42 protein-coding genes, 2 rRNA genes and 1 pseudogene (1 of these 45 running past the window's edge) are annotated in these 57,671 nt (G+C 59.4%); 10 read left to right on the top strand and 35 right to left on the bottom strand.

Going from position 1 to position 57,671, the window contains the following annotated elements:
- The 22 genes from KHP07_RS25850 to KHP07_RS25745 all read right to left on the bottom strand — a co-directional run.
- A protein-coding gene (locus KHP07_RS25850) for a transposase (protein ID WP_250883731.1) crosses the window boundary here: on the bottom strand, positions 1-439 show its 5' portion. The gene continues 131 nt to the left of window position 1, outside the view; only the first 439 of its 570 coding nucleotides appear in the window; its start codon is at positions 437-439; its stop codon lies off the left edge, out of view.
- A 330-nt stretch (positions 440-769) separates the two neighbouring features.
- Complete coding sequence (locus tag KHP07_RS25845; protein ID WP_214498281.1) at positions 770-1,165, bottom strand: SMI1/KNR4 family protein; 396 nt, start codon at positions 1,163-1,165, stop codon at positions 770-772.
- A gap of 314 nt (positions 1,166-1,479) precedes the next feature.
- Complete coding sequence (locus KHP07_RS25840) at positions 1,480-2,169, bottom strand: transposase (protein WP_214498280.1); 690 nt, start codon at positions 2,167-2,169, stop codon at positions 1,480-1,482.
- A gap of 325 nt (positions 2,170-2,494) precedes the next feature.
- Positions 2,495-2,749 (bottom strand): DUF7660 family protein, encoded by a 255-nt coding sequence (locus tag KHP07_RS25835; protein ID WP_032612633.1) that lies wholly within the window; start codon positions 2,747-2,749, stop codon positions 2,495-2,497.
- A 271-nt stretch (positions 2,750-3,020) separates the two neighbouring features.
- Positions 3,021-3,365 carry a hypothetical protein gene (locus tag KHP07_RS25830; protein WP_214498279.1) on the bottom strand — a complete coding sequence of 115 codons (345 nt, stop codon included), beginning with the start codon at positions 3,363-3,365 and terminating at the stop codon, positions 3,021-3,023.
- Between the two features lie 321 nt (positions 3,366-3,686).
- Positions 3,687-4,133 carry a hypothetical protein gene (locus KHP07_RS25825; protein ID WP_214498278.1) on the bottom strand — a complete coding sequence of 149 codons (447 nt, stop codon included), beginning with the start codon at positions 4,131-4,133 and terminating at the stop codon, positions 3,687-3,689.
- A gap of 248 nt (positions 4,134-4,381) precedes the next feature.
- Positions 4,382-4,828, bottom strand: coding sequence for a hypothetical protein (locus KHP07_RS25820; RefSeq protein ID WP_078046307.1), 447 nt, complete (start codon positions 4,826-4,828; stop codon positions 4,382-4,384).
- On the bottom strand, positions 4,825-12,732 hold the full coding sequence (locus KHP07_RS25815) for a two-partner secretion domain-containing protein (protein WP_100491780.1): 7,908 nt from the start codon (positions 12,730-12,732) through the stop codon (positions 4,825-4,827). Before KHP07_RS25815 ends, KHP07_RS25820 begins: the two co-directional genes overlap by 4 nt.
- 31 nt (positions 12,733-12,763) lie before the next feature.
- Positions 12,764-14,485, bottom strand: coding sequence for a ShlB/FhaC/HecB family hemolysin secretion/activation protein (locus KHP07_RS25810; RefSeq protein ID WP_078046305.1), 1,722 nt, complete (start codon positions 14,483-14,485; stop codon positions 12,764-12,766).
- Positions 14,486-14,851: 366 nt separating this feature from the next.
- On the bottom strand, positions 14,852-15,334 hold the full coding sequence (pgaD, locus tag KHP07_RS25805; protein WP_078046304.1) for a poly-beta-1,6-N-acetyl-D-glucosamine biosynthesis protein PgaD: 483 nt from the start codon (positions 15,332-15,334) through the stop codon (positions 14,852-14,854).
- Positions 15,335-15,336: 2 nt separating this feature from the next.
- The gene (gene pgaC, locus KHP07_RS25800) at positions 15,337-16,677 is read right to left on the bottom strand and encodes a poly-beta-1,6-N-acetyl-D-glucosamine synthase (RefSeq protein ID WP_099491524.1); all 1,341 of its coding nucleotides are present in this window, start codon (positions 16,675-16,677) and stop codon (positions 15,337-15,339) included.
- 2 nt (positions 16,678-16,679) lie between these two features.
- A complete protein-coding gene (gene pgaB / locus KHP07_RS25795) occupies positions 16,680-18,677 on the bottom strand; it encodes a poly-beta-1,6-N-acetyl-D-glucosamine N-deacetylase PgaB (protein WP_214498277.1) in 1,998 nt (665 codons plus the stop codon).
- 12 nt (positions 18,678-18,689) lie between these two features.
- Positions 18,690-21,170, bottom strand: coding sequence for a poly-beta-1,6 N-acetyl-D-glucosamine export porin PgaA (gene pgaA, locus KHP07_RS25790; RefSeq protein ID WP_100491783.1), 2,481 nt, complete (start codon positions 21,168-21,170; stop codon positions 18,690-18,692).
- 299 nt (positions 21,171-21,469) lie between these two features.
- Positions 21,470-22,966, bottom strand: a complete 1,497-nt coding sequence (locus KHP07_RS25785) for a YdgA family protein (RefSeq protein WP_214498276.1) — start codon at positions 22,964-22,966, stop codon at positions 21,470-21,472.
- A 147-nt stretch (positions 22,967-23,113) separates the two neighbouring features.
- Complete coding sequence (locus tag KHP07_RS25780) at positions 23,114-23,746, bottom strand: NADH:ubiquinone oxidoreductase subunit N (RefSeq protein ID WP_078046299.1); 633 nt, start codon at positions 23,744-23,746, stop codon at positions 23,114-23,116.
- 81 nt (positions 23,747-23,827) lie between these two features.
- A complete protein-coding gene (locus KHP07_RS25775; protein ID WP_078046298.1) occupies positions 23,828-25,270 on the bottom strand; it encodes an efflux transporter outer membrane subunit in 1,443 nt (480 codons plus the stop codon).
- The gene (locus tag KHP07_RS25770; RefSeq protein WP_099491531.1) at positions 25,267-26,157 is read right to left on the bottom strand and encodes an efflux RND transporter periplasmic adaptor subunit; all 891 of its coding nucleotides are present in this window, start codon (positions 26,155-26,157) and stop codon (positions 25,267-25,269) included. The genes KHP07_RS25775 and KHP07_RS25770 overlap by 4 nt, the downstream gene beginning before the upstream one ends.
- On the bottom strand, positions 26,154-26,363 hold the full coding sequence (locus tag KHP07_RS25765; RefSeq protein WP_012721577.1) for a DUF1656 domain-containing protein: 210 nt from the start codon (positions 26,361-26,363) through the stop codon (positions 26,154-26,156). Before KHP07_RS25765 ends, KHP07_RS25770 begins: the two co-directional genes overlap by 4 nt.
- Positions 26,360-28,438, bottom strand: a complete 2,079-nt coding sequence (locus KHP07_RS25760) for an FUSC family protein (RefSeq protein WP_078046296.1) — start codon at positions 28,436-28,438, stop codon at positions 26,360-26,362. The genes KHP07_RS25765 and KHP07_RS25760 overlap by 4 nt, the downstream gene beginning before the upstream one ends.
- Positions 28,435-28,845 (bottom strand): MarR family winged helix-turn-helix transcriptional regulator, encoded by a 411-nt coding sequence (locus tag KHP07_RS25755; RefSeq protein WP_028615224.1) that lies wholly within the window; start codon positions 28,843-28,845, stop codon positions 28,435-28,437. The genes KHP07_RS25760 and KHP07_RS25755 overlap by 4 nt, the downstream gene beginning before the upstream one ends.
- Before the next feature lie 347 nt (positions 28,846-29,192).
- Entirely contained in the window at positions 29,193-29,438 is a 246-nt protein-coding gene (locus KHP07_RS25750) for a DUF2789 domain-containing protein (protein ID WP_028615223.1), read from the bottom strand.
- Positions 29,439-29,473: 35 nt separating this feature from the next.
- Positions 29,474-31,078 carry a glycosyltransferase family 39 protein gene (locus KHP07_RS25745; protein ID WP_214498275.1) on the bottom strand — a complete coding sequence of 535 codons (1,605 nt, stop codon included), beginning with the start codon at positions 31,076-31,078 and terminating at the stop codon, positions 29,474-29,476.
- A 168-nt stretch (positions 31,079-31,246) separates the two neighbouring features.
- On the opposite strand from KHP07_RS25745, the gene KHP07_RS25740 reads away from it, so the two are divergent.
- Both KHP07_RS25740 and KHP07_RS25735 read left to right on the top strand, forming a co-directional pair.
- The gene (locus tag KHP07_RS25740; RefSeq protein ID WP_214498274.1) at positions 31,247-33,415 is read left to right on the top strand and encodes a PA5441 family protein; all 2,169 of its coding nucleotides are present in this window, start codon (positions 31,247-31,249) and stop codon (positions 33,413-33,415) included.
- Positions 33,412-34,116 carry a DUF3142 domain-containing protein gene (locus KHP07_RS25735; RefSeq protein ID WP_100491788.1) on the top strand — a complete coding sequence of 235 codons (705 nt, stop codon included), beginning with the start codon at positions 33,412-33,414 and terminating at the stop codon, positions 34,114-34,116. The genes KHP07_RS25740 and KHP07_RS25735 overlap by 4 nt, the downstream gene beginning before the upstream one ends.
- 4 nt (positions 34,117-34,120) lie before the next feature.
- Here KHP07_RS25735 and KHP07_RS29625 read toward each other — a convergent pair.
- From KHP07_RS29625 to KHP07_RS25690, 10 genes and pseudogenes are all read right to left on the bottom strand, one after another.
- A pseudogene (locus tag KHP07_RS29625) lies at positions 34,121-34,270 on the bottom strand (RNA polymerase subunit sigma); the annotation flags it as partial.
- A 66-nt stretch (positions 34,271-34,336) separates the two neighbouring features.
- Positions 34,337-35,782 (bottom strand): efflux transporter outer membrane subunit, encoded by a 1,446-nt coding sequence (locus KHP07_RS25730; RefSeq protein WP_214498273.1) that lies wholly within the window; start codon positions 35,780-35,782, stop codon positions 34,337-34,339.
- The gene (locus KHP07_RS25725) at positions 35,779-36,837 is read right to left on the bottom strand and encodes an HlyD family secretion protein (protein WP_214498272.1); all 1,059 of its coding nucleotides are present in this window, start codon (positions 36,835-36,837) and stop codon (positions 35,779-35,781) included. The genes KHP07_RS25730 and KHP07_RS25725 overlap by 4 nt, the downstream gene beginning before the upstream one ends.
- A 15-nt stretch (positions 36,838-36,852) precedes the next feature.
- The gene (locus KHP07_RS25720; protein WP_078046290.1) at positions 36,853-38,388 is read right to left on the bottom strand and encodes an MFS transporter; all 1,536 of its coding nucleotides are present in this window, start codon (positions 38,386-38,388) and stop codon (positions 36,853-36,855) included.
- A gap of 131 nt (positions 38,389-38,519) precedes the next feature.
- Positions 38,520-39,440 (bottom strand): LysR family transcriptional regulator, encoded by a 921-nt coding sequence (locus tag KHP07_RS25715; RefSeq protein ID WP_065899503.1) that lies wholly within the window; start codon positions 39,438-39,440, stop codon positions 38,520-38,522.
- Positions 39,441-39,492: 52 nt separating this feature from the next.
- Positions 39,493-40,119 (bottom strand): energy transducer TonB family protein, encoded by a 627-nt coding sequence (locus tag KHP07_RS25710; protein ID WP_214498271.1) that lies wholly within the window; start codon positions 40,117-40,119, stop codon positions 39,493-39,495.
- 123 nt (positions 40,120-40,242) lie between these two features.
- Entirely contained in the window at positions 40,243-41,091 is an 849-nt protein-coding gene (locus KHP07_RS25705) for an ABC transporter permease (RefSeq protein WP_012721565.1), read from the bottom strand.
- Positions 41,092-41,102: 11 nt separating this feature from the next.
- Complete coding sequence (locus KHP07_RS25700) at positions 41,103-41,954, bottom strand: ABC transporter ATP-binding protein (RefSeq protein ID WP_099491545.1); 852 nt, start codon at positions 41,952-41,954, stop codon at positions 41,103-41,105.
- 1 nt (position 41,955) lies between these two features.
- Complete coding sequence (locus KHP07_RS25695) at positions 41,956-42,981, bottom strand: ABC transporter substrate-binding protein (protein WP_099491546.1); 1,026 nt, start codon at positions 42,979-42,981, stop codon at positions 41,956-41,958.
- A 13-nt stretch (positions 42,982-42,994) separates the two neighbouring features.
- Positions 42,995-43,888, bottom strand: a complete 894-nt coding sequence (locus KHP07_RS25690) for a TauD/TfdA dioxygenase family protein (protein WP_099491548.1) — start codon at positions 43,886-43,888, stop codon at positions 42,995-42,997.
- A gap of 365 nt (positions 43,889-44,253) precedes the next feature.
- On the opposite strand from KHP07_RS25690, the gene KHP07_RS25685 reads away from it, so the two are divergent.
- From KHP07_RS25685 to KHP07_RS25665, 5 genes are all read left to right on the top strand, one after another.
- Entirely contained in the window at positions 44,254-44,967 is a 714-nt protein-coding gene (locus KHP07_RS25685; RefSeq protein ID WP_078046284.1) for a GntR family transcriptional regulator, read from the top strand.
- A 338-nt stretch (positions 44,968-45,305) separates the two neighbouring features.
- Positions 45,306-46,064, top strand: a complete 759-nt coding sequence (locus KHP07_RS25680; RefSeq protein WP_214498270.1) for a DUF3050 domain-containing protein — start codon at positions 45,306-45,308, stop codon at positions 46,062-46,064.
- Complete coding sequence (locus KHP07_RS25675) at positions 46,061-47,008, top strand: diiron oxygenase (protein WP_214498269.1); 948 nt, start codon at positions 46,061-46,063, stop codon at positions 47,006-47,008. Before KHP07_RS25680 ends, KHP07_RS25675 begins: the two co-directional genes overlap by 4 nt.
- Entirely contained in the window at positions 47,005-50,382 is a 3,378-nt protein-coding gene (locus KHP07_RS25670; RefSeq protein ID WP_214498268.1) for an amino acid adenylation domain-containing protein, read from the top strand. The genes KHP07_RS25675 and KHP07_RS25670 overlap by 4 nt, the downstream gene beginning before the upstream one ends.
- 18 nt (positions 50,383-50,400) lie before the next feature.
- Positions 50,401-50,859, top strand: coding sequence for an SRPBCC family protein (locus tag KHP07_RS25665; protein WP_100491795.1), 459 nt, complete (start codon positions 50,401-50,403; stop codon positions 50,857-50,859).
- 44 nt (positions 50,860-50,903) lie between these two features.
- On the opposite strand, the gene KHP07_RS25660 is transcribed toward KHP07_RS25665, so the two are convergent.
- On the bottom strand, positions 50,904-52,784 hold the full coding sequence (locus KHP07_RS25660) for a methyl-accepting chemotaxis protein (protein ID WP_214498267.1): 1,881 nt from the start codon (positions 52,782-52,784) through the stop codon (positions 50,904-50,906).
- A gap of 279 nt (positions 52,785-53,063) precedes the next feature.
- Between KHP07_RS25660 and KHP07_RS25655 the strand changes: the two genes are divergently transcribed.
- The 3 genes from KHP07_RS25655 (at position 53,064) to KHP07_RS25645 (ending at position 57,137) form a co-directional block, all read left to right on the top strand.
- The gene (locus KHP07_RS25655) at positions 53,064-53,579 is read left to right on the top strand and encodes a sigma-70 family RNA polymerase sigma factor (protein ID WP_078046278.1); all 516 of its coding nucleotides are present in this window, start codon (positions 53,064-53,066) and stop codon (positions 53,577-53,579) included.
- Positions 53,576-54,559 carry a FecR domain-containing protein gene (locus KHP07_RS25650; protein WP_284731168.1) on the top strand — a complete coding sequence of 328 codons (984 nt, stop codon included), beginning with the start codon at positions 53,576-53,578 and terminating at the stop codon, positions 54,557-54,559. Before KHP07_RS25655 ends, KHP07_RS25650 begins: the two co-directional genes overlap by 4 nt.
- A 91-nt stretch (positions 54,560-54,650) precedes the next feature.
- Positions 54,651-57,137 carry a TonB-dependent siderophore receptor gene (locus KHP07_RS25645; RefSeq protein WP_214498266.1) on the top strand — a complete coding sequence of 829 codons (2,487 nt, stop codon included), beginning with the start codon at positions 54,651-54,653 and terminating at the stop codon, positions 57,135-57,137.
- A 191-nt stretch (positions 57,138-57,328) separates the two neighbouring features.
- Here KHP07_RS25645 and rrf (KHP07_RS25640) read toward each other — a convergent pair.
- Positions 57,329-57,444: ribosomal RNA gene (gene rrf / locus KHP07_RS25640) — 5S ribosomal RNA — on the bottom strand.
- Positions 57,445-57,553: 109 nt separating this feature from the next.
- Positions 57,554-57,669 (bottom strand): 5S ribosomal RNA (rrf, locus tag KHP07_RS25635).
- Positions 57,670-57,671: the final 2 nt, after the last annotated feature.

The raw sequence follows: 57,671 nt of genomic DNA, 5'->3' as shown, positions 1-57,671 counted from the left end.
GTGCATTTGCCCTGTAGCTGGTCCAGCGATAGTCGCCCGGATGAGCAACCATGCCCGCTCTAACCGGATTCATTTCGATATATCGATAGCAAGCTAAAACATAGTTGTCTTTTTGAACCAGACAGGAGCGGAAACGTCCTTCCCACAACGTGCCCGTTCGTTGATAGGTTCGATTGATGTATTGAACGTAGCGCTGCCCCAGCCCTTTCATAAGTAGACCAGCCCCTGCGAAGCAGGTGGGAGTCAACAACAAGTGAACGTGATTTGTCATCAAGCACATTGCGTGAATTTCACAGCCATACAATTCAGCAAGCAGGTCTAATTTATCAACGTAAAAAATATAGTCTTCGTCTGAATAAAAACACTCAGATCGGTTGTTTCCCCGCTGAATCATGTGCAACGGGATATCCGGCAGTATAACTCTAGGACGGCGAGCCATATAAACCCCCAAATGAATAAGAGCTTACAGCTTAGCCGCCCATCACCAGGCCAACAAAATCGAACAATTACAAAAAATGAATCATATTTTAAAAGAGCAATTCTGCTGAACTCTAAAAAGCGCAAAACCGTGGTCTGACCACTATATTTTCCCAATTCCTTATAACAATCATGAGGCGTTATAAGTGCTGAAGGTTCCAGCTGTGCATTTGCTCGGGGGAAATAGGGGAAATAGGGGTCAGACCAGCAATATACATAAGTGCACTAATCGTGGTCCGCCCCCTATTTTCCTCCCCTATTTTCCTTTCTATTTCCCTGACCCCTATTCCCCTCAACTCAGTAAACCATATAAAAAACAAGAAAATTCATCAGACAACTTTCTAATATTCATATTCGATGAGTCCACTTCGACTACAGACCAGTTGTCGTTTGTATCGAAGCCGAAGCATCGGCCCTGCATATCATCTCCGAAAAATCGAATATCCCGAAAAGCGTTAGCAGTACCTGCATCAAAAATCTCTTCAGCCTCTAAAAAGCCGCTGTAAAGCATGATACCTGCATAGTCAATTTCTCCAGCACCAAAGTCTTTTAAGAATGCCAGATAATCTTCGGGAACATTTTGAAAACTGTCTCTTATCGCACGTAAAACTGCATCATCCACAGCGTCTAACCCATCCAATAAATGCTCATCTTTCTTCTCTCGCATCAAAACTTCAAAGTTCTCCATCAGAGCCTCTCTATTTTTTATCTGAGAAAATTTCTCGCGCTACGCTCCCCGCGCGATGGATTCCACCTTGGCGCTGATCCGGGAATCTAGCAGGGTGCATGTTCCACCATTCATTAGGCCCCCCAAAGCTATTTTCAATAATATGATGTGCATCGAAAGGTTGCCCCGCCTTTCGTGACACTGTAAGCCCATTCTTAGCAAGAACGTCCTCAGTATAGCGCGGCCACATTTGGCCTGTATTAGCCTCCCATTGACTGATTAAGTCATTCTTCACTTTATGGAAATAGGGGTCAGACCACTATTCTTCTATTCTTTTAGCTCACACTCCTTGGGCGTCCTGACACCCCCTGCGAAACTCGTTTACCTAATGCCTGCTCAATCTCGGCCGCAAACTTCTGATCGCCCAAAACGTAATTACCGTTTGTAGAAAATCGAATTTGCTCTATCAACTCAGGTGAAAGCCGATCCTTGAATAAAGACCGGTAGGATTTGGCTCGCTGCATGGTGCTGCTACCTAACTCTCTATAGACCGCATGTGGGCTTAAAAAGCTTGATGCCTCACCCTGTGCATTTGCCCTGTAACTGGTCCAGCGATAGTCGCCCGGATGAGCAACCATGCCCGCTCTAACCGGATTCATTTCGATATATCGATAGCAAGCTAAAACATAGTTGTCTTTTTGAACCAGACAGGAGCGGAAACGTCCCTCCCACAACGTGCCCGTTCGTTGATAGGTTCGATTGATGTATTGAACGTAGCGCTGACCCAGCCCTTTCATAAGTAGACCAGCCCCTGCGAAGCAGGTGGGAGTCAACAACAAGTGAACGTGATTTGTCATCAAGCACATTGCGTGAATTTTACAGCCATACAATTCAGCAAGCAGGTCTAATTTATCAATGTAAAAAATATAGTCTTCGTCTGAATAAAAACACGCAGACCGGTTGTTTCCCCGCTGAATAATGTGCAACGGGATATCCGGCAGTATAACTCTAGGACGGCGAGCCATATAAACCCCCAAATGAATAAGGGCTTACAGCTTAGCCGCCCATCACCAGGCCAACACAATCGAATAATTACAAAAAATAAATCATACTTTAAAAGAGCAATTCTGCTGAACTCTAAAAAGCGCAAAACCGTGGTCTGACCCCTATTTTCATCCAAAAGCATCCCTTTTTCGCTCAATGCCCTTCCAACTTGCCCCTCTAATACCTCTCCCATCACATTTGATTTAAGCGCCCAGAGAAATAGGGGTCAGACCACCAATATACATTGGTGCACTAATCGTGGTCTGACCCCTATTTCCCTCCAACGAACCAATTAAAACGCTAATACTATTCGTAAATCTTAGATGCAAACAATATTTTTGCAAATGTCTGCCAACTAGGGACGAGGGCTTCCTCATCTCCAGAGTTCATTGCATAGAAATTCATTGCTCGAACCCAAGCTTCCATTGCATCCAAAAACCTTTCCAGCGTAGGGTTTTCCCACTCGCCTGAATTCAGCTCCAAATCTTCCTTAAGCCCACAAATAAAATCTGCAAACTCCTCTCTTGTTTTAATACTCTCAATCATCTTATCTAAATCCATAAGTCACCTATTTACAAACCCCACGAACACAAATTATAGAGCCGTTGTTTGGTGTAGTCATCTTCCTTCCAATTTCCTTGGCTATTTCGGCCTCGGTGGCGGGAACGATTTTGATGGGCACACCGGCTGCAGATGCAGCTAGAACTCGACGATTATCTAAACTATAGACTAGCCCATCCTTTTCAAATACTCGAACAGCTGGCAAGTCAGCTGGCGAGAAATAGGGGTCAGACCACCAATATACATTGGTGCACTAATCGTGGTCTGACCCCTATTTTCTTAAGAGATGTTCCGGAGAATATCCAAAACAGAAAAAGTCCCGCATTTCCTCAACAGAAAACTCAATCAAACTTGCAGCTTCTAGATACCGAGAAAAGGTATTGACATCCAGCACAGGGATGCCACCTCTAAAATTAGCTACTACATCATCATAAAGATCCGCGTCCATTTCACCAGCATCTATATAGGCTTTGTACTCCACCCCAACATCGATGCAATAGTTTTCTTTATCATCAACAACATAATAATATTTGCCACTTACAACAAACATGGCCACATCTTTTCGCCCTTCAAAAATATCATGAAGTACATCATTTAAGTCATTTTCCAAATTCATCAAAAAACTCCTTGCTCGTTATCACTCTAGCTTTTGAAGAACTCTGCTCTATCAATCTATCCCAAACTTTTTTAAAAACGGGGACGTAGAAAAACGGGGACGGATTTATTTAGGTTTGGCGCTGGTCGGTACTAAATAAATCTGTCCCCTTTTCTCGAAACTCAAACAAAAAGGGTGTCTGGCCCCGATCACCCACTCGAGATGCTCGTCCATACTGATGTGGATGTTGCTGTAAAATTCGCATCATTAGCCGCTGGTTTACCGTTACCGACTAACTTTGTTTCACCAGACGGCGAGCCGCTCGCAGGTCCTTTTGAACCATCAACTTACCCAGGAAATGTGATTTCCATCTAAGTAATATAGTCCCTCAAGCCTTCCTGAAATTTCAGGCAGCTCGAGAAGGGAATCTGAAATATATGAGAAAGGAAGTCCGTTCCTTAGCTCTTGAGCTCTTGCAGAGTAGTCTGCCCAAGAAGGTTCAACCATCCCATTCCATAATGTAACAAACGAGCCATCTTCAAGAAGAATGACAGGCTTTAAGTACTCAACTTCCCCACCGCCATCCCAGTACAGATAGCCCAAGTAACTAGTACCATCTCCCCCAACAAAACTAGCGCGAACGATTATTTGAGCGTCAGTACAAGTTTCCTTATCAATGAGAGGGCGAACTGTTAACTCATCTTCCGCAGACTCATCCATAGGAAAGTACCAAACACCACAACAAGCAAGATCATCAATAGCTAGTTCATATATCTGTTTATCAGTCATGCTTGCATACCTATTTAATCAGGTGCTTTATTGACTCAAACAATTCGGGCCGTCCTATACCGCCATAGGCTTTCTGCAACGCTGAGCTTATTTGACCAGAAGTATACGTAGCCGGCTTAACGCCTACCAGGGGAGACAAACATGAAATAGGGGTCAGGCCACCAATATACACTGGTGCACTAATCGTGGTCTGACCCCTATTTTTCCAAGAATGCGCCGGATATTAGGCAAAGCAAAAGACCTACTGATTAAGACTTTGGCAAACCCGAAAGTACTGCTTTAAAAATTTGAGTTCCATCATCAACGGCTGATGATGCTTCATATATTGCTTCGGCTGCTGCCATAAGCGAGTTCTCTCCACCAGCTAAGGACAGCGCCGATACAGCGCGAGCTTGGCTAAACAGCTGAAGGCCTTCTACATTTAAGTTTTGCCCTTCGTCCAGACTGTCTTGCAAGTCAAAATACTTCTCATCCAACTGTGCAGCTAAAGCATCTAGCTCAGAAATCTGATCAGTCGTAAGTTTATTACCAGATCTTAGTTGCCTAAGAGACTCGACAACAATAGGCACTTCCACTGGACAGGCCTGAAAAGCAAGTTCGCAAGCCACTTTTACAGCACTTCTTCGTTGCTCCTCACTGACTAACTTAAGCTTTTCTACAAGGCCTTTCTCAACCGTCTCTAAACGCATAATCATTGTTTAGCCTTTGGCAGTGGTTTTAATGGCGTTGACACATTGGCCCCTGTCGGTTCAATTACGTTCTGACATGATGCACAGACAGGGCGTGTGGCACCGATATCAACAACTTTCAATCCGTTGGCATTGGCATAGCTGACAATATCCGCTTCTGCGTGGCCTGTACCAACAACTACTTTCTCACCTTCTTGCAAACTCACTCCAGGACGAAGATAGCCACGAGGTTCACTTGTACTGACTAGAACAGAGCGAACACCATTCGTATCCTCTACTACCGCAACCCCCATAGTTATTCGGCCTTGAGAATTCGCAGGTATTTGTGACTGAATTTCACTTACACGATTTTGGACAAGGTTCGATGGGTTTTCGTAGGCAAGATCTCGCTCTAGAGATGTACCTGCACCTTTTGCATCAAGAGCGCTACCTTTTGCAGTCTCGACATTCCGCGCTGCTGCCGCAGCATCTGCAGTAGCAGCTACCTCCTTCGCTGCAAGCCTGCCAAATCCTCCCACACCTAACGCCGTACCGCCAGCCGTCGCGGCACCAAAGGGCAACTCAACTGCTGTTAATGTCAGTTCGGTACAAACTACTGGGTTCATCCCACAGGCATTTAACAGTGCTGGACCAAGCAGCATGGCTCCTGCCACCGTTCCGGCTACAACTGCACCACCCGCCACCGTATAAGCAAGGTTTTCACGACGCTCATCATACATTTGCACCGAGCACGCTTGCGCGCTCAGTCCTGCACAGTTTCGCTCCTTGTAGCGCTCATTTTCAGCCTTGATGCGCTCTTCAGCCTTTTGTTCAAGTGTCTTACCCTCAGCTAACGCACTTGCAATATCACCCAGCGAGTTGTTCTCAACCGCATTGTTGCCAGCCTTTGCACCGGCAATTGCACCGCTCAGGTCACCTCCTGCAAGCCCGCCTGCCAACCCCGACGCCAATGTCGAAAGCGCCGATACGGTCTGTCTCTGCTCCTCGCTCAAATTCTCAGTTTTAATATCCGGATACAACCGCGCCGCAATTAACTCCCCCGTACCAGCTCCCGCGGCACCGGCACCCGCCGAGTTCCCTTGGGCCTGTGCAACCACAGCACCCAATACCACGTGGGCCATGATTCGGGCGGTATCGTTGCCCTGCGTTGATTGCTTGATGAGGTTTGCCAGATAGGGTGCCGACGCACCCGCAAGGGCAGAGCCGATGTCACCCCCTGCCAGTCCTTGCAAAGCTGCCGTCACCGCTTGAGCGGCACGTTGATAATCGCCCCCCGTTCCGTACGGCTGCATCACCGTACGGGTCACCTGTGCGGCGATCTGTTCATCCGTTGGCCGGGTATTGCCCTCCCTGATCAGCTTGTCTCGCGCAGCTGCTATCGCTTCCGGATCTTTTTGAGCGTTGGCCGCGTTGATGGCGCCTTGAGTGCGAACGATGTCCGACGCCTGAGTGCCAATATCAGCAATCAACTGCACTTGCCGCAGGCGCTTCTGCTCTTTCTCCTTATCGAAGATAGGGCTGATGCTGCCGTTGGCGTGTTCGACATCGTGGCTCAGCGTTGCAACGTCCTGCTGCTGTTTGGCAGGGTCGCGGATGTCGAGGGTGCCGTTGGAAATGGCCGATGACGTGGTACCGCTGTCGCTGTCGCCATGGTTGAATGCGACCAGCGTGCCACTCGGCATATTGCTGATGAAACCTTCAACGCCATTGTTGCCACTGCTGACGCTGGCGCTCTGCAACTGGCTTGTATAGTCGGCTTTGTTCTTCAAAACGCTCCAGCCAAGGGTGCCGGTGCTCAGGCGGTTTTTGTCCGGAGTTGCAGTGCTGGCGATCACGCTGCCATCGAGTTGCGTGTGGTTGCCCACATCAATCTGGTAGCCGCCCTTACCGCCGAACAGGCCAGTTTGCTCCTGCACACTTTTATAGTTGGAGTCGATCTTGCTTTTGCTGACGCTGAGCGAGCCGCTACCCGTCATGGTGCCAATCGTGAAACTCGCGCCGCCGCTGACATCTGTTTGCTTGGACTTGTAGTCGTCGGTGTCTTGCAGACTTTGCAGCGTCAGGTCGCGACCGACTGTGGCTTTAATCTGATCTGCACTGACCTGTGCGCCTTTAAGGACGGTGTCGCGCCCACTGATCAGGCTGACTTGCTTGCCAGCATCCAATGTCGTTTCTGTCCAAGTTGTACCGGTGCCTTTCTCGTTGCCGCTGCCCTTATTCGCATTGGCGAAGATGCTCAGGCCAGCACCACTGGAACCGAACCCAAGGCTGACGCCTATGGCACCACCGCCACTGCTGTTCTTGCCATCAAGCTTTTGTGTGTTGGCGGCTGCTTCCAGGCGGATATCACGCTCTGCTGCCAACAGCATTTCATTACCGGCCTGGAGCTTGCTGCCCTGGACACGGATGTCCCCGTCTGCGCCAGGCGTGCCGTTACCGGCGGCTACAATGCTGAGGTTATTGCCGCTGGTGAGGCTGCTGCCTTGGTTTGCTGTCTGCTCCTGGGTCTGTTTGGAGCTGGATTTTTGCGAGCCGAGCGAGATGGCGATGCCTACAAACTGCCCAGCGTTAGCGCTGGTCATGCCGCCATTCTGCTGTGCCGCCTGCCACGCCTGCACACCCGTCAAACCCGCCTTCACACCTTGCAGCGCCGAGAGGCGGCCGTCGTCCTCATTCTTGGCTTGTTTGGCGGTCTTGTAAGCGGAGTCCACCGCGCTACCCACAGTGCCGGATAACGCCAGGGTCAAACCACTGGTTTTGCTTTTGGCCGTCTGTTCGCTGCGATTGTTATTTTCGGACGCCAGGATGCTGACATTTTGCCCAATAAGGCTGATGTCCTTACCGGCAACCACGTCAGAGCCGCGAATGGTCAGGTCTTTACTAGCCTGGACGTCCACACTGCCCAGCACACTCCCGATGTTGCTGGCCCGGGTGGTCTCGGTGCTGCTGGTGAAGGTGTTTTGGTTGCTGCTTGAGCCCAAGGTAACGCCGATCCCACCAGAGCTCATCAAACCCGATTTTTTAGTCGAGGAGGAATGGCTTTGTCCGAAGGTTTCCGTCGCCCCGTCAATCACCACATTGCGCCCGGCAATCAGGCTGGTGGCATTGGTGGAAACCACGTCACTGGCGGTTGTGCCGATGTCCCGCCCGGCGCGCGCAACGACGGTGTCAGCACTGATGGAAGAACCCTGCTGGCTGATCTGGTTACTACTATCGATGCGCGTCTTCTGGCTGCTGGACAGCAACCCGCTGCTGGTTTTGGTTTTGCGGTAATAGCTGTAGTCGCTGTCTTGCACGGCGTTCAGCGCAAGGTCGTTGCCAGCGTACAGGTAAGCTTCCTTACCGGCGCTCGCGCGGCTGGCGCTGACGAGGAGGTCGTTGCCTGCACTCAAGGAAAGGTTGTCACCGGCCACCAACGATGTGCCCACTTGTTGGACATGATCTTCCCGGCTCGTAACCTTCTTCGAATTAGATGCCGAGTGTTGCTCGTTCGCGACCGAACCGAGACTCAAATTACCCGTAGCCGCCATCGCTAAATTGCGTTTGGCATTAACCTGGCTGGCCACGGCGCTGATGTCGCGCCCGCCAATCACATGCAGGTCGCGGCCTGCCTCGACCACCGAGCCTTGCTGGGCGATGGTGGTGAAGCTGGAACGATTGCCGATGGCGCCGCTGTCGAGGCTTTTTGAAGCGGTGATGTTGACGTCGCCCGCCGTCTTGACTGTGGTGTCGGCACCGCTCTTGAGCACGCCGCCGACGTTGTTGACGTTGCCACCGGCTTGCATGGCCAGATCGTTGGCCGATTCGATGCGCGCGGCGCTGTTGACGAAGTCGCTGCGTTCGGTACGGTAGCTACTGGCGCTTTCGTGGGTGGTGACGCTGCGTTCGTTGAGCAGGTCGGCGCCGGCGGCGAGGTTGACGTTGCCCGCGCTGATCACACCGCCTGCGCGGTTGCTCAGGTTGTTGCCGGCCAGCAGGTCGAGACGGCCAGCGGCCTCCATCAAGCCGCTGTTGGTGAGGTTGCCGCCGACGTTCGCCAGCAGGTTGCCGGTGGCACGCAAGGTGCCGGCGTTGTTGAGGTTGCTGCCGGTGATCAGGTTGACGTCCGTGCCGGAAATCAACGCGCCGTTGGGTGCCAGGCGGTTGTTCGCCTGGGCCAGGTACAACACCGGCACCAGCACTTGTTGCCCGGCGACGGTGGCGTTTTCCAGCCAGACGATGTCGTGGGTCAGGGCCGCGACCTGTTCGGCGGTGAGGCTTACGCCCACCGACAGGTTAAGCGCGGTTTTGCTGCCGATGGCGTTGTCCATCAGGTGCTTGAACAGGTCGGCGTCGCTGGTCTGGCCGTCGATGAAACGCTGGCCGGTACGGGCGAGTACGGCTTGCTGGATCAGGCGCTGTTCGTAGAAACCATCGCCCAGGCGCTTTTGCGCGGTGTCGGGGTCATAGCCGAGCTTGGTCAGCATGTAGTCCGAGCCCAGGAACTTGCGCATAGCCGTGAACAGCGGGTTGGTTTCGATCAGGTATTTATGCGGGCTGGCCGCGAACTGGCTGGTGGGCAGGCCTTTGGCGCCATCGCTGTCGTTGAGGTGGAACAGGCCGTTCTGGCCGGTGGGCAGGTCGAAGCCGGGCAGGCGCAGTGGGTTGACCTGTTGCTGGGCCACGTCCGGTGGCAGTTGCGCGTTGAGGCTGACCAGGGTCGAGTAGCCTGGCGCATTGGTGTTGGCGCCGCTGCCGACGTAGGTGTAGCCACCTCGCACGACACTGTTGTCGATGCCGGCCTGGGCCTTCACGTCTACGCTGCCGCCGGCCTGGATGACGGCGGCGTAGCTCTGGTCGGGCGCCATCAACTGGGTGGTCTTGCGCAGCTTGTCCTTCTCGCCCTCCATCTTGCCAATGAACGACGCCAGGCCGGCTTCGACGCCGGTCATGTCCTGGCCCGCCGAATAGCGCTGGGTGAACGCAGCGGCTTCACGGTACCAGCCTCCAGGCTTGCGCTCGCGGGCGGAGGTAAAGACGCGGTCATACTGGGTATCGTGGGTCACGACGCCGACGTTGGTGAGTTGGTTGACGATGGCCGTGAGGTTGCCACCGGCGGCGATGCTACTGCTGCTGTTGAGCAGCTCGCCGCCAGTGAGCAGCATGTTGCCGCCCGAGGTGATGCTGGACGCTGCCGTGGCATCACTGACGATGAAGTGATCACGCTGGGTGATCTGGAACGGCCGGTTCTGCTTGCCGCCTTCGCAGTCGCCACCGGTCACCCCGTCGATACAGGCGATGGGCGTGATGGAGGCACTGTAGATGCCGGACTCGGTGGTGAGCACAGTACGGATGTTCTGGATCGTGCTGGCGGCCAGGACCAGGTTGCGCTCGCTCTCGATGGTGCCCGAGCTGTTGATGATGCTGGTGGCCAAGCCGCCCTGGCCGTCGCGGTCGACGCGCAGGTTACCCATGGCGTAGATCGTGGCGCCGAGGTTTTTCAGGCGCTCGACCTTGAGGTTCAGGTCGCCGCCACTGAAGATCAGGCCGTGGTCGTTGAGCAGGTTGCCCACCGAAAGATCCAGGCTGCCCTGGCTGGCGACGCTGCCGCCCACGATCCAGTCCTTGCCGCTGCCGACCAGGGCGCGGGTGCCGAGCAGTTTGCCGGTGGCGGTCTGTTGCAGGTTATCCACGTTGACGGTCAGGCGCCCGGCCTGGATCGCGGTGCTGTTGGTCCAATTGACTTTGTCGAAGGTCAGGTCGCCGTTGGTGACCAGGCTGCCACCCACGTCATCGAGGCTGATGCCACTGAGGTCGAGCACCCCGGTGCCCACATGCAACACCTTGCCACCGGTGTTCTGGAAGCGATTGGCGGCGAGGCTCAATTGGTCGTTGGCGGTCTCCAGGCTGCCGCTGTTGTTGAGCAGGCCACCGATGGCGTAGCGGGTCTTGCCGCTGGCGCCCAAGGCACGCATTTGCCCGCTGTTGTTCAGGCTGGCGGTCTCGACATCAAGGGCCGTGGCGCTTTCGATCAGGCCTCGGTTATTCAATGCGCCTTCCAGGCTGATGTCGATCCGGTTGCCGGCGATCTCGCCGCCGTTATCCACATTCATACCGGTCAGGTGCACGCGATCGCGAGCAAACAACGCGCCGCTGCCGTTGTTGAAGTCAGTGGCGTCGATCTGCGCATCACCGCCCTTGGCGGCGATGCGGCCACCGTTGTTGTCGAGGGTGCCGGCGGTGATGGTCACGCCAGCGTTTTCACTGTGGATCAGGCCGTTGCCGCTGTTTTGCAACAGGCCGCTGGTGGTCAGGGTCAGGCCAGCGTTGGCGGCCAGGGTGCCGGTGTTACGGTTGTCGATGCTGTTGGCAAATACCGTCAGCAAGCCCTGGCTGGCGAGCTTGCCGCCCTGGTTGTCAACGTGAGCGGCGCGCTGGATCAGCAGCGGCCCGGCGCTGGCCAGCTTGCCGTTGCGGTTGATCAGGTCGCCGATCAAATCCAGGGTGATCGCCCCGCCGGCGGTCAGGCTACCGGTGCTGTTATCCAGGGTATTGCCGTTGAGGGTGAACGCACCGGTGCTGTCGATGATGCCGCCCTGGCTGTTGTCCAGCAGGCCGCTGACGTTGAGGGTTTGTGCACCGTCGCTGAGCAGGCGACCTTTGTTGCGGTTGTCGACGCTGGCGGCGGTGACGTTCAGTGCCTGCTTGGCGCTCAAGGTAGCGCCCTGGTTATCCAGGCTTTGCGCGGTGGCGGTAAGGCTGCGATTGGCGATCACCGTGCCGGTGTTGGTGAGGTGCTGGCTGTCGAGGGTGACGTCGCCACCGGCATTGCGGGTGTTGTCGGCGTTGACCCCGGCTTCGACGATGCCGCTGTTGGTCAACTGGCCATTGCTGGCCAGGGTGATGCTGTCGCGCGCGGCGAGGGTCTTGCTGTTTTTCAGGGTGCCCTTGGTCTGTGCCTTGAGGGTGGTGCCCGCGTACACCGCGCCCTTGGTCTCCAGACTCGCGGCCTTGATGTCCACCGCACCGCTGGCGGCGGCCTGGGCCATGCTCAGGTGGCCGTTGGCGTCGAGCTGAATATCACCACCACTGGCGGCCAGTGTGCCGTCGAGCTTCACCCCCACACCGGCTTCGGTGCCCACCAGTTTGATCGCACCGGCATACATGCCGCCCAGGGCCGACGAGTCGATGGCCAGTTCCGGCTTGGTGCTGCCGTCGTCGGCGCGCGCGGTGGTTTTCAGGCTTTGGGCGTCGACGTCATTGCGCCCGGCGATCACCGTGAGTTGTTTCGCGTTGATCTGCGCATTGATCTTGGCCGAACGCGTGATGATCTCGAAGTGGTCGACGTTGCTCGCGTTCAGGCCTTTGCCATCGATGGTCACGGCGCCGCCGTCGACTTGGTAGCTTTTCAGTTGCCCGGCCTGATCGATCACCGGTTTACCGGTGGTCAGGGTGACGTTGGGGGTGTTGATGAACCCGCAGCCGTTGCAGCTGATGCCGTAGGGGTTGGCGACGATGACCTTGGCCGACTGGCCCGCCACTTCGGTGTAGCCGCGCAATTGGCTGGGGCTACCACCTTTGACTTCGTTGAGGATGACATTCGCCGCGCCGCCCTTGAGGTTCGGGTTGCCGACAATGATCCCGCCCAGTTGCGTGCTTTGCACAATGCTGTTGGCGTTGTTGAGGATCACGCCGTTGGGGCCGACGTTGTAGTCCTTGAACTGGTTATGGGACAGGCCGCTGCCATTGGGCGTGGCGATATTCACCACCGGCACGCCGTTGCCCGCCTGGCCGACCGTGGTGCCCGGGCCACTGACCACGATACCGTCGGCCTGGGCCAGCAGTGGCTGCCAGAACAGCGCGTTGGCCAGGATCAAGGCCAGGCCGCGTTGGCTCAGGGTTTTCAGGGCAGTAACGGGGCGAACGTCCATATTCAAAATCTCAAAGGCTGCGGGCGTTGAATTACAGGTAGAAATCCAGGCGGAAATAGATCGGCGCTTCGCGCTCGGTCATCACGCCAGGTCGCTCCAGGGAGTGGGCAAAGGTCACGCTGGTGCTGACGTTTTTGCCGCGAGCGAACAGCTCCAGGGAGTTACTCGACACCCTGCCGTGCTGGTCATCGTTGTAGCGATCGTTGCGAATCACGCCCTGGTCATAGCCGACGCTGGCGCCGTATTCGGCAAAGGCGGGGCGCATCCAGTCGAGGGTCACCGGGCGTGCCCAGCGCACTTCGTTGCGCCAGTAGCCGCCGCTGTCGCCGGTCAGTTGCTGGTCCTTGAACCCGCGCACCGAGTACGAGCCGCCGAGACTCATGCGTTGCGCCGGATACAGCACGTCCTCACTGCGCTGTCCGGTGGCCAGGCTGGAAAAACTCAACGATTCGCCCCACAGCGTGAAGGGTTGCAGGTAGCTCACGGTGGCGGTGTATTTGCGGTAGCGCGGGGTTGGGGTGAGGTTGCCGCGGATGCGTTCCTGGTCGTCCTTTTGGGCGTCAAAGGCACCGGTGCCGTTCTGCATGCCGACATCCAGGTTGACGAAGGCGCTACCGATGCGGCGCCCGTGGTTGATGCCCACCTGGAACTCGCTGAGGCGGTTGCTGCTGACGTCCAGGCGCTCGTCGTTGAAGTAGTTGTTGGTGCGCAGATGGGTCAGGCCGACGTTGACCGAGGTCTTGCTCACGTCATCGCGATGCACCACGCGCTCGGCACGCACCTGGTGGTTCTGGCTGTCGCCCGTTTGCTTGTACTTGTAGCCGTCAAGGTCGCCCGGCGCGCGGTACTCGCTCTCGCTGTAGGTGTAACTGAAGTTCCACCAGCCCCACGGCACGTTGTAATACAGCATGCTGTTTTTCGAGGTTTTCTGATGGTCGCTGATGGCGTCGTGGCCGCCGCGCAGGATCAGTTGATCGGCCAGGCCCAGCGGGCTGTCCCACTCAAGGCCGGCGCCCCACTGCTGTTCGCCGGTGCTTTTCTGGCCGTCGTTATTGCGCGACAGGCTGGCGCGCCAGGGTTTTTGCGGCTGGTTTTTGACCAGCACTTCGCTGCCGCCGATCTGGGTGCCGGGGGTCAGTTCCATTTGCGCCTGTTTGGACGGCAGGCGGCTCAGTTGATCCACCAATTGTTCGACTTCGCGCAGGTTGAGCGCTTCACCGACCTTGCCGGGAAACGCCATGGCCAGTTCGCGGTCGGTGACCGTGCTGCCCTGGGCGCCCTTGATGCCTTCGAGTTTGCCTTCGACCACCAGCACTTGCAGATGGCCGCTGGAAAGGTCCTGTTGTGGCAAGTAGGCGCGGCTGGTGACGCGGCCCTTGGCGATGTAGTCGTCGGTGATGACCTTGAGCAGTTCATTGAGCTGCGTAACGCCCAGGCATTGGCCGATATAGGGTTTGAGCAAGCGCGTGCGGTCGGCGGCGGACAGGCTGTCGGCGCCCTTGAGTTCGATGTCCTGGATGGGAAAGCAACGCGTATCCGCCGGCAGCGCCGGGGCCTGGGGCTTGGTGTCTTTGCCGGGCAGGTCCTGAAGCTCTTCCAGGCGCCGGCGCTGCTCTTCAAGGAGCCGGTTCTGCCGGTCGCGGATCAGGTCTTGATCCCCAGGCGTAGGGGCGGCCATGGCGCTGTTCAGGCTCAAATAAGCGAGCAGGAAAGTGCACAGCAGGTACCGGGTCCGTGGCAATAACAAAGACATGTTCGATCCATCGAAAATCAACGGCGGGCAAACTAACATCGAACTTGCACCCACTCAAAAAGCCGAGTTAGTTAGACGCTCGTACTAGTTTTCACCACAAGCCATTGATTGATAACGACTTAATATAATCAAAAGGTCATGCAACTTGTAATCGGACTTATTATTCCGACAAGCGGCAGCACTATTGATCGCGATTCGTCGGAGAACTTATAAATTGCCATTAGTTGGCCATCAAGTTCTTGCCGAGATAAGTTAGTACCGGAAAGTGCAGAAAAGTTCGCGGCGGTTTTGTGAGTTGGATCCCATTTGTCGGGATTAAACGAGATCGTTCCCACCTTGCATGGGAACGACCCTTCCAGCCTTTACCTAGCTGGCGTCTTTATTCTGGTCCTTGCCCGGCACCAGGGTCAGCCCAGGCTTCTCCACATCACGGGATACGTGGGATTTCACTTCGGCAACACCGCCGTCCTCGTCGTTATGGATCACCAGCACACCCGGTCGACGCAGCTGCTCCAGGTCGCCTTCGCCCAGGCTGAAACTTTCGTTCAGGTTCTGGTCGGTCAGGGCCTTGGCCTCGGCCCGGCGCTGGGCAAACTTGCGGCCTCGGCGCTGCTGGTAGCGCGCCCAGCTGATCAGGATCACGGCGTTGAACAGGGCGATCCACAGGTAGATCTGCAGGGTGTTGAGGGCGGCAAAAATCGGCGCCTCGATCCGCGGCCCACCGTGGGTTTCCAGCATCGAGCTTATCCCGCGCGCCAGCAGCCAGATCAACCCGGCCCAGGCCATCAGGGTCAACAGCACATCGATAATCCACATCACCGTACGTTGGCGGGTTCTGACCAGTTTCATGATCACGCCTCCTCTTCAGTAGGTTTGATGCCGCGATCAGGGCTGACCCAGCGCGCACGCTTCTGATGCTGGTTGAACAGCACCTTGGGAAAACTGACCAGGGTGGTGAACAGGCTGACCAGCCAGAACACCATCGGGTACCACACGGTCCAGAACAGAGTCTTCCACAGGTCTTTCTCGTAGCGGCGGTCGATGATGATGCTCACCGCAAACTGCAACAGGCACACCATCGCCAGCACCAGGCCGGTAAACGCTGGCGGGACCAGGGAGTCCACCGCGATCGCCGGTGGCAACACCATGAACTTGCCAAGCACGTAGAAGATCACCGACAACAGGAAGGTAAACGCCCAACCGGTGGACAGGCAGTATTCGAACAGCAGCGGCCACAGGTAGCGATGGCGCCATTGCCAGATGCCACGGATATTTTTGAACAGCACTTCAGCACCGCCCTGGGCCCAACGCAGGCGCTGTTTCCACAGGCCGCCGACAGTCTCGGGCATCAGGATCCAGCACAGGGCGCGTGGCTCGTAAAAGATGCTCCAGTGATCGAGCTGCAGCTTCCAACTGACATCGATGTCCTCGGTGATCATGTCGGTGCTCCAGTAGTCGATGCGGTCGAGCGCCTTTTTACGGAACGCTACCACCACACCCGACACCGTGAAGATCCGGCCGAACACCCGCTGCGTGCGCTTGATCAAACCGATGATCGACGAGAACTCACCCACCTGCACGCGGCCGATCAAAGTGGAGCGTGTACGAATGCGCGGGTTGCCGGTCACGGCGCCCAGGCGCGGGTTATCGAGCATCGGCGCGACCATGTAGGCCGCCGCGTTTTTATCCAGCAACGCATCACCGTCGATGCACACCAGGTACTCGCTGCGCGCGGCAACTGCGCCCATGCGCAAGGCCACAGCCTTGCCTTGGTTCTGCGCCAGGTGCAGTACGCGCAGGCGTGGGTGTTCCAGTGCCAACGCATCGAGCACCGCAGCGGTGTTGTCCGTGGAGCCATCGTTTACTGCGATCACTTCAATGTTCGCATACACCTGCCCCAGCGCCGCACGCATGGTATCGGCGGCGTTATCGCCTTCGTTGTAGCAAGGGATGATGATCGAGATCAGCGGGTTGCCGGCCAAGGTGGGCGCCGGTGTGTCCTCTTCCCACGGCCAATGGCGCTCCCAGTGCAGCCAGAAATACAGGCCGCCTGCGATCCACAACGCCGACATGAACAGCGGGTAGAAAAACACGAAGTCCATCAGGAACTGCCCGGTGACCAGGAAGATCAGGCCCAGGGGCACGCCCAATACCAATGCCAGCACGAATAAAGCCAGGATTCTGTCGAACATGGTCAAGGGTTCCATTGGTTGGAAAGGGCCGGACGCACAGTCTTCAGGTCCGGGGAGTTTTCCAGGAAGTTGTCCGGGTAGTAACCAAAACTCGTGACACCCTGGCGCTTGAGCACACCCATCCATTCAGCCATTTGCTTGGCATTGATATCCGGCGCTTCTTTGGTGCGCCAGTCTTTGGCTTGCAGTTCAAATACCGTGCGTTCCAACGCGCCAGGGCGCGATTTCACCGTCGCCACCAGCTTCTCCAGCCAGGCGTTGGAGGTCTTGTACTCCTGGCCTTCCATCAGCGGCATGGCCATGGGCGCGGTCCAGTCATAGGTCTGGAGGAAGTCATCGAGGTTCTGCGCAAACCAGGTTTCGCTGCCCGGATTGAGCATCGGCTCGGCGAAGATATTGCGCGCGGTCTGCACCTGCGGCCCACCGATAGCACGGACCTTGGCGGTCAGCTCATTGGTGAAGTCGATCAAGTAGCGGCTCTTGAAGCGCGTCCAGCGTTGCATCACGGCCGGGTCGGCACGCAGGGCCTCGATGGTGTTTGGCAGACCGTTGGCGGCATACGCCTTGAGCGCGGCCGGGCTGGCATCTTCGAAGTCGTTGAACACGGCGTCGTCGTGGTACAGCACACCGTCGATGGCGTTGTTGCGTGCCAGGTCCTCGTAGATCTCACCGATGATCTTGCGCACCTGCGGGTCAAACGGCGACAGGCGCTTATATTGGTCCGGGTCGAGGCCGACCTTGCCGGTTTCCGGGTCCCAGCGCGTCACGCGTGGCAGCTTGGGATCGAGGGCGAAACTGAGCACCGGCATCCAGGCATACACAGCCGCATGGGCACGGGTGTGCAATTGCCAGGAGACGCGGTTGAACAAGTCGGCACGTACCGGCAAGTGGCGGTTGGGGAAGTACAGCTCATGCACCAGGCCGTCGCCCTTGGGGTCGGCGAAGGCTTGCAGGAACACGGTGCCTGCGCCCATGTCGACCACCCTCTGCACCAGCTGGTCGAGGTTGCGGGCCTGTTGGGCCGGGTCCGGGTCGTAGACGTTATCCAGGTCCACGTGCAACACGCGCAGCGGTGCCTTGGCTTGCGCCGCGACGATGCTGTTGGCGAAGTGCTCGCCGTCCGGGTCGGAGGCCACCAGGAAGCGTGGGCTGTTCATCAAGTCATTCGAGCTGTCGAGGCCATCTTCCAGGGTCAGGGCCATCTGATAGCCCTGCTCGCCGACGATCGCCAGTGAAGTGCCCTTGGCTGCGCCGTACGGCCATACCCACACGCGCGGTTTCTTGCCGGTGACCTTTTGGATTTTGTTGGAGATCGCCATCACATCGGCACGCATCCGTGCATCGAACTGCGCCTGGCTTTCATAGCGCCCCGTAGCCGGGTCAAAGCGCAGCGAGGTCGCCGCCGGTTCCAGGTTGCCTTGGGGGTTGGCGAGGATGCCGGTGTGGCTGGCATCGGTGTGCGCCGCGATTTCCACAAGGCCTGACTGGGACACTTCGCGGATCTGCTGCCAGGTGAGGAATTCGCCACGCGGCCGTGGCTGGCCAGCGAAATCCACCGGCTTGTTCAGTGGCGTATCGATCCAATAGCCCACGGGCGCCAACAACGCAGGCCAGTGATAAGCGCGCAGGATCGGCATCACCCGTGTGTAGAAGCTAGAATAACCATCATCGAAGCTGAGCATGATGGCTTTGGGCGGTAACGCCGGCCCACCGTTGCGGGCCGCCAGGATCTGGTCGACGCTGACCGCCTGGTAGCCGTTCTCGCGCAGCCAGGCCAACTGCTCGATCAGACGTTCGGTGCGCACCGCCACCACCGCCTGATCGGGGTCGCGATCCTCGACGTCGTGGTAGGCAATGCCCAGGAAATGGTTTTTCGGCCACGGCGCTTCGTTGGCCGGTGTCGGCCGCTCGGCGGGTGGAGTGAAAGGCGCGGGTTGCTGGGCACAGGCACTGGCCAGCATTACGCCCAGAATCAACAAGCATCGGCTGAGGACGGTCATGGTCAGGCTCTTCTAGAAACGGTAAGTGAGGTCGACGAGCAGGCGCAGATCGCGTTCGCGATCACCGTCGTAAGGTCGGCTGATCAGGCTCAGGTTGGCGCCGGCGTCCAGGACATCGTTCCAGCGAAAGCGTTGGCCGTAGCCCACCAGACCGATGCCACCGGTGGAATAATCCCGCTGGCTATACGTACCCGCACCGACCTGGAACTGCTGACTCCACTGGGTCTCGTAGCGGTGATAGAGCACATGGTTGATATTGAGGACCGGCAACACGGTGAAGTCCGACTTCGGGTTGAAGTAGACCGTGTCTTCCTTGCTGTTGCGGCTGGCACCCACTTCGAGACCCAGGTCCACTTGCACTTTGGACGAGCTGTAGAGGCCTTCGCGGCCGCTGAGCAAGGCTTCGAAGCGGTCATTGCCATCACTGAAATGGGAGGGGCTGAGGGTCAGCTTCCATTCACGGCTTTCGTTGGCGCGCCAGCGGATAAAACCGCTACCGCCGTTGGCTGTGACGCCGTCATTCAACGCCCGCAGGGGCGTGGTGGACAGGAGGTAGCCCAGGCTGCCGCCGTATTGCCAGTTGTCATTGATGTCGCGGGCAATCGACACGGCGGCGCCTTGTTTGGAGCCGTCGCCGTAGGAGTGGTTGGAGACCTCGGCTTCAATGGTCATGTCGCGGGTACGCCGCTCGACGCCGACAACCTGCCATCGGTGCTGGCCGGTGCCTTCTTCGAAATCGGCGCGGGCATAGCCGGCACCGGCGAACAGGCGCCAGTCTTCGTCGATGGGTGGCGTGTAGAGACGGCTTTCGATGCCCCAGTCACGGTTCCCCGACACCGCCCCCGCATCGCCGTTGTTGCCGCCACCGAAGCTTTTGCCGGTGTAGGCCTCGACCCGCAGCTCGGCCATGTCATGCACATCGCGCAGGCGGCTGAGGCGCTGCACCTGGCGGTTGTCCGGGTTGCGTGCGACCACGTCATCGGTCAGCACGTCGAGCTGGCGCCACTCCTGCAAGTCCATCGCGGTGTAGGCCTGGCTCACTTCCAGGCCAATATCGCGCGGGGCCTGGGCCTCGGTTTCCTTGAGAATGCCTTCGGCGCGCCGTGGCAAGTCGCGGGCGCGGTACATATCGGCCTGGGCCAGGCGCAAGCCGACATTGCCTGGGGCCTTGGCCACCAGCGCTTCCAGGCCGGCCTCGCTGCCTGGCAGGTCGCCGCCAAAGACGCCAGCCTGGGCAGACAGTTGCTGCGCGTCCATCCATGCGTCGCTGGGGTTGCCAACGGGCAAGCCCTTGAGTTCAACCCGTGGGTTTTGGCTTTTGGCCAGGGTGTTGGCGACCTCGCGCGCGTCGTCGGCTTTGTCGCTTTCCTGCAAGGCGTAGAACAGCGCCGTGGTGTCTTCGACCCGATCATCGGGTTCGGCGTCGGGCGCACTCAGCGCCTGGCGGTATAACGGTTCGGCTTTTTCCGGCTGGCGCTGATCGAGGTAGGACGCCGCCACCCAACGCACGGCGTAGGTGGGCAATTGCACACCTTCGGCCTTGAGGGTTTCGTACTCGCGGATCACGTCAGCGGTGCGCGCGCGGGCTTTGAGCGCGCCCAGGCGGTCAATGCGCCAGGTCAGCACGTCGTCATGGGCGGTGGGGTCCGGGGTCCAACGGGCAAGGAGTCGGTCGTAACCCTGCAACGCGCGGTCAGCGATGACATAGCGTTCCTTCTCGGAGCGCGTGGCGAACTCGGCCATGCGCACGCGCTCGGCAGCCAAGTCACCTTCCAGGCGACGTTGGGTCACAGGGTCTACAAGCCCTGGCCGCTGGGCCGACAGGCGCAGCGCAGGCTCAGGCAAACGGGCTTTTTGCAGGGCGACGATGTATTCGCGAGCCACTTCCGGTTTGTCGCCGGCGCGGATAAACGCCTGGTCGAATTCATTCAGCGCGTCGAACTGCAAACCGGCGCGGGTCAGCGCGTAGCCGAGGGCCATGCGCCGGTTGGGGTCATCGGGCTTGGCGGCCACCAGCGCGCGGGCGCGTTGCACCGCTTCGCTGGCTTTACCGCCGTCTGCCTGGGTGAGGGCCAGACCCAGTTGCAGGTCGACATTGTTCGGCTCACGCAGCAGCGCCTTGCGATAGACCGCCTCGGCCTGCGCCCACTGCTTCTGGTTACGATAGGTCTTCGCGACCGTGGCCAGCGCCTGGGCGGTCAGGTTGCGGTTCTGACCCTGGGCCTCGTACACCTTCAGCACTTCGGCATCCTGGCCGGCCCAACCGGCAATCACCAGGTGATCGCTGATCTGGCCTGGCGTCTGGCGCTCGGCAGGCAGCTGACGCAATTGAGTAAGGGCGGGTGTGAAGTTGCCGTTGCGCGCCTGGATGATCAGGGCGTCATAGGCCGGGTCGGCCATGGCAAAGGTGGGCATCAGCAACTGGCTGCACAAGGTTACCCCGATGAGCAGCCGTAACCGGCCTGAGGCACTGAGTGGAATGTTTCGCAGCATATCGTGAGCTTCCTTACACACGGAAAGCTGTAACGATAGGTGGTCCTGAGCGATTTGCGTCAGGGTGTCGGCGTCTCGTGACCCGACCTAGCTTTCCTGTAGGAACTATCCCCGACGACTGTATGAAAAGGGACAAGTCAGAACAATTGTTCAGAATTGCCCGCAAATCTGAAAAACGAATGGGGGAACGAACTTGCCTGCGATAACGGGCTGCCAGCCGGCATGAACGCCGACTGTTTGACCCTTATCGCGGGCAACCCCGCTCCCCCATCTTTTATTTCAGGGCGATGGCGAAATAGTTACTGCGCGCCGCCAACCGCACCGACTTTGGACATCACGAAGCCAATGAACTGCTCGACGGTCATCTTCTGGCCGTTGAAGGTCACTTCATTGTTGGCGTAATGCAGCTTGGAGACCACGTCGCTGCCTACCAGGGTCGCCAACTGCGTGCCGACGGCCATGCCGCTGACCATTTCACTGGCCATCCGGGATTGCTGCTCGATGGCTTTAGGGTCGGTCACACCACCGACCTGCGCTTGCAGGGCGGCAACGTCGGCGATCATCGGCTTGGACAGGGTCAGGTTGGCGTCCAGCAGCGAGACCATTTGCTTGCCCAGTTCCACCGGCGGCAGTTCCATGGAGGTCGGCTTGGCCAGGTCCAGCACCAGGTTGAACTTGCTCTCACCGTGAGTGGTTTTCAGCGACAGGTTTTCCAGCGCCAGGTGCGGCTTGGCGGCCAGCAATTGGTTGACGTTGGCTTCGGCCAGGGTTTGCTCGGCCTCGGTCAATTGCAGCTCCGGCACCGGCTGGCCGGCGGCGGCAGCGGCTTGCACCGGCTGCATCTTGTCCTGGTAGAGCTTGGTCAGCACCAGGCCCGACGGCACATCGATGTTTTTCAAGCTCAGGGCCATGGCGGCAGAGCCGACGGGTTTGCCTTGGTAGCCGATCTCGTCGATCTTGTAGTCGACACGGCCGGCCATGTTGTTGTCGTTGATCTCACTGGAGTCTTTCTGCTCGAAGCCCTTGAAGGTCAGCACGGCTTTCTGCGGACCAAAGGTGAGCTTGGTGTCACTTAGCTCTACGGTGTTCTGGCCGGTGTAGAAACCGAAGGTGGATTTCTCCAGGTTGCTGGCGACGGTCAGGCCGGCGAACTCAGCGTTGAACGGCGCGCCATTGGCGTCGACTACGTCCAGCTTCAGGCTGTTCATATAGCCATCCACCTTGACCTTCTTGCCCTCGGCGGTGCTGTCAAAATCCAGGTTCAGGCCCGAGAAGCTCACCGAGGAGGTCTCGTCCTTGAACTCCAGCGGCAGCAATTCAAGGTTGCCGGTGACCGAACGGCTGTAGCCGATATTGGCCACGCCTTTGAGCGGCGACACGTCTTTGGCGGCGGCGAACCATTTTTCGGTGGTGGCGTTCTTTTCCAACGCATAGTGACTGGTGGCCATGACCGGCAGCCACTTCAGCGACACCAGGCGAGAGAACGGCAGCGGGCCGTGTTCGATATGGTCGACAATCAGCAGCTCGGGGTTCGGGTTCTGTTCACCGAAGAACGAGCCCTGGCCCTTGAGGCGGTAATGCGCGGTACTGCTGAACAGGCCACGGTCCAGGGACACCAGCTCCAGGGCAACGGTGCCGTCGACACCGGCCATGGAACGTTGCAGTTCCTTGTTGGCGTCCTGCACAGCCGTCTGCAGCACCGGCTCCAGCTGCTTGCCGGTGTACCAGGCGCCGCCTGCACTGACGACGCCGACGGCGACAACAAAACCCAAAAGAACGACTGCTGGCTTATTCATGAAGTGACCTGATCAAATCCTGTGAGAAGTGGGCTGTCTTCCTTGAACCCCGAGGGGGATTGGCTCAAGCCCGCCGAAAACGGGGGAAGATTAGCACTGGCGGCCACAAACGGCCCAGCCTTTCAGAGGGATCAGTTCAGTAGTAGTTCAGGAATACTCCAGCTCAATTTCATCCAACTGGTGGTCAAAACTCTTCAGCCGCGCCGTCCAGGTGTACACCAACACCTCAAACTCGCGGTGTATCACGGCATTGCCGGGGGTGTCGGCCTTGGGGTCACAGAAATCCAGCTGGTAGCGCTCGCGGGCCATCTGGGTTGCCACATCGGACAATTCCCGCGCGTTATTCAGCCAATGCCTACCATCCGCGACCTGCTGGTCGAGGGCTACGCACTGCTTTTTCAGGACTTCGAGGCTTTTTTCCAAGGGCGTGCCGGTGAGGTCACCCATGACTTCCTGGAACGTACGCCCCGGCTGCCAATAGCTGCCCCAGAAATAGCGGTCGAACACGGTCTCGACCCGGCGCAAGGCGACCTTGGTGTCCCAGATCGCCACGCGGGTCTTGCCTTGTTCGAGAAGCTTTTTTTTCACTCGTTGATTCTGGTAGGAAGCCCAGGCCACGACGCCGATGGACAGGGTGCCGATCACCAGGCAGGCGCTGTCGAGAAACACCATGGCCTTGTCGAGTTGGTGAGCCAGCATGACGCCGTAGAAATAGGCAGCCGATAACAACACCAGTGCGAAACACACGCACCAGAAAGCGGGAGCATAAGGGTTTTTCATTATTGGAATCCCCATGAGCAAACGCGAGCAGTGTCAGGCGAATCGTCACGGCGATCCGCCTGTCAAAGCATAGCTATTCGCTCAGGGTTTGCCGGTCTGTGACGCTTGCGTTCGTCCGCTTTCCCAGCCACCGCCCAAGGCCAGGAACAGATCGATCTGGCTCATGGCAACCTGGGTGTTGGCGGCTGCCAGTTGCGCGCGCACATCGGTGTAGGTGCGGGTGGCTTGCAGGTCGGCCAGGAACGACGCTCGGCCCGCCTGGAAGAAGCGGTGGGTCTGGTCTGCGGCTTCCCGGGCAGACTCGCCCGCTTCGGCCAGGGCGTCGCGGCGTTGCAACTGCGCGGTGTATTGCGCGAGGCCGGTCTGGGTTTCGCGGATGGCGTTGAGCACCACACCGTCGAAATGCGCGAGGGCGCCCTGGGTCGCGGCCTCGGCTTCGTGGATACGGGCGCGGGCGCCGTTGGTCGGCACCGACCAACTGATCAGCGGGCCAAAGCCCCAACGGTTGGTCGCCGGTGTGCCCAAGTCATCGAGGATCCCGACAGTGCCCACCGTGGCGCCGATGCTGATGTCCGGGTACAGCGCGCCGGTGGCCACGCCGATACGTGCAGTCGCGGCGGCGAGTTGGCGTTCGGCCTGGCGTACATCGGGGCGACGCTTGAGCAGGGTCGCGCCGTCGCCCACCGGCAGCAACTGGGCGATGTGTGGCAGCTCGGCGCAGCTGGCGGTGCCCACCGGCAGTTGGTCCAGCGGCTTGGCCAGCAGCATCGACAGGCGGAACAACCCGGCCTGGCGTGCCGCTTCGTAGCGCGGCATGTCGGCGCGCAAGGATTTGTATTGGGTCTGCGAACGGGTCACCTGGGTTTCATCACCCCGCCCGGCGTCGCGCAGGCGCTGGGTGAGCTGGGTGCTCTGGGCTTGCAGGTCGAGGGACTCGTTGGCAATCGCCAGTTCTTCGTTGGCCGCGCACACCTGGGTGTAGGAGCGCACCACATCTGCCACCAGGGTGATGCGCGCGATGTCGGCAGCCGCCTGGGCCGCGTCGGCACTGGCCTGGGCGCTTTCGATGCCGCGCTGCAGGGTGCCGAACAAGTCGAACTGGTAGGACGTGCTGATGCTGGCGCTGCCAATATTGGCCACTGGGACTTTTTCTGTCAGCAGAAAGGCTTCGCCCGACTCTTGCAGGCGCTGGGCCTCGGCCTTGGCGCCGGCGCTCCAGCCGCCTGCGGACTCCGCTTCCTGGGTCTGGAAACGCGCGCGTTGCAGGTTGGCGGCGGCCACACGCAAGTCGGTGTTGGAGGCCATGGCCTGGCGTACCAGCTCGTCCAGGCGCGGGTCTTTATAGAGCTTCCACCAGTCCGCCGGCACCGGCGCCGACACCACATTATTGCCTTCGCCCGCGAGCGGCCCTTGCAGGTCGCCACGGTTGACGGCCGACGTTTCCGGCAGCTTGTAATCCGGCCCCACCACTTGGCAGGCCGACAGCAACAACCCCAGCGCAGCGGTTGCCAGCAGCTGCTTCATGGCTGGTCTCCGTCTTTGGCCTTGTCGCCGATGATCGACACCGTGGCAGTGCGCCCGGCGATCATACGGAAGTCCGCCGGCACATCATCAAAGGCGATACGCACCGGAATCCGCTGGGCCAGGCGCACCCAGCTGAACGCCGGGTTGACGTTGGGCAGCAGGTTGGAGCCGCTGCTGCGGTCGCGGTCTTCGATACCGGCGACGATGCTCTGCACGTGGCCACGCAGGCGGGCGTTGTCGCCAATCACGCGGATGTCCACGCCCATGCCGACATGGATACCGTCGAGCTTGGTCTCTTCGAAATAGCCATCGATATGGAAGGAATTACTGTCGACCACCGACAGCACCGGGCGACCGGCGGTGACGAATTCCTGGGTGCGCGGCGCGCGGTCGTTGACGTAACCGTCCACGGGGCTGCGGATCACCGAGCGGTCGAGGTTGAGCTGGGCGGAATCCACCGTCACCTGGGCTTCGGCCAGGGCCGACTGGGCACGGGCGACGCGGGACTGGCTTTCTTCCAGCTGCTCGCTGGGCACCAGGTTGCCGAGGCCACGGTTACGCTTGTACTCGCGCTGGGCCTGCGCCAGGGTTTCCTGGCGGTCGGCGACGGCGGCCTGGGCTTGGCGCAGGGCCAGCTTGAAACGGTCCTGGTCGACGGCGAAGAGCACTTGGCCCTTGGTCACCAGTTGGTTGTCGCGCACGTCCACGCGCTGGATCAGCCCGGACACGTCCGGCGCAATCTGCACGATGTCGGCACGGATGTGGCCGTCACGGGTCCAGGGGGCAAACATGTAGTACATGACCATGCGCCACACCACGACGACCGCAAACGTCACGATCAACAACGTGAGGACTACACGGCCGATGGTTAAAAAAGGTTTTTTCATGTCATCAGGTATCGACTGAGTGAGTCCACCGCGCCCAGCAACAGCGCGTAGAGCCCCACATTGAACAATGCCCGGTGCCAGACCAGGCGATAGAAGTGGACGCGGGTCAACAACCCGTGCACCACCAGGAACAACACGTACGTAATGCCCATCAGCACCAGCAGCGTGGGCAGGAACACCCCGCTGATATCCAGATCACCGATCATAAAGGCGCTCCATCAGGTAGCGGCGCTTCCATTTCGGTGCCGCCAATAAATTCCACGCCCGGCAGCAGCGACAGGCGCAGCCCGGCCAACGCGTGCAGCAGGTGCAGGCGGGTGTCGTCTTCGTCTTGCAGGCCCTGGCCGTTGAGGGCGCGGCGCGTGCGGTCCAGGGTCATCAGCAGACCGCTGGGCGCGGGCAAGCGTTCACCGGCCTTGAGGCACGCCTTGAAATAGCCGCCCACGCCTTCCACCACCTGGTTGAGCAACACCCGTGGCACCCCGAGGATGCGCGGCGAGTAGGCCAGCAGGTCGAGCAGGTTCAGCGCCACGCGCAAATCGCGCAGGGCGGTGCCGGTGTCCTGGTTGATCAGGGCCAGGCGCGGCAGGTGTTGCATCAGGCGGTCAAGCATCTGCGCGGCCATGTGCCGGTGTTCGGCCAGGGTCGCGGGCTCGGTGAGGCTGACGATGTCGCGCCAGCTGAAACGGGTCAGGCGCTTGGCCGCCAATTCAGCGCCGAAGGGCCGCGCGATCAGCGTCCACACAAAGGCAAACAACAAGCCCACCGGCCCCGCCAGGTTGACGTTGGCGAAGTTGAGGAAGTCCGCGTCATAGGCGCCCTGGATGCTGATGAACGACGAGGTGTTCACCAGCGTCAGCAACATGCCCAGGTAAAAACGCGGCTGCACGGTGAGCGTGCCGATACAGATAAACGGCACGGCGAACGCCAGCACCAGCATCGGGAAGTCATGCAGGTTGGGCAGCACTAGGAACAGATAGAGGCTGGCAAACAGCACTGACATGGCGGTCCAGAAAAAGAACCGATAGATCTGTGGCGCCGGGTCATCCATCGAGGCGAAAAAGCTGCAGGCGACAGCGGCCAGGATCACCGCGCTGCCGCCGTCGGTCCAGCCGAGCAGGATCCACAGCACCGAGGCGACGATGATCGCGGTGACGGTGGAGAACGCCGAGTAGAACATCAACCCACGGTCGAGGAACGGCGTGAGCCGGCCCAGGCGCCAGTGACGGTACACGGCGCGCCAGGTGTCCTGGCTCTCGCACTGGATGGCAGCTTGCAGGCTGCGGCAGTCTTGCCACAGGTCGATCCACTCTGCGAGACGATAGAGCGCATTGGAGAACAGCAGCGTGTGCCGGTCATCCAGCGCTTCGCCCTGGGGTTGAGCGGCGTCGACCTTGTCGCGCAGCACGCGCCAGCGTTCAAGCGGGGCTGTTTCGGTGGTGCTTTCCAGCCAGGCGTTGGCGGCCTCCAGCAACGGTGTGAGCTGATCTGCGAATTCCGGGGCGCGGTGTTCAATCGCGTACACCGCATCATCCAGGGCATCGATCACCGGCAGCAGGTGGATCATGCGCCCGCGCAATTCCTTGGTGTTGCGCACTGTCTGCGGCCGCGCGCCTTCGTGGGGCAACTGGCCGATCATCAATTCGAGGGTGTTGAAGGTGGCGACCATACCGCCGCGCAGCGTGCTGATTTCGTCGGGCTCTACATTGCGTGTGAGGAACCGCTGGCTGTAGACCTGAGCGTCGGCAAACCACTTGGCCACCGAACCATCAAACACCGGCATCAGCCGGCGCGGCCAGAACATTGCGCCCACCACTGCTGCCACTGCGATACCGAGGAAGATTTCTTCGGTACGCGCCTCTGCCACATCCCACACCGCCAGGGGGTTATCCACCACCGGCAGGGCGATCAACGGCAAGGTGTAGCCGGCGAGCATCAGGGCGTAGTTGTTGGCCGTGCGCAGGTGCATGGAGAGGAACAGCAGGGTGCCCGTCCACAAGGCAATCACCACCACCAGCATGTAGGGCGACTGCACGAACATCGGCACAAAAAGAACGGCCGCCGCCGCCCCCATGAAGGTGCCGATGGCGCGGTACAGCGCTTTGGAACTGGTAGGGCCGACAAACGGGCTGGAGACGATATACACCGTCGCCATCGCCCAATACGGACGCGGCATTTGCATGAGCATGGCGATGTACAAGGCAATCATCGAGGCCGCGAAGGTACGGACCCCATAGAACCAATCACGGGCAGGCGGGAAACCGGTAAAAAATCCGTTCAAAGCGACGCTGCCTCGAAGGCGCGCAGCACTCGCAGCGCGGCCTCCATATCACCTGGGGTCATGTCTGCCAGCACTTCCTTGCGCAGCCGCACCAATTGCACTTCCACCGCTTGCACCAGCTCGCGGCCGCGCTCGGTCAGGCTCAAGGCCTTGGCGCGACGGTCATGCACGTCTTCGGTGCGGCACACATAACCGTCGGTGCACAGACGATCGAGCAAGCGCACCAGCGACGGGCTTTCCATCCCGGACGCCTGGGCGACCTTGACCTGGTGCACACCATCGCCCAGGCGGCCGATCATCAACAACGGCACGGCGCAGGCTTCGGAGATGCCGTAGCTCACCAGCGTGGTCTGGCAGATTTTGCGCCAGTTACGGGCGCCCACCACCATGCTGCTGCTGAGGTTCATCTGGAGTTGTTCGAGGGATTGAGGCACTGGATAGTTCGCATACAGTTAGTTTGCTAACTATCAATATGGTGGATGGATCCAGATGCGTCAAGTTTTGAAACAATTTAGCGGATGGGTGGTGGTCGGTGCGTCGGTACAGAATTTACTAACACCGCAAAACTCTGTGGGAGCTGGCTTGCCTGCGATTGCGGTGGGCCACTCGAGGTATATGTCGACTGACACTCCGCTATCGCAGGCAAGCCAACTCCCACATTTAGATCGGGGCTTGGCCCGTCCGGGTCTTAGCGTGGGGAGACAGGCGCGTGCGTCAGAAAAAGCTCACTAACGCGGTAAAACCCTAGGTTTTTTTACCCCCCTCGCCCACCCCGCAACATGAGATTCAACTCATCCACCACTTCCGCCCAATCCGCATCCTCCAGAATCTCCTCGCGCAAAAACGCCTTCTGGCTGTCCGTCCAGAAAAACGCATCCGCCAGTTTCAGCTCCGGCTTGAGCGGCGAATGCACCGCCACAAACTTTTCGATACTCACCGGGTCATCCGGCAGACCCAGCTGTTTGAACAGTGACGGCAAGCTATGCACGGGCGATTCCATGATGGGCTCCTGATAGAAAAAAGCATTCACCCAGTCTAGCGGCAGCCCTCGGGTTGCGCCGACGGGACATTACACAACACGAACAAGCGCGCCCTGGCGCCGCCGCCATCCTGGCGACTGAGTTCGCGCCAGCCCTCAGGCAGCGGGGCGAAATCGTCCGGCGCTTCGTTGCTGCTGATCAGCCACACGCGACGGGTTTCGGCGGGCAGTGCCGACAGGTGGTCGAGGTAGATGCGTCCGCCGTCCTGGTCCACCAGGGTGCCGAAGCCATAGGCATTCGGCCGGGTGGGCGTGCCGTCGGGTTTGGGCGGGGTGTAGAGCTGCAACTGGGCGTCGGTCTGGTCGTAATACACATAGCTGAGGTACCACATCATGTCGCTGAGGACGATGCGGTCGTCTTCCTGATAGTTGCGGTTGACGAACTCCACCGGCACGTTGAATTGGTCGTGCTCATCCACGGTGAAATTGTTCTTCAACCCCACCAGCTCGACGCCGACGAACAGCACAAACAATGCCGCTCCCAGCAGTGCAAACCGCGACGGCAGACGATCAATGGCCATCGCCAGCAGAATCGGCAAGCCCAGAGCGTAGACCGTCAGGTAACGCTCGATAAACACCGGGGAGACAAACGACACGCCGTAGACCAGCAGCAATGGCAGCAGAAAGAACAGCACCATCAGGCTGGCCGGTCGGTAGCGCTCGCGGTCATGCCAGGCAGTAATGACAACCACCGCCACCAGCAGCAGTGGAAACAGCCAGAACAGCGGCGCCCAGAAGCCGACGCCTTCATCCTGGAGCACGAACTGCCAGATCATCGAGGGGAGGGAGAACAGGCTGACCGGTTCTTCCCAGCCAATGTCGCCGCCCACCTTGAGCTGTTCGACGTGTTGCACCAAGTCCAGCAGATTCGGCAGCCAAGGCAGGTACAACAGCACAATCGTGGCGTTGACCAACCACCACGCCGGGCGCGTGATCAGGCGTTGGTCGCGCGGCATCGTGACACTCAGCATGCCCAGGTAAGCCCAATGCACCAACACGCATAGCGCAGTGAAGTAATGGGTGTAGAAACCGGCCGTCATCAACACGACATACGCCGCCAGATAACGCGTGCGCTCAGGTTGGCGTACCCAGTAAACCAGCGCCAGCGTGGCGCCCAGCAGCCATACACCCAGCAGCGAATACATGCGCACTTCCTGGCTGTAGCGCACCGCCGTGGGCAACAGCGCCAGCAGTATCCCCGCCAGCAGCGCCGCACGACGGGTGGACAGTTGCCGCGTCAGCCAGATGCCCAAGCCCACGACGACCACACCGGGAATGGCACTCATGCCGCGAATCGACCAGATGCTGTCGCCGAACAGTTCGATCCAGCCGCGCAGCAGGAAAAAATACAGCGGCGGGTGCACGTCGTGCGCGGCGTGGAACCACAGGTCGCCCAGGGCGTATTCGCTGAGCAGCAGACTAGAGCCCTCGTCGCCCCATATCGCCGCCGACGTCAGGTTGTAAAAACGCAGCACCATGGCCAGCGCCAGGATCGGTACCCACCACAGTCGGCTGATCCAGCCGGCACCTTCCCACGTGAGGCGATTGAGTGCGGGCAACGTCCCGACCTTTTCGTTTTGCTCTACCACAGACCGACGCACCTCGATTCCCCCGATTGCCCAAGCGCAAACACCGCCACTCTAGGACAAAAGATCCAGGCTGGCTGCTGGAATCGGACAAATCAATAATTTGTGCAGGGCTTCTCCGAAGCAACCGTAGGAACACGCTATTATTGCCTCCCTCCAAGGACTCAGGATCAAGGACACGTCATGCGCATCGGTTTTCTGTCACCCCTGGCACTGGCACTGCTTGCCGGCATCACCCAACAGGCCCAGGCCAGCTCTGACGACTCGTGCTACCCCGACTGGCGCGTCTCGCGTGATAGCCTCGATTCCTGCAGTAACCTGCCCTTCCTCAGCCCCGGCAACGACAGTCGCGTCAACCTGCGCCTGCTGCTGGCGGACAAAAAGGCCGAACCGCTCACGCCCAATGCGCTGAGCGAAGATGATCTGTCTCAGGGCTTCGGCCCGGTGCCGTTCCCGGTCTATCGCCTGGCGCCTATCCCCGCGACAAACGATGAGCCCGACAACAAGCCGGACAATTCACGCACCGCCGAACTCGACACCCTGCTCAAGCCCCTGGGCATCCAGCGCGACGAGTACAAGACCGCAGGCGAAGCGTTCCTGACTGGCGAGGGCAGCCGTTGCCGCAGCAACGATGATGACAGCGCCACGGCGTTCATCAGCCAGGTGATCAAGGCCGACATGCCGGCTGCTGAGCGTGAGCTGCTGATAAAAGCGCGCCTGCAACTGCTCACAGCCTGTTCGTGGGAAGGCCAGGTGGTGGACGCCCAGCAGATCCAGGCCAACGACGGCCAACTGTTCCGTACCTACCTGCAAGCCGCCGCCGACTTCTACAGCGGTCGCTTCGGTGACGCTGAGCGCGGTTTTGCCGCCGCCAGCGCCAGCCACGTGCCTTGGCTGAAGGAAACCGCGCTGTATATGACTGCGCGCACGTCTTTGAACCAGGCCCAGGCTGAAGCCTTTGACGAGTACGGCATGCCGCAGCTCGAGCATGTGGATAAGTCCGCCCTGAGCCATGCCGAGGAAGGCTTTCTCGGTTACCTGAAAACTTATCCACAGGGCGACTACCTGGCCTCCGCCCGTGGCCTGTTGCGCCGTGTTTATTGGTTGGCAGGTGACAACACCAAGCTCGCCGAGGCCTTCGGCTGGGCAATGACCGAGGCAACGGACGCGCAGCGTAATGTGTCGGTGGATGAACTGGTGGAGGAAGCCGACCTCAAGCTGTTGATGGTCAATAGCGAAACCGTCAGCACGCCGATGATCCAGTTTGTCAGCAACCTGATGGTGATGCGCGGTGGCAACCAGCCCGCCCTCTCCCGCACCGACCTGGAAAAGCAGAAAACTGCGTTTTCCAGCGCGCCGGAGCTGTATGACTACTTGCTCGCGGTGTCTGCGCTGTATACCGAGCATCAGCCGGACGCCGCGCTGAAACAATTGCCCCAGAGCGTGCCGTCGAGCCTGAATTACTTTGCCTTCAGCCAACAAACCCTGCGCGCCCTGGCCCTGGAAGCCAAGCAAGATTGGAAAGGCGCCGAAGCGCTCTGGCTGCAACTGCTGCCGCTGGCGAAGTTGCCGTTGCAACGCGATCAGCTTGAGTTGGCGTTGGCCATGAACTACGAGCGCAGCGGCCAGTTGGCCAAGGTGTTTGCCGCCGATTCGCCGATCAGCGCCAAGCAGGTGCGTTACATCCTGCTGCGCAACGTCGCCGGTCCCGAGTTGCTGCGCCAGCAGATCGCCCAGGCCAGCGATCCGCTGGAACGCCAGACTGCGCAATTCGTGCTGCTCTACAAAGACCTGCTGCGCGGTCAGTACGCTACCTTCGCCGACGACCTCAAGCAGCTGCCAGCCTCTGCCCCGGAAGACAAACTGGGCACCAGCCTGGGCTACGTCTACAGCACCAGCCAGACCTTGAAGCTGTTCCAGTGGAACGGCGACAAAGCCGAGTCTGGCTACAGCTGCCCGAGCATTGCGCAAACCGCCGCGACCTTGCAGGGCGATGCCAAAAACCCACAAGGCTTGAACTGCCTGGGTGAGTTCATCCTGCGCAACGGCCTGGACGGCATGCCACTGGAACAGGCGCGCGCCGCCGGCAGCCTGGGCAGCAGTGCATCGGACTTCAAGGGTGAAACCTTCTCGCGCCTGGACGGCTACAAACAGGTGATCGGCAACGCCAAGGCACCCAAGAATGACAAGGCCTACGCCCTGTTCCGCGCCATCAACTGCTACGGGCCCTCGGGCTACAACAGTTGCGGCGGCGTCGATGTAGAACCGGCCGTGCGCAAGGCCTGGTTTCGCCAGTTGAAAACCAGCTACGCCGACACCCAGTGGGGCAAATCGCTGCAGTACTACTGGTGAAGCACCTGTGGCTAGGTTTGCTGTTGCTGGCAAGCCCGGCCTTCGGCGCCGTCGACGCCCGCGACTATGACGCCTTCTGGCTGTGGAGCGGGGTTACACCACAGCCGGTGCTCAAGCAGGCGAAAACCCTGTACATCCTCCAGGGCCAGATCAACTCCACGCGCCGCGCGCCCCAGCGCGGCGTGCAGATGATTGCCCAAGGCATCAGCGTGCCGCGCCTTACCGAAGGCGACATCTGGATCGTCTACCGCGCCCACACCCTGCACTGGCCCGAGCAGGTCTACCGCCAACTGTTCGGCCAGGTGCAACGCTGGCGCGACGCAGGCAATCCGGTGGTGGGCATCCAGATCGACTTCGATGCTCGCACTCAGTACCTGCATGAATACGCCGACTTCCTGCGCGACCTGCGCCAGCGCCTGCCCACCGACCTGCGCCTGAGCATCACCGGCTTGATGGACTGGAGCAGCAACGCTGATCCGGCTGCCATCGCTCAACTCAAAGGGGTGGTGGATGAAGTGGTGGTGCAAACGTATCAGGGGCGGCACAGCATCCCGGATTACACGGCGTATTTGCCACGGATGAACCGGTTGGGGTTGCCGTTCAAGGTTGGCTTGATTCAGGGCGGGGAGTGGGAAGAGCCGGGGTATCTGAAGGACAGCGAGTGGTTTCGAGGCTATGTGGTGTTTTTGCAAAACCCTTGATGCACGCAATCTGTAGGCGCAGGAAGGTGTCCTGCGCCACAACGGCCGCATGCTCACGGTCGCCCAGACGCTTGCGCAACCCGCCTTGCAGCCAGCCGTGATGGTCGCGGTACAGGAGGTGAAGCTGTCGCTGGCCGTCAGTCGCGGTGTCCATGAAAAGCTCAGATACACTATTGAGAGCAATTATCTTATTTCGCGACTGACAAAAACTCTTCGCCGTTCAGCGCCCAGCGGTTTGCAGCGGATACACCGATTCCCAGCCGCCACCCAACGCTTTGTACAGCCCAACCATGGCCAGGTCCACGCTGGTCGAGCTCTCCACCCACTGCTCTTGCGTGGCCAGCAACGCGCTCTGCACGGTGAGCACGTTGACGAAATCCACCACGCCTTCCACGTACTGCTGTTGCGCGGTGCTCAGGGCAATCTGGTTCTGGCGCACGGCTTCGGCGAGGCTGTCGCGGCGCAGTTGGCTGGCGTTATAGCGAGTCAGTTGGTCGTCGATCTCATGCCAGGCTCGCAGCACGGTTTGCTGGTACGCGAGCGCCGCTTCCTGTTGCTGGGCTTCGCGCAGGTTCAGCATGCCTTGCAGGCGCCCGCCATTGAACAACGGCAAGCTGAACTGCGGGCCGAAGGCAAAGGCGCGGGAGCCCCAGGAACCGAGATCCGAGAGTTGCATGGCCTGGGAACCGAGGCTGCCGGATAAAGTGATGCGCGGGTAGAAGTCGCCCTTGGCCACGCCAATGCTGGCGGTGGCGGCGTGCAGGCGTGCTTCGGCCTGGCGGATATCCGGGCGGCGTTCGGCCAACTCCGACGGTAAGCCAATCGCGACCTGGCGCTGGGTCTGCGGCACAGCGGCGTCCTTGGACAACTGCGCATGCAGGGCCTGCGGCGGCTCGCCCATCAACAGGCTGAGGGCGTTGATCAGTTGGTCCTGGCGCTGTTGCAGATCCGGCAGACGCGCTTCGATAGCGGCGACCTGGGCGGCGGCTTCGGCGACGTCCAGATCCGTCGCCACACCGTCCGCCAGGCGCAACTGCGAGAGTTTGAGGCTGTGTCGCGCGACGTCGAGGTTTTGCTCGGTGACGGCGCGGGTGTTCTGTACGCCGCGCAGTTGGATATAGTCCTGGGCCGTCTCGGCGAGTACCGACAACAACACCGCGCGGCGGTCGTCTTCAGCCACTTGCAGGGTGGCGTCAGCGGCTTCGGTTTCGCGTTTTACCCGGCCCCAGAAGTCCAGCTCCCAAGAGGCGGAAAAACCCATGTCCCACTGATTGAACGCCGAGCGGCCGTTGTTGCCGGAAGGGTCGCTCAGGCCCTTGCCGCTGTTGCGTTGGCGCAGGTAATCACCGTTGGCGTTGACGTTGGGATAACGCTCGGCGGTGGTCACCTGGCGCACGGCACGGCTTTGCTGCAGGCGACTGCTGGCCAATTTCAGGTCGAGGTTATCGGTGAGCGCGCGACGGGTGAGCGCCGAGAGTTGCGCGTCGTGGAATACATCCCACCAGCGCTCCTGCAAGGGATCGCTGACGGCACGGCTGGCCGCCTGGCGACCCTGGGGCGCGTTCCATTGCGTCACTTGCGGGCTCTGGGGCTTTTGGAAATCCGGACCGACCGTGCAGGCGCTCAGGCTGATGAGGCTCATGGTGAGCCAGGCCACTCGTTTCATTGCTGGGCCACCTCACGGGTCTGCACGACCGGCCGGGTGTCGACGCTGGCTTCCACCGACATGCCGACCCGCAAGCGTTCGGTGTGCGCCTGGTTGGGTTCGAGGACGATTTTCACCGGGATGCGCTGCACCACCTTGGTGAAGTTACCGGTGGCGTTATCGGGTTTGACCGAGGCAAAGGTCACCCCGGTGGCAGGCGCGAGGCTTTCCAGATGGCCGTTGAGCAACTCACCGTCGAGGCTGTCGACGCGCACCTGCACGGCCTGGCCGGCGTGCATATGGGAGAGCTGGGTTTCCTGGAAGTTGGCCACCACGTACGCTTCTTCCAGCGGCACGACCGCAAGGATCTTGCTGCCTGGCGTCACGTAGGCGCCCACCCGCACTGCACGCTCGCCGACCATGCCATCCACCGGCGCGACAATGCGCGTGTACGACAGCTGGTAACTGGCCAATTCCAGCGCGGCCTGGGCACGCTTGAGCCCACCTTCGGCGGCGTCGCGCTGGGCGGTGAGGATTTCCACTTGCTTGCGTTCAGCCGCCAGCACCGCCGTGGCATTGGCCAGGCGCGCGGTGGCCTGGTCGATGCGGGTCTTGGCTTGCTGGGCATTCTGCACGGTGCCGGCACCGACACCGGCGAGGTGGTTGTAGCGATTCAGTTCGTGTTCGGCAAAGGCCATTTCGGCACGATCCGCCGCGACGGTGGCCTGGGCCTGGGCGATCACCGAGCTTTGGCGCTCGAGGGTGGCGGTGGCGTTTTTCAGTTGGGCCTGGGCCACCAACGCATCGGCGTCGGCAGCCTGGGCGGCAGCGCGGAAGTCGCGGTCGTCGATCAGCGCCAGCAGTTGCCCGGCCTTGACACGCTGGTTGTCTTCCACCAACACCTCCTTGATGAAACCGGCCACACGTGGCGCCACCAGGGTGAAGTCCGCAGCAACGAAGGCGTCGTTGGTGGTCTGGCGCTTGCTGCCCAGCACACCCGGTGCGACCAGATACACCAGCACGCCGAAGGCGAACACAGCAATAACGGAGACGGCAATTTTGTCTTTGCGTTTCATGAACAGTCCTTTCAATCAAGTCGGTGCGCGAGGCGGGAAAATCCGCGTGGGCATCCAGAAAATCAGCAGGATCAACGCCACCGCGACTGCGGCCATGACGTAATACAGATCCGAAGAAGTCAGCACCACGGCCTGTTCGTGCAGGCGGTGCGCCAGGCCCGGCGCGTCGCCGTCGGCCAGCGGTGAGTTACCCAGGCGGTCGACCAACATGGTCGAGTGAAAATGCAGGCGCTGGGTGGTCAAGGTATCGAGCACACCGGTGGCGATCACGGCGGCCAGGCCCTTGATGGTGTTGAACCAGGCCGAGGCGAACGGGCCGTCCATGGGCTGGATGCTGCCGGTGGAGAGCATCAGCAGCGGCAACACGGCCATCGGTTGCCCGAAGATTTGCAGCAGGTACAGGCCGTAGAAATCGTCACGAATCCATTCCGAAGTGAGGTGCGCACTGCCCACGCAGCACAGCACCAGCATCCCCAGGCCGATCCCCAGCACCCAGCGACAATCAACCCAACGCAGGTTGCACAGCGCCGCCACCAGCGGCAGCGCGATCAACTGCGGGATGGCCATCAGCAGCATCACTGGCGCGGTTTGCAGCGGACGATAGCCCTGGACCTGGGCGAGAAAACTCGACGGGATGATGATCACCGAGGTCAGCACCATAAGCACGCCCGCCAGCACGATCAGCGCAAACGACAGGTTGCGCAGGCCGAGCATCTGCAGCTTGAAGAACGGTATGGGCTGGGACCACTCGTTCACCATGAACAGCACCAGCAAGGCACTGCCGCCGCACAACAGGAAGGTGATCAGGCCCGACTCGAACCAGTCCAGGCGGTTGCCTTGCAGGATGCCGATGACCAGCATGCAGATCGCCGGGAAGCCCAGCAGCAGACCGCGCCAGTTGAACTGCTTGAAGCGCTCCAGGCGCAGCGGGTCCTGCGGCAGCCCGTAGGCCACGGCGACCATGGCCAGCAGGCACGGCGCGACGATCTGCCAGAACGCCCACTGCCAACCGACGTACTCGGTCCACAGCGCCGCCAGCGGCGTGCCCAGGCTCGGGCCGAAGGTGGCGGTGAGTGCATAGCCGGCCAAGCCGTACAGCTTGACGTTGGCCGGCAGAAAACGCAGCGCCACGGTCATCAGCATCGGCGGCAACGCGCCACCGGCCAGGCCTTGCACAGTGCGCAGCACCAGCAGGCTTTCGTAGTTCGGCGCGAACGGGCACAGGATCCCCAGCACGGTGAATAGGCCGATGGCGCACAGCGTGAAGCGGCGCAGGGAAAAGGTCACCGAGCACCAAGGCGCAAACGCCATGGCCGACACGGAGGTGGCGGTATAAGCCGCGACCAGCCAGGTGCCTTCGTCAAAACCGATGTACAGCGCACCGCGAATATCCGCGAGGGCCACCTTGGTGACCATCTCGTTGAGACCGGAGACCAGCACGGCCAGCAACACGCCGACCAGACCGATGATGATGCGCGGACCGAAGACGGGCGGGGTCATGGCAGTGGGCTTGGCTGCGGCCTGGAGTGCGGGGGCAGCGAGGGACGTCATGAACAGATAACTCGGAATGGTAAATACCCGAGCAGTTTAATCAGGCACACACATGACAAAAAGTTACTTATTGGCAGGGTATAACTGCGCCAGACGCAATCCTGAATTCGTGTAGGAGCTGGCTTGGGGCGTCAGGTGGGCTGGGCTTCGAGCCAGGTGGCGTGGCAACTCTCGCGCATGGTTTCGCGCAGCCATTTGTGGGCGGGGTCTTTGTCGAATCGCGGATGCCAGGATTGGGCCAACACCAACGTCGGCAGCGAGATCGGCAAGGCGAATGCACGCAGTGGCAACTTCAGGCGATTAGCGCTCAGCAGCGCTTCCTTGGGCACCGGCAGCAGCAGGTCGGAGTCGGGCAGCATGAACATCGCACCGTGGAAACCCGGGGCGATCATCGCCACGCGGCGTTCCAGCCCCTGGGCATTCAGTGCGGTGTCGATCGGCCCGCGCGCAATGCCGCGCCGCGAGATGCTGATGTGCGAGTAGCTGGCAAAACGCGCCGCGGTGATTTCTTCGTCAAACAACGGATGGTCTTCCCGCGCCAGGCCGACGAAGGTGGTGGAGAACAGGTTCTGCACCTTCACTTCGGGGCTGACCGGCATGGTGTTGCTCACGCGCAAGTCCAGGCGCCCTTCGCGCAGGGCCTCGTCGTCGGTGTCACCTTCGGGCACAAAGCACAGTTCGCACAGGGGGGCCATGCGTTCCATGGTGTCGAACAGGCGCCCGCCATACACACCGATGAAAAAATCATTGGCGCGCACGCTGAAGCGGCGGCGCAATGTGCTCAGGTCCACCTGGTCCGCCGAGCGGAACAGCAGCGCTGCCTGCTCCACCACGTTGCGCACCTGGCCTTGCAGTTGCAGGGCCTTGGGCGTGGGCACCAGGCCGCGCCCGGCGCGCACCAGGATCGGGTCGCCCACGGCTTCGCGGATACGCGTGAGGGTGCGGCTCATGGCGGCGGGGCTGAGGTTCATGCGGCGCGCGGCGCCGACCACGCTGCCCTCGTCGAGCAAGGCGTCGAGGGCGACCAGCAGGTTCATGTCCGGTAGTTGCATGCCAAGCACTCGTGATCAACGGGGCGTGAATTGAGCGCAATCGTAGCAGGCTTTACAGGTAGCGTCGGAGGTTGCTGGGCAGGTATTTCGCGTAGGTCGATTTGGGATGGGCCTGGCATTTGCGCACGATTTCCGGCAGGGCGCTTTCAAGCGCGTCGGCGCGGACCAGGCCTTCGTTGTAATCGCTTTTACCGCTCAATGCCGGGAACATCACGGCGACGCGGGTGATGGCAAAACTCTTCATTTGGATGAGCGGGCGGGAAGGATGGTTGCGGCGGAACTGGCTGACTTCTTCGTTCAACGCGCTGCAGGACTGATAGGTCGTTTCCATGAAGGACAACTGAGTACTCTTCGCCTTGATCTCCTCGGGCGTGAAGATCATCTCGTTTTGCGCGTCGATCACCGCTGGCTGATCCGCATTTACCGTCCAGGGTTTGAAACGCCATTGTGTGGCCGCCTCCACGGCGGCTTCGCCGAACTCGGGCTTGGTGGCGCTGAGCGCTTTTACATCGCTGACCGAACCATCATTGTGGATCTTCAAGCTGATGCGCGCATGTCCCGGGACAGACGTCAGGAACGAGGGGTAGTGCGGCTTGGGCATGGACACGGCTTCGGGAACGAACGCCGCCAACACCGAGGTCGATAGCAACAAAGCCGCTGCCAAGACAAAAAAACGCATAGTCGTAAATCCCTTTACCGATCGACGCCATCGCAGCGCCGAATTCGGGCGGGATTATCGAAGCCAGCCTGGGCAAAGAGCAACCATTCCTATTAAAAACGAAGATTCTTACGCCCCATGAAATCAGCGCTGCATGCCCCAGCGCTTCACCGTCAGACGCTCGAACGTGTCAAACACCAGGTTTTCCACAAGCAGCCCGATCAGGATCACCACCGCCAGCCCGGCAAACACCTTATCGGTGTACAGCTCGTTGCGGTTCTGGAAGATGTACCACCCCAGGCCACCCTTGCCACTGGTTGCACCGAACACCAGTTCGGCGGCAATCAATGTACGCCAGGCAAACGCCCAGCCGATCTTGAGGCCCGCAAGAATCGACGGCAGCGCCGCCGGGATGAGGATGAACAGCACAAACCGCATGCCCTTGAGGCCGTAGTTGCGCCCGGCCATGCGCAGGGTTTCGGACACGCCAAGGAAACCTGAGTAGGTGTTGAGCGCCAGCGCCCACAATACCGAATGCACCAACACGAAGATGAGGCTGTTCTGGCCCAGGCCAAACCACAGCAGCGCCAGCGGCAACAAGGCAATCGCCGGTAGCGGGTTGAACATCGAGGTCAGGGTGCTCAGCAAATCACGGCCCAGTTGGGTCGATACCGCCAATGTGGTCAGGGCGAACGCCAGTACGATGCCGATCAGGTAGCCCTTGATCAGCACCACCAGCGAGATGCTGACCTTGCTGAGCAATTCGCCGCTGAGCAGGCCGTCGTAGAGCGCGTGAAAGGTCTGCAAGAAGCTCGGCAGCAGCAGGTCATTATTCTGATAACGCGCAACGGCTTCCCAGAGGATCGCGAGCACGATCAGGATCAGGCCCTTGCGCAGCCAGCCTTGTTGCCACAGGCGCTGGCGCAGGGGCAGTTCGCGTTCAACGGGGACGCTGAGCAGCGGTTCGAGGGTGATTTCATATTCCTGGCGCATGGATGTTCCCCTTAATACGCGATGCGGATATCAGCGAAGCCCAACTCACGTTCGGCCTCGGGCGCTTCATCGAACAGCAGGCGATGAATGCGCCGTGCCGACGCCTGGAACTCCACGCCACCGAGGCTGTGCAGGTCGTATTGATGGCTGTGGATTTCCGCGCGTACCCGCCCAGGGTGGGGCGACAGCAACAGAATGCGATTGCCCACCACCAACGCTTCTTCGATGGAGTGGGTGACGAACAACAGGGTAAAGCGCACCTCTTCCCAGAGCAGCAGCAACTCTTCCTGCATCTTGCGCCGGGTCAGCGCATCGAGGGCGGCGAAGGGTTCGTCCATCAGCAGGATCTTGGGCTGCATGGCCAGGGCACGGGCGATGGCGACACGGGCTTTCATACCGCCGGACAGGGTGTGTGGGTAGGCGTCGGCAAAGGCGGTGAGGCCGACTTTGTCGAGGTAGTGCAGTGCACGTTCTTCGGCGTCGGCGCGCTTCAGGGTTTTGGAGGCCAACAGTGGAAACATCACGTTCTGTTTGACGGTTTTCCACGGCGGCAGTTGGTCGAATTCCTGGAACACCACGATACGGTCCGGGCCCGGTTGCTCGACCTTTTGCCCCAACAGGCGGATCTCGCCTTCGCAGGGTTTGATAAACCCGGCGATGGATTTGAGCAAGGTGGACTTACCGCAACCCGAGGGGCCGAGCAGCACGTAGCGGTCGGCCGGGTCGATCTCGAAACTCACCTGGTGGGTGGCCCGCACCACGCGCTCGGGGGTGCGGTATTCCAGGCTGACGTTATCCACCGCGAGTAAGGGGCCGGTGGTGTGCAGGTTGCTGGCCGTGTGGCCTTGCAAGGGCGCGTTCATCTCAACTTCCTTGCAGGGGCTTGGCGTCCTGGAAGAAGTAGTCCTTCCACGATTCAGGCTTGTTCTTGATGGCACCGACGCGGTAGAGGAATTCCGCCAGCGGGTAGGTGTTTTTCGGCGTAACGCTGAATTCGAACTGCGGGTTGTCGATGATTTTGAGCAACTCGGCGCGGTCGATCTTGGCCTTGGTCACGCGTAGGTAAGTGTCGGCTGCAGCGCCTTTGTCGTTCTGGGCGAACTGCGCGGCTTCGGTCAATGCCTCGACGAACGCCTTGTAGGTTTTTGGGTTGTCGTTGCGGAATTTCTCGGTGGCGAACAATACCGTCGGCGAGTTCGGGCCGAGCAGGTCGTAGGTGTTCAGCACCACGTGCACGTTCGGGTTGGCCAGGGCCTGGTCCTGAAACGGCGGGTTGGAAAAATGCCCGGTCAGCTCGGTGCCGCCAGCGATCAGCGCTGCGGTCGCATCCGGGTGAGGGACGGCGACGGTGTACTTATCGAGGCGATTGAATTCCTTGTCGCCCCACTGCTTGGCCGCCGCGTATTGCAGGAAGCGTGACTGCACCGACACGCCCACCGCGGGCACGGCAATGCGGTCCTTCTCGGTGAAATCGGCGATGGTCTTGACCTTGGGATTGTTGCTGACAAGGTAGTACGGGAAGTTACCCAGGGAAGCCACGGCCTTGACGTTCTGCTTGCCGTGGGTGCGATCCCAGATGGTCAGCAGCGGGCCGACACCGGCTCCGGCAATGTCGATGGAACCGGAGAGCAGTGCGTCATTGACTGCCGCGCCGCCAGACAACTGTGTCCAGTCGACCTTGATGTCGATGCCTTCTTGTTTACCGTATTTTTCGATCAGGTTCTGGTCGCGTACCACGTTCAGCAACAGATAAACGATGCCGAATTGTTCGGCGATGCGGATCTCGCCTTCGGCCTGCGCGGACGCCGGTGCAATCAGGCTGCCGGCCAAGAGGCTGACACCCAGGCCGACGGTCGCCGCCAGCCGTGCGAATGGAATTTTCCTGGACATGGTCATGCTCCGATCAGAAAGGCGCGTCGCCCTGGATGGTGGTACGAAACAGCTTGCGGCGCAGATGGCTCGGGCAACCGGCGGCCAGGTGGATCAGCGAGCGGTTGTCCCAGAACACCAGATCGTGGGGCTGCCATTGGTGGCGGTAGATGTTTTCTGGTAACACGCTGTGGGCGTAGAGTTGGGCCAGCACGTCGCGGCTCTCATCCTCCGGCAGGCCGACGATGCGGGTGGTGAAGCCTTCACTGACAAATAGCGCCTTGCGGCCGTTTTCCGGGTGGGTGCGCACGATGGGGTGCACGACTTCCGCCACCTGGGCGAGCTGCTCGGGGGTCAACGTGGGGCGCCAGTTGCCTTCGAATTTGGTTTCGCTGTAGCGCGCGGTATAAGAGTGAGCGGCGCTGCGACCTTCGACGGCTTTGCGCAGATGCTCGGGCAATTGGTCCCAGGCTTTGTGCATATCGGCAAACAAGGTGTCGCCACCTTCGGAGGGCAGCTCCTGGGCGTGCAGCATCGAGCCCAGGCTCGGCAGTTCTTTATAGGACAGGTCCGAATGCCAGAATTTGCCGGCGTCACCCAGGCCGATGGATTGGCCGTTTTCGATAATGTTGGAGACGATCAGGATTTCCGGATGGTTGGCCAGCAGGAACTGCTTGAGTACGTGGATCTGCAGCACGCCGAAGCGGCGGCTGAAGGCAATCTGTTGTTCGGGCGTGATGCGTTGATCACGAAAGACCACGACGTGATGGTCCAGGTGCGCACGGTGAATGCGCGCGAAATCCTGCTCGTTGACTGGGCGTGACAAATCCAGGCCAATGACCTCGGCGCCTACACTGCCGGGAAATGGGCGAATCTCGAAGGTTTGGGCGGTAGCGGTCGCTGTTGGAACAGTAGAGGTGGCGGACATGAGGTCACTCCCGGTCAGACAGGAGTGTGACTTTATAGATATAAGAACGGCTATTTAAATACCGTTAGTGAATATCGATAGACAGGAATGTATCGACCGAACCCATACTTCCTAACGCATGGGGAATAAACTGCAACAGCAAAGTGTTCATTCCATAACCGCCGATAATGCAGCAATCGGCGCAGGAAGCCGGCCGATGAACCCGGCCGTGTAAGACGCCGTAAATGTCGGTTGTGGGGGGTGGGAGCGTGATGTTGAAGCGCTTACAAGCCGAAACCGTACCCGTTTGACAAGCTTATGGGCAGTCTCTAGTGTGCATTGGATCCAATTAGCCACCCTATCAGAATAAGGAGGATAGCGTAACCGTGACGCAGAAGCCGAACCCTTTGAACAGCATCAAGATCAGCGGGCCTATTCCCGCCCATCTCGCTCGTTCCGTGATTGAAGAAACCTTGCGCAACGCCATCCTCGATGGACGCTTGCCGTGCGGTACCGCCATGCGCCAACAGGAATTGGCCAGCCTGTTCGGGGTCAGCCGCATGCCCGTGCGGGAAGCCCTGCGCCAGTTGGAAGCCCAGTCGCTGTTGCATGTGGTGACGCACAAGGGTGCCGTGGTTGCACCGCTGATCGAGGATAACTCGGCGGAAACCTATGAACTGCGGATGTTGCTGGAGTCTGAAGCTTTGCGCTTGTCGATTCCGTTGCTCACCGAGGCCGATATCGCCGAGGCGGATGCGATCATCGTCGCCCTGGAGCAGGAAAAAGACTACAGCGAGATTGGCCGCCTCAATCGGCTGTTCCACATGGCCCTGTATGGCAAGGCCCCGAACCAGCGGCTGCTCAATCTGGTGGAGCACGGGTTGAACGAAGAGGAGCGTTTCCTGCGTTATAACCTGGAGGCCATGGGGTTGGGAGAGACGTCCCAGGAAGATCACCGCGAATTGCTGAACCTGGTCGCCCAGAAGAAAACCCAGGAAAGCATCCTGACGCTGCGCAATCACTTGATGCGAGGCATGGAAGTGATCAGCGCCTACCTCAACGGCCTGGAGGCCGACGACGCCAAGAAAGGTAAGTACTAAGGCGCGCGGCCCTCCTGTCGCGAATCTTCCTTACCCCGGGGCTCACTAACTCACTATTAGCGCCCCGCACAGAAGAAGTTTCCCACCTGCCGTAAAGAAGCAAACTTACAGCACATATTATTTAGAAAAACTTCTAACACATTTGTATGCTCGCCAAATTGTTTAACCCGCTTATTATCTTTCCTTACTAAACCAGATAGTTCATTCCGACGTCGCGACGCCCCCATATTGAGCGGCTCGCACGCCAGCGCCTGGTTTATATCTGCTCAATCCTTGCCGATTACAAAAACTCATCGCTGTTTCCACACAGCAGACGCAACAACTTATAGGCATCAACCATGCATCAACCGTTACTTGAAACAATAAAACTGCAGTTATGCAGCCATTCGTTATTTACAGAAATAACTTCTCTGCGAAAGTTGCAACTTTTTATGGAAAGCCATGTATTCGCTGTCTGGGATTTCATGACCCTCGCCAAACGTCTGCAACAGGAGCTGACCTGCACGCGTCTACCCTGGTTGCCACCTGTCGACCCATGGGCTGCACGCCTGATCAACGAGATTGTGCTGGGAGAGGAATCTGACGAACATCCTGCGCAAGGCTATTGCAGCCACTTCGAGCTTTACCTGGAGGCCATGGCGGAAGTAGGCGCCAGCACTGCCGCTATCAATCACTTCATTGCGCTGCAACGCCAGGGCCTCGAAGCAACTGCCGCCTTGCATGAAGTCGAGATTCTTCCCGGTGTGGCCCGCTTTGTCAGCGACACCTTACACCTTGCGCTAAATGCCCCTGCCCATTGTGTGGCCGCCACATTCCTGCACGGCCGTGAGCACGTCATCCCACCGATGTTCGAGCGCATCCTGCAATCCGAGGCGCTCGACCACCGTCAGACGCCTACCCTGTGCGCCTACCTCAAGCGCCACATCGAATTGGACGCCCAGGACCATGGGCCGGCAGCAGAGCAGTTGCTTCTGCGCCTCTGCAGCGCAAACCCGGCCTACCCGCAACAGGCCAACGCTGCCGCCGTGGCTGCCGTCCAGAGCCGCATCGCGCTCTGGGATGTGGTTCGGGCTTCGCTGCACGAGATGAAGTCATGACCGCTGCCGATTACAAAACCATTGCCGACGACTGGGAGCGCCGCGCAACCATCCGCACACGTCCTCGCCGTTTGCTGGAGGATGATGACAAGCTGATCTACCCGTTGTGTCGCCAGCCCCTGGTGCTTTGTGCAACCTTTATCGAACACTGCCCGCAGTGGCGCGATTTTGTCCTGGCACAGAGCTTTTATAAATTCATCAACGACGTGGTGATATTCGAGACCGAGATTGTCGACCAGACGGCACGCAGCATTGCCAAGAATCGCTTCTCGGTGCCCTTCCCGCTTGCCTGTCGTATTGATGCGATGACCATCGTTGTGGACGAGGACTACCACGCGTTGGTGGCACTGGATTTCCTCCAGCAAACCGTGGCCATGACGGGTATACAACCCCTGGCGCTGCCCCAGGAAATCGAATTGAGCCGAGCGCTGCCGGCGGCACAGGCGCAGGTACCCCCTCACCTGCACGATGCCGTCGCGCTGATCGGCGTGGCCATTGCCGAAAACACCGTCACCCACGATGTGGCAGCGTTCTCCAAGGACGCCAGCGTCAAAGCCTCCGTCCGTGGCTTGATGGCCGACCACCTGGCCGATGAAGGCCGCCACGCACAATTCTGGACGCGCTTGGTACGCCTGTATTGGCAGGCTGCCAGCACCGACGACCGCGACAGCATTGCCAAGGTGCTACCGATTTTCCTGGCCCGGTACCTGACCAACGACCTGCAAAAGAACTTCGACCTTCAGTTGATCGACCACCTCGATATCAGCAACTCCCTGCGCAACGCCTTGCGCGATGAAGTCGCGGCGCTGGCCTTCCCCATCACCCGCCAGCATCCTTTGATGGGCAATATCCTGGGCTTCCTGCAACACAGCGGCTTGCTGCAGACACCAGGTGTGGCCCAAGGGCTGACCGACTACTTGCACGTGGCCGGGAGGGTAGCATGAGGCGCCTGACCATCGGATTTTCCGGCACCAGCAGTGCCTTGGCGGCTATCAGGCGGGAGCTGGAGCAGTATGGGTATGTCTTGAGTGATGCCGGCTCGGACCTGTGGATCGATGACGGCAGCCAGTCGTTGCCGAACCCGGCACACCAAACCTCAGTGCTGGGCCTGCGCCTGGGGGTTGGCCCAGTGACCGACTGCGGGTTACCCGCACTGCAACTGCGCGCCTATGGGCCCGAGGGGCGACTAGCGGCTGTCCTTGAAGTCGCAACGGAGCCCAGTGGAAACGGCCAGCGCCTGCGCCAGCAAGTGACCCAAACGATGATGGAATGGGTTGCGCTGCACGTCAGTGGTTTTTCGCGCGACCCCGGATATTTCTCCGTCAAAGCGGTCGCCAATGAATGGCCCGAGCAGGGTTTGGACGCGCTTGACGCCTTGGCATTTGTTCACCGATTCAACCGCACCGAAGACCTCGCTGTCATGCGGGAGGCCCAGGTGCCTGTGATCGAACGGTTGCAGGCCAGCCTTCACCAATTCGCTGATAGGCGGGCGCTGAACATCGACGGCAGCGTGGTGACTTATCGCGAGTTGCACGTGCAGGCCCTCATGATCCAGCAACGGTTAAGCCCTGTGTTGGGCGTCACGCAGGCACCACCGGTGGTTGGGGTTTGCCTGGAAAAGTCCGTCGCGTTGTACGCCAGTATTCTCGCGGTTATGGGCTGTGGCGCGGTGTATCTGCCGTTGGCTCCGGACCACCCGCCTCAACGCCATCAGGCCTTGCTCGAGAACGCAGGGGCCCGGGTGTTGCTGGACGCTGGCCAGCACCCCTTGCGAGAGCGCTTCATTACACTGGATGTGCGCGAGGTCGACCCGCAGGACACCGACTTGCTGCGTCCGCTGATGCACGCTCAGCCCGCCCTCGATTCGCCCTGCATGACGCTCTATACATCGGGTACCACCGGCCATCCCAAGGGGGTGTTGCTCAGCCAAGCCAACCTGGCACATTTCGCGGCCTGGTTCAGGGCCTGCATGAACCTGGATGAACAAAGCCGTGTCCTGCAGTTTTCACCGGTGAGCTTTGACTCGTCCCTGATCGATATTGTCCCTACCCTGATAGCGGGCGCCGAGTTGATCGTCCCCAGCGCAGAGCAACGACACGACCCTCAGCAACTGCTCGATCTGCTCCACCGTCAGCGCGTTACCCATGCCTTTTTGCCCCCCTCGCTGCTGAGCATTCTGCCGCCCGATCAACCGCTGGGCCTGACGCACCTGCTGACCGGGGGTGACGTCTGTGAACCCCATGTCATCGACCGCCTGGCGGCGCAGTGCCAATTTCACAACCTTTACGGCCCCACGGAGGCCACCGTACTGATCACCCATCGTACGTTTCAACCTGGCGACAGCAACCGCAATCTCGGCCGGCCGATCGCCAACAGCTGGGTATTGATCCTCGATGACGCCCAGCAGCCGGTCGATGAAGAGGTGATGGGTGAGGTGTACATCGTTGGGCCTGGCGTAAGCCTGGGCTATGTGAACGACCCACCTCAGGCGACCAGTGCCTTTGTGGAGCTTGCAGTGCCTGGGGGCCAGCCCTTGCGCGCCTACCGCAGCGGCGATTTGGCCCGGTGGACCGCCGATGGAATCGTGCTGGGCGGACGACGTGATGATCAGGTGAAGATTCGTGGCTTTCGGGTCGGGCCCCAGGAGATTGAGCAGTGCCTGCGTACCAGCCGGCTGTATCGCCAAGTGGCGGTGGTGATCGACCCTGACCGCAGGATCCGTGGCTTTGTCGCTCAACCCGAACCCGGGTCTACCCTGGCGGCCCTGCAGCAACACGCGCGGCAGTGGCTGCCCGACTACATGCGGCCCGGCTTCTGGGATGAGTTGGGATGTATGCCGTGCGCCAGCAACGGCAAGATCGACCGTGAGGCCTTACTGGCAGTGCCGCTCCAGCCCAGCGTGCAGGAGGAAGGTGGCACGGCACACACCCCGCTTCAAGTTCGGTTGACTCGCCTGTGGAGCGAACTGTTGACGCTGCCCGAGGGTGAAGTGTCTATCGATGAGAGCTTCTTCGATCTCGGCGGCCACTCGATTGTGCTATCGACGTTGTTGCTGCGCGTTCGCGAGCAGTTTGGTCGTAGCTTCGCACTGAGTCATTTCGTTGAAGTACCGACGATTCGTACGCTCGCAACGCTGCTGGAGAACGGTGAACGACCCGATGCTTCCTGCGATGCTGCTGCACGCGATGCTCAACGGGACTGGACTTTCAACACGCTGCCAGAGGACCGCGCAGGCGACCCACACAAAGTAATCGTGACGGGGGCCAACAGTTTTGTTGGTGTTCATATCGTCGAGGCATTGCTGGCCGCAGGTGCAACGACCGTGGCGTGCCTGGTACGTGAGACGCCGGGACAGCCGGCGATGGCACGATTCACTCAGGCGTTGCGTGAGTACCGCCTGGAACATCTGGACCTGAGCAGGGTGCGGGTATTCGCCGCCGATATCAGCCTCCCTCGGTTGGGCCTGGCCAGCGACGCGTATGATGCTATCGCCCAGGATTTCGGGGTGCTGATACACAACGCAGCACGGGTCAATCACGTGATGGACTATACATCTCTGGCCAGGGACAACGTTGCCCCCCTTTTCGAATGCCTGTGCCTGTGTGAGACCCACAGCAAGAAGGTCCTCAACTTTATCTCGACACTGTCCGCTTCGAGCGCTGTCGACTCGCAGGGTTATGTCCTCGAAGCGCCCGCTGCAACGACGCTGCCGCTGTACATCAAGAATGGCTACAACCTGTCCAAATGGGTTGCCGAGCGCCAACTGGGTCGTGCGGTGGAGCGCGGCGCCTGGGTGAATATCCATCGACCCGGCAACATCAGTTTCAACAGTCACAATGGTGCCTGCCAACCGCAAAAAAATCGTCTGATGCTGATGCTCAAGGGGTCACTGCAGCTGGGCCTGATGCCTCGGTTGACGCTGAACTTCGACCTGATGCCGGTGGACTTCCTGGCGCGCTTCATTGCATTCCACAGCAGCCGCTTTCAGGCCGACAGGCATGTGTTCAACCTGCATAACCCCAAGCCGTTGAGCTGGGAGGACTACCTGGATGCGTTCAATCGAGCGGGGCACCGTTTCAAGCGGGTGAGTATCGCGCAGTGGCAACAGGCGCTGCGAACGGTAAACCAGGACAACGCACTGTTTGGCGTGCTCGGTTTCTACCTCGATCGCCTCGACGAAGACATCGGCGACACATCGATGATTCGCCACGACAACGCACGACAGGGTATCCAGCAGATGGGGGCTCGCTACCCCGAAAAAGACCCGGCGTTGTTGAGCAAAGGCTGCAACTACCTCAAGACCATCGGCTTTCTTTGAACGCCTCAGGACAACCTCATGAAACTGCTGCAACCCGATACGTTAATTCGCAATCCGAACGGCCTGCCGATAGTGGCGTCCGTCACGGTCAACTGCTGTGCCTCTCGCCTGTGGGCCATGGTGGGGCAGTTTGCCGGCTTCGATGTGTTTATTCCGGACCTGATGCATATCGAAATGACCGGCTCAGGCGTGGGCGCATTGCGGACTAAATTTTTCCGCGATGGTAACTGTGTCGTGGAACAGCTCAATAGCCGGGACGAACAGGCCATGCACATGACCTGGACCACAATCTACAACACACTGGGCGTGGCCAGGTTATGGGCGGCGATGCATGTGGAAGCGCTTGAAAAGGAGCGCTCCAGGGTGACATGGACAATTATTGCTGAGCCCACAGAGGAGGTGAGCCCAGGGTTTGAACAGTTTGTGCAGGGCTTCGCCAACAGCGCCTTGGACAACGTTCGCCGGTTGCTTGGCTAAGCGGCAGGAGCGGCGCGCATCGCTCCTGCCATTCAGTCAGCGGGTTAGATCTTGAAGCTATCGACCAGTTGCTTCAACCGATTGGCCTGCTGCGACAGGGCATCGCAATCCTTGAGGGTTTCATTCAGATTGGCCACGCCCTGCTGGTTCAGCAAGTTGATCTGGTTGATGTCCACATTGAGGGTTTCCACCACGGCAGTTTGTTCTTCGGTGGCGGCAGCCACGGACTGGTTCATTCCGTCGATCTCGACAATCCGCTGCGTCACGCTGACCAGGCGCTCACCGGCCTGGTTCGCGACCTCTACGCTTTCTTCGCTGGAGGTCTGGCTGGCGTTCATGGTGGTGACCGCTTCACGCGAGCCCACTTGCAGCGAGGTGATCATTTTGTGGATCTCCTCGGCCGACTCCTGGGTTCGATGAGCCAGGTTGCGCACCTCGTCCGCGACCACTGCAAAACCTCGACCGGCCTCACCCGCACGCGCTGCCTCGATGGCCGCGTTAAGCGCCAGCAAGTTGGTTTGCTGGGAGATGCCTTTGATCACATCAAGGATGTGACCAATGTTGTCGGTGCTGGCGTTCAGGGTTTCGATCTGGGTGCAGGACAAGCTGATCTTCTGCGACAGCTCCGACATCGCAAGAATGGTTTGCTCCACCACTTTGCGCCCATCGTCGGCTTGCTCACTGGCACCACTGGCGTGCTGTGAAGCATCCGCGGCGTTACGCGCGATTTCCTGGGTAGCGGCACCCAGTTCATTGATCGCTGCGGCCACGCTATTGGTGCGTGCACTCTGCTCATCGGAACCGATGATAGAGGCATTGGACGAGGCCATTACACGCTGGGACAAGTCGTGTACCTGGCGGGTTGCCGAAGACACTTCCGAAATCGAAGCGTGGATGCGCTCTACAAATTGATTGAACGCACTGCCGACCTCGCCGAATTCGTCCTTGCTGGTGACAGCCAGGCGACGGGTCAGGTCACCCTCGCCCTGGGCAATGTCCTGCATCGCTACGCCCATGGTGGTGAGGGGGCGCAGCAAGACTTGGATCAGCAAGCTCAGGAGCACGGCGATCACGACCACGGCGATCAGCATGGCAATCAACGCGGAAGTTCGGAACTTGCCCAGCGGCGCGTAGGCTTTGTCTTTATCAATCGAAAGGCCGATATACCAATCTGCGCCAGGCAAACCACTGATAGGGGTGAAGGACAGGATGCGGTCCTGCCCATTGAGGACGACGTCCTGGCTGACCTTGTCGATACGCACCTGGGTGCCGGGGTAGATGTCCTTGAGGTTCTTCATCACTTGGTCCTGATCAGGACTGACGATGACTTGGCCGTCGCCGCTGACCAGGAATGCGTGGCCGATACCGCCGAAGTCCACCGAGTTGATGATCTTCACCAAGGTTTGCAGGCTCAGGTCACCGCCGACGACGCCGAGCAATTCACCGTTCTTTTTCACCGGCATGGCGATGGTCACGATCTGTCCACCCACTGCGGCCATGTAGGGTGGCGTGAGCATGGGTTTATCTGCGGCCACTGCCTGCTTGTACCAAGGGCGCTGACGGGGGTCATAGCCATCGGGCATTTTCGCGTCGGGGCGCTGGGTGAACACGCCGTTGGTTTGGCCAACGTAGGTGAACTGGAAGTTCGAAGTGAATGCCGCTTGATCGACCAGACCGGGAAGGTCGGCACCACTGCCTTGGTGGGCAACGTTTTGCGTGAGGCTTTCGAGTACCAGTATTCGACCACTGAGCCAGTTCTGAACACTGCTGGCGGTGAGTTCACCGGATTGTTGGATGGACGACTCCAGGTTCTGCGTGATGATGCTGCGTTGCAGGTAGTCGTTGTAGAGGGTGAATAACGCGAAGGCCAGAACCACGACGCCTGACGCGGCCAACAGAATTTTATGACTGAACTTGAGATTCATTTCATCGACTTCTTTTGCCAAAGGGGGGTGAGCGTGCCGAGTGGAACATTCCATGTAACGCGATAGGCGGACTCTCGGGCCGCTCTATTTCGGTGCACGCATGGCTCGTCAGGCTTTCGGCCAATCCGCGGCAAAACTTAGAAAATTGTGAGATAGATCCTCTTTTAACGTAGGAAACCGACAAGTGGTTACTCGAGGAGGATCGGTGTTGCAAAATTTTTCTCCCTCCCGAACAATGCGACTAATTATCATTTGTGACGTTTGGCCGAGTTCGCTTGAATGCCGTCTGCTGAGTACTTCCCGTGTGAAAACGCTGTTCAGGCGCTGTATTGCACCCATCACAGTTGGCTGAACACCTGGCTGCGTAGCCGTCTGGGCAACGCGGCGGATGCTGCCGACTTAGCACAAGACACCTTTGTACGCCTGCTGCAGAAAACCGAACGCTTTGAACTCAAGGCTCCCCGGGCCTTTTTGCGCACCATTGCACGAGGGTTGGTGATTGATCACTGGCGCCGCGAGGAGATCGAACGGGCTTACCTCGAATCTATCGCCCATTTGCCCGAGGCAATGGCGCCGAGCGCGGAAGCGCGGGCGCTGGTGTTGGAATTACTGGAAGATATTTCCCGTCTTTTGGAGGGTCTCAAGCCTAAGGTGCGTAAGGCATTTCTGCTGGCTCAGTGCGATGGGCTGACACACAAGCAAATCGCGATGCACATGGGCGTGTCGCTGCGCTCAGTGGAGCGTTATGTGGCCGAGGCGCTCTACCATTGCTATGTCCTGCGATATGAAACATGACACCCATGGATAATGCCGCGCGTTGCGGACTCGATCCCCGGGTGATCAAACAGGCTATCAATTGGGCACTGCGCCTGCGTAACAACCGTGCCAATGTCCGGCTGCGCGAGCAGTGTGAGCAGTGGCGCGAAGCTCACCACGACCACGAAGTGGCCTGGCAACGAGTACAGGCGCTGCAACAGGAGTTGAGCGGCACTCTGGCAGCGATTCCGGGCGCGCATGTGGCGCTGGAAAACAGTGCGCAGGGGTTGGGCCGTCGACAGGCGTTGAAGCTATTGACCGGCGTGCTGGTGGCTGGCTCAGCGGCCTGGGTAAGCCGGGATCTGACTGGCTGGCAGCGCTGGACCTCCGACTTCGCAACCGCCACCGGCGAACGTCGTAGCATCCAGTTGTCCGATGGCACGCGCCTGCAACTTAATACTGACAGTGCCGTAGACCTTGCCTTCAATCCTCAGCAGCGCCTGATAACCCTGGTGCGCGGTGAAATCCTGGTGACGTGCGGTGCGGCTGCCTCGGCGCCATTGTTGGTTCAAACACGTCACGGCTTGTTCGAAGGTATCGACGGACGTTTCGCTGTCCACCAAACCAGTGACTGCACGCGGTTAAGCGTGGTCAGCGGCAACGTGGCCATCCATTCACCACACCAGCCGAATGGGTTGTTGACCCAGGCCCACGCCGGCGATAACTACCTCGTGCGTCAGACCCAAGCCACCCTTGCTCCGCCTCTGGCCATGGACATTGGCGCCTGGACCGATGGGCTGATCGTGACGCGGGATATGCGTCTTGCGGATTTTCTATCAGAGGTTGGGCGTTATCGACCGGGTTACCTGGGTTGCGCGGTAGAGGTAGCTGATTTGCGGCTATCGGGGGTCTTCCGCCTGGAGAACACCGATCAATTGCTGGCGATCCTGGCGCGAACGTTGCCGGTTCAAGTGCGTTACCGCACACGTTGGTGGGTGAGCGTGGAACGGTCGGCCTGATCGTTTGTTTTTTTGGCGGCTTTTTTTCGTGAGTCCGGCTTAGACAGTAAGCCTATCAATCTGCCCTCACCGGCCTCTACGGAACCTGATCATGACTGCGTGTTTCCACCACAACTCTTCCTACCCGTTATTGGGAAAAGCCGTACGCGTGGCATTAATGTCCACCGCATTGGGCATCAGCATGACGCCGATCGCCGGTATGGCTGCACAGGCCGGTATCTCGCAGGTCAATCAACGCTACGAGATACCGGCAGGCCCACTGGGTGAGGTGCTCAACCAGTTTGCGCGGCAGGCAGGCATTACCCTTTCCAGCACGCCCGCGCAAACCCAAGGTCGCCAGTCAGCAGGGCTGCTGGGGGAATATTCTGCCGGACAGGGGTTGAATCAGCTGCTCAATGGCTCGGGGCTGCAGGCTGTTTCTGAAGACGGTGTGAGTTTTGTATTGCAGGCCGTGCAGGAAAGTAGCGCCCTGACGTTGCCAACCACTGATATCAAGGGCTTTGCATTGGGCAATGCGTTGGGAAGCATGGACGGCTACAACGCGACTCACAGCCAGATCGCAACCAAGACCAGTACGGCCTTGCTGGAGACCTCGCAAACCGTCTCGGTGGTCACGCGCGAGCAGATGGATGACCAAGGCTCGCAGACAGTCGCTCAAGCCATGCGCTACACGCCTGGTGTGTTGACCAACCCCTACGGCGCGACGCACCGGTATGACTATGTGGCAATGCGTGGCTTCAACGATGGATCGGTGGATAACATCTACCTCGACGGCTTGAAGTCCATGGGGGACAGCGGCACCTACAGCACCATGCAGGTAGACCCGTATTTCCTGGAACGTGTAGACATTCTCAAGGGGCCTTCCTCCGTGTTGTATGGGCGTAGTTCACCTGGCGGTTTAGTAGCGCTTACCAGCAAGAAGCCCCTGTTCGAGCCTTATCATCAGGTTCAGGCGACAGTCGGCAGCAATGGTCAACGCGGTATGGGTTTTGACTTCAGCGGTCCGGTAGATGACGACAAGCGCGTCGCCTATCGACTAACGGGGTTAGCGGATAAATCCGACACTCAATTCGACCACGCCAAGGAAAAGCGCTACGCACTGGCGCCGACGTTGAGCATCGACTTTACCGATGACACCTCGCTGACGCTCCAGGCTTATCTGCAGCACGACCCAGAGGGTGGTTATCACAGCGGTATGCCGGCCGATGGTGCGCTGCATCAACGCAATGGCCAGAGGATCTCCAGTCACTTCTTTGAGGGTGAACCGGCGGTCGATGGCTACAAGCGAGACCAGCAGTCGTTTGGCTATCAGTTTGAGCATCGCTTCAATGATGTTTTCACTGCGCGACAGAACTTCCGTTACCTGGACTCCAAGGTGAAGTTGGATCAGGTGTATGGCTATGGGTGGACCACACCGAGCAGCAATGAGCTGAACCGCTACTATTCGGGGGGTGATGAGAAGCTGCATGCGTTCATCATCGATAACATGCTGCAGGCCGAGTTTTTCACAGGGGCGACTAAACACACGGTGTTGATGGGTGCCGACTATCAGCGGCGTAAAACCGTAGTGGACTGGACGAGCGGGTCACTGCAGCCAATCAACGCATTCAATCCTGTGTATGGCAATTCCTCTATCAGCTATTACAACCCAACCAGTTATCTGCGCCGGCTGGAGCAGACTGGCGTCTATCTGCAAGACCTGATTGAAATGGATAAGTGGCGGTTTTCCCTGGGTCTACGGCAGGACTGGGTAGAGACCTCCGACGAAAACCGGATCGCCGAGACGAGCCGGCCGGTTGGCACGGAAATAAGCGACAAGCGCACCAAGCTCACTGGGCGTGCGGGGGCCTTGTATCTGTTTGATAACGGCCTGGCGCCCTACGTCAGTTATTCCGAATCCTTTAATCCCAACTCCTATTCAGACAGCGCCGGCAACCCGTTGGCACCTACTGATGGGACGCAGTGGGAGGTGGGGCTGAAATACCAGCCGCCAGGCACGGACAATCTGTTTACCGCGTCGTGGTTTCGTATCGACCAGGAAAACCTTGCGACCAAGCTGCCCCAGGAAAACTTTTATCGTGCTGTAGGGGCTGTGCGATCGCAGGGGTTGGAGTTGGAAGCCCATATGCAGCTGACTGAGAACTTGAAGCTGTTGGGCAGCTACACCTTTACTGACATTGAATTCTCCAAGTCGATGGTGAGCACCCTGAGCACAGCTGGCAATCTGATTGAGAACCAGGGCAACTCTCCGACTCAAGCCCCGCGTCACATGGCGTCCGTTTGGGCTGACTATAAATTTAATCAGGGTGCCTTCGATGGGTTGAGGCTTGGAGGCGGATTGCGCTATGTGGGCTATAGCTGGGCGGATGCGGAAAACACAATGAAGGTACCTTCTTACACCTTGTTTGATGCCTCTGTAGGGTATGACCTGGGTAAGGTTGGACTGAAGGGCGTCGATGTAAGACTCAATGCCAACAACCTTACCAATGAGACCTACGTGGCTTCTTGTGCCAGCCTGAACTTCTGTTATTTGGGGGAAGAGCGAAACGTCAGCGCGACGGTGAGTTACCAGTTCTGATTCGCCCGTGTTTCACCCAAGCCAGCGCCTGATGTCAGGTGCTGGCTTTTTTGTTTCTAACTGCGGCTTCTCCTCGGTTTACTACGCGAAGAGTGGCTCGCGTCACCGCAGAAGGGCAAGAAACTGGATCGCCAGGCCCCTAAACGACAAAACCCCCGTCTGCGTTAGCAGACAGGGGTTTCGGAATTCAATCTTGACGATGACCTACTCTCACATGGGGAAACCCCACACTACCATCGGCGATGCATCGTTTCACTGCTGAGTTCGGGATGGGATCAGGTGGTTCCAATGCTCTATGGTCGTCAAGAAATTCTGTGTACCAGACCGTTGCGCTAGCAACGTGCCGGTGAAATTCATGGACTTCTACATAAACAAAACCCCTGTTTGCGTTAGCAAACAGGGGTTCTGGAATTTAATCTTGACGATGACCTACTCTCACATGGGGAAACCCCACACTACCATCGGCGATGCATCGTTTCACTACTGAGTTCGGGATGGGATCAGGTGGTTCCAATGCTCTATGGTCGTCAAGAA

This window comes from Pseudomonas sp. VS40 (genome assembly GCF_018587885.1).
In the GTDB taxonomy this organism is placed as follows: domain Bacteria; phylum Pseudomonadota; class Gammaproteobacteria; order Pseudomonadales; family Pseudomonadaceae; genus Aquipseudomonas; species Aquipseudomonas pergaminensis.
This window is presented reverse-complemented; position numbering and strand designations above follow the sequence as displayed.

Bases quoted from the DNA above. Each gene is read 5' to 3' on its own strand.
- KHP07_RS25845 (WP_214498281.1), bottom strand. From the start codon at position 1,165: ATGGAGAACTTTGAAGTTTTGATGCGAGAGAAGAAAGATGAGCATTTA.
- KHP07_RS25840 (WP_214498280.1), bottom strand. From the start codon at position 2,169: ATGGCTCGCCGTCCTAGAGTTATACTGCCGGATATCCCGTTGCACATT.
- KHP07_RS25835 (WP_032612633.1), bottom strand. From the start codon at position 2,749: ATGGATTTAGATAAGATGATTGAGAGTATTAAAACAAGAGAGGAGTTT.
- KHP07_RS25830 (WP_214498279.1), bottom strand. From the start codon at position 3,365: ATGAATTTGGAAAATGACTTAAATGATGTACTTCATGATATTTTTGAA.
- KHP07_RS25825 (WP_214498278.1), bottom strand. From the start codon at position 4,133: ATGACTGATAAACAGATATATGAACTAGCTATTGATGATCTTGCTTGT.
- KHP07_RS25820 (WP_078046307.1), bottom strand. From the start codon at position 4,828: ATGATTATGCGTTTAGAGACGGTTGAGAAAGGCCTTGTAGAAAAGCTT.
- KHP07_RS25815 (WP_100491780.1), bottom strand. From the start codon at position 12,732: ATGGACGTTCGCCCCGTTACTGCCCTGAAAACCCTGAGCCAACGCGGC.
- KHP07_RS25810 (WP_078046305.1), bottom strand. From the start codon at position 14,485: ATGTCTTTGTTATTGCCACGGACCCGGTACCTGCTGTGCACTTTCCTG.
- pgaD (WP_078046304.1), bottom strand. From the start codon at position 15,334: ATGAAACTGGTCAGAACCCGCCAACGTACGGTGATGTGGATTATCGAT.
- pgaC (WP_099491524.1), bottom strand. From the start codon at position 16,677: ATGTTCGACAGAATCCTGGCTTTATTCGTGCTGGCATTGGTATTGGGC.
- pgaB (WP_214498277.1), bottom strand. From the start codon at position 18,677: ATGACCGTCCTCAGCCGATGCTTGTTGATTCTGGGCGTAATGCTGGCC.
- pgaA (WP_100491783.1), bottom strand. From the start codon at position 21,170: ATGCTGCGAAACATTCCACTCAGTGCCTCAGGCCGGTTACGGCTGCTC.
- KHP07_RS25785 (WP_214498276.1), bottom strand. From the start codon at position 22,966: ATGAATAAGCCAGCAGTCGTTCTTTTGGGTTTTGTTGTCGCCGTCGGC.
- KHP07_RS25780 (WP_078046299.1), bottom strand. From the start codon at position 23,746: ATGAAAAACCCTTATGCTCCCGCTTTCTGGTGCGTGTGTTTCGCACTG.
- KHP07_RS25775 (WP_078046298.1), bottom strand. From the start codon at position 25,270: ATGAAGCAGCTGCTGGCAACCGCTGCGCTGGGGTTGTTGCTGTCGGCC.
- KHP07_RS25770 (WP_099491531.1), bottom strand. From the start codon at position 26,157: ATGAAAAAACCTTTTTTAACCATCGGCCGTGTAGTCCTCACGTTGTTG.
- KHP07_RS25765 (WP_012721577.1), bottom strand. From the start codon at position 26,363: ATGATCGGTGATCTGGATATCAGCGGGGTGTTCCTGCCCACGCTGCTG.
- KHP07_RS25755 (WP_028615224.1), bottom strand. From the start codon at position 28,845: ATGAACCTCAGCAGCAGCATGGTGGTGGGCGCCCGTAACTGGCGCAAA.
- KHP07_RS25750 (WP_028615223.1), bottom strand. From the start codon at position 29,438: ATGGAATCGCCCGTGCATAGCTTGCCGTCACTGTTCAAACAGCTGGGT.
- KHP07_RS25740 (WP_214498274.1), top strand. From the start codon at position 31,247: ATGCGCATCGGTTTTCTGTCACCCCTGGCACTGGCACTGCTTGCCGGC.
- KHP07_RS25730 (WP_214498273.1), bottom strand. From the start codon at position 35,782: ATGAAACGAGTGGCCTGGCTCACCATGAGCCTCATCAGCCTGAGCGCC.
- KHP07_RS25725 (WP_214498272.1), bottom strand. From the start codon at position 36,837: ATGAAACGCAAAGACAAAATTGCCGTCTCCGTTATTGCTGTGTTCGCC.
- KHP07_RS25720 (WP_078046290.1), bottom strand. From the start codon at position 38,388: ATGACGTCCCTCGCTGCCCCCGCACTCCAGGCCGCAGCCAAGCCCACT.
- KHP07_RS25715 (WP_065899503.1), bottom strand. From the start codon at position 39,440: ATGCAACTACCGGACATGAACCTGCTGGTCGCCCTCGACGCCTTGCTC.
- KHP07_RS25710 (WP_214498271.1), bottom strand. From the start codon at position 40,119: ATGCGTTTTTTTGTCTTGGCAGCGGCTTTGTTGCTATCGACCTCGGTG.
- KHP07_RS25705 (WP_012721565.1), bottom strand. From the start codon at position 41,091: ATGCGCCAGGAATATGAAATCACCCTCGAACCGCTGCTCAGCGTCCCC.
- KHP07_RS25700 (WP_099491545.1), bottom strand. From the start codon at position 41,954: ATGAACGCGCCCTTGCAAGGCCACACGGCCAGCAACCTGCACACCACC.
- KHP07_RS25695 (WP_099491546.1), bottom strand. From the start codon at position 42,981: ATGTCCAGGAAAATTCCATTCGCACGGCTGGCGGCGACCGTCGGCCTG.
- KHP07_RS25690 (WP_099491548.1), bottom strand. From the start codon at position 43,888: ATGTCCGCCACCTCTACTGTTCCAACAGCGACCGCTACCGCCCAAACC.
- KHP07_RS25680 (WP_214498270.1), top strand. From the start codon at position 45,306: ATGCATCAACCGTTACTTGAAACAATAAAACTGCAGTTATGCAGCCAT.
- KHP07_RS25675 (WP_214498269.1), top strand. From the start codon at position 46,061: ATGACCGCTGCCGATTACAAAACCATTGCCGACGACTGGGAGCGCCGC.
- KHP07_RS25670 (WP_214498268.1), top strand. From the start codon at position 47,005: ATGAGGCGCCTGACCATCGGATTTTCCGGCACCAGCAGTGCCTTGGCG.
- KHP07_RS25665 (WP_100491795.1), top strand. From the start codon at position 50,401: ATGAAACTGCTGCAACCCGATACGTTAATTCGCAATCCGAACGGCCTG.
- KHP07_RS25660 (WP_214498267.1), bottom strand. From the start codon at position 52,784: ATGAATCTCAAGTTCAGTCATAAAATTCTGTTGGCCGCGTCAGGCGTC.
- KHP07_RS25655 (WP_078046278.1), top strand. From the start codon at position 53,064: ATGCCGTCTGCTGAGTACTTCCCGTGTGAAAACGCTGTTCAGGCGCTG.
- KHP07_RS25650 (WP_284731168.1), top strand. From the start codon at position 53,576: ATGACACCCATGGATAATGCCGCGCGTTGCGGACTCGATCCCCGGGTG.
- KHP07_RS25645 (WP_214498266.1), top strand. From the start codon at position 54,651: ATGACTGCGTGTTTCCACCACAACTCTTCCTACCCGTTATTGGGAAAA.